49 protein-coding genes are annotated in these 50,837 nt (G+C 37.6%); 21 read left to right on the forward strand and 28 right to left on the reverse strand.

The features are described 5' to 3' along the window. Positions 1-288: 288 nt before the first annotated feature. The 3 genes from upp to FJR04_RS12560 all read left to right on the forward strand — a co-directional run bounded on the left by upp (position 289) and on the right by FJR04_RS12560 (position 1,723). Positions 289-939 carry a uracil phosphoribosyltransferase gene (upp, locus tag FJR04_RS12550; protein WP_168495208.1) on the forward strand — a complete coding sequence of 217 codons (651 nt, stop codon included), beginning with the start codon at positions 289-291 and terminating at the stop codon, positions 937-939. Positions 940-1,014: 75 nt separating this feature from the next. Then, positions 1,015-1,353 carry a hypothetical protein gene (locus FJR04_RS12555; RefSeq protein WP_168495433.1) on the forward strand — a complete coding sequence of 113 codons (339 nt, stop codon included), beginning with the start codon at positions 1,015-1,017 and terminating at the stop codon, positions 1,351-1,353. Between the two features lie 91 nt (positions 1,354-1,444). Beyond that, the gene (locus FJR04_RS12560) at positions 1,445-1,723 is read left to right on the forward strand and encodes a YggT family protein (RefSeq protein WP_168495210.1); all 279 of its coding nucleotides are present in this window, start codon (positions 1,445-1,447) and stop codon (positions 1,721-1,723) included. Positions 1,724-1,817: 94 nt separating this feature from the next. Here the strand turns inward: FJR04_RS12560 and FJR04_RS12565 are convergent, their stop codons facing one another. After that, the gene (locus FJR04_RS12565; protein ID WP_168495212.1) at positions 1,818-2,249 is read right to left on the reverse strand and encodes a hypothetical protein; all 432 of its coding nucleotides are present in this window, start codon (positions 2,247-2,249) and stop codon (positions 1,818-1,820) included. 436 nt (positions 2,250-2,685) lie between these two features. Next, positions 2,686-3,927, reverse strand: a complete 1,242-nt coding sequence (argJ, locus tag FJR04_RS12570; protein ID WP_168495214.1) for a bifunctional ornithine acetyltransferase/N-acetylglutamate synthase — start codon at positions 3,925-3,927, stop codon at positions 2,686-2,688. A gap of 349 nt (positions 3,928-4,276) precedes the next feature. On the opposite strand from argJ, the gene FJR04_RS12575 reads away from it, so the two are divergent. Then, complete coding sequence (locus FJR04_RS12575) at positions 4,277-5,272, forward strand: hypothetical protein (protein ID WP_168495216.1); 996 nt, start codon at positions 4,277-4,279, stop codon at positions 5,270-5,272. A 141-nt stretch (positions 5,273-5,413) separates the two neighbouring features. Here the strand turns inward: FJR04_RS12575 and gatB are convergent, their stop codons facing one another. Then, on the reverse strand, positions 5,414-6,895 hold the full coding sequence (gene gatB, locus FJR04_RS12580) for an Asp-tRNA(Asn)/Glu-tRNA(Gln) amidotransferase subunit GatB (protein ID WP_168495218.1): 1,482 nt from the start codon (positions 6,893-6,895) through the stop codon (positions 5,414-5,416). Between the two features lie 931 nt (positions 6,896-7,826). Here gatB and FJR04_RS12590 point away from each other — a divergent pair. Then, positions 7,827-8,015 carry a DUF29 family protein gene (locus tag FJR04_RS12590; protein WP_168495220.1) on the forward strand — a complete coding sequence of 63 codons (189 nt, stop codon included), beginning with the start codon at positions 7,827-7,829 and terminating at the stop codon, positions 8,013-8,015. A gap of 72 nt (positions 8,016-8,087) precedes the next feature. Here the strand turns inward: FJR04_RS12590 and FJR04_RS12595 are convergent, their stop codons facing one another. From FJR04_RS12595 to FJR04_RS12650, 12 genes are all read right to left on the reverse strand, one after another. Further along, a complete protein-coding gene (locus FJR04_RS12595; RefSeq protein WP_168495222.1) occupies positions 8,088-8,885 on the reverse strand; it encodes an RNA polymerase sigma factor SigF in 798 nt (265 codons plus the stop codon). A 286-nt stretch (positions 8,886-9,171) separates the two neighbouring features. Then, entirely contained in the window at positions 9,172-10,962 is a 1,791-nt protein-coding gene (locus FJR04_RS12600; RefSeq protein WP_168495224.1) for a serine/threonine-protein kinase, read from the reverse strand. Positions 10,963-11,073: 111 nt separating this feature from the next. Further along, complete coding sequence (locus FJR04_RS12605) at positions 11,074-12,615, reverse strand: YcjF family protein (RefSeq protein ID WP_168495226.1); 1,542 nt, start codon at positions 12,613-12,615, stop codon at positions 11,074-11,076. A gap of 46 nt (positions 12,616-12,661) precedes the next feature. Beyond that, positions 12,662-13,918 (reverse strand): RNA-guided endonuclease TnpB family protein, encoded by a 1,257-nt coding sequence (locus FJR04_RS12610; protein WP_168495228.1) that lies wholly within the window; start codon positions 13,916-13,918, stop codon positions 12,662-12,664. A gap of 235 nt (positions 13,919-14,153) precedes the next feature. Beyond that, positions 14,154-14,816 (reverse strand): Na(+)/H(+) antiporter subunit B, encoded by a 663-nt coding sequence (locus FJR04_RS12615; RefSeq protein ID WP_168495442.1) that lies wholly within the window; start codon positions 14,814-14,816, stop codon positions 14,154-14,156. An 11-nt stretch (positions 14,817-14,827) separates the two neighbouring features. Next, positions 14,828-15,403 (reverse strand): DUF4040 domain-containing protein, encoded by a 576-nt coding sequence (locus FJR04_RS12620; protein WP_168495230.1) that lies wholly within the window; start codon positions 15,401-15,403, stop codon positions 14,828-14,830. Next, positions 15,396-15,674, reverse strand: coding sequence for a monovalent cation/H(+) antiporter subunit G (locus FJR04_RS12625; protein ID WP_168495232.1), 279 nt, complete (start codon positions 15,672-15,674; stop codon positions 15,396-15,398). Before FJR04_RS12625 ends, FJR04_RS12620 begins: the two co-directional genes overlap by 8 nt. Beyond that, entirely contained in the window at positions 15,671-15,928 is a 258-nt protein-coding gene (locus FJR04_RS12630; protein WP_168495234.1) for a hypothetical protein, read from the reverse strand. The genes FJR04_RS12625 and FJR04_RS12630 overlap by 4 nt, the downstream gene beginning before the upstream one ends. Before the next feature lie 75 nt (positions 15,929-16,003). Beyond that, the gene (locus tag FJR04_RS12635) at positions 16,004-16,408 is read right to left on the reverse strand and encodes a Na+/H+ antiporter subunit E (protein ID WP_168495236.1); all 405 of its coding nucleotides are present in this window, start codon (positions 16,406-16,408) and stop codon (positions 16,004-16,006) included. Beyond that, positions 16,393-17,832 carry a cation:proton antiporter gene (locus FJR04_RS12640; protein WP_168495238.1) on the reverse strand — a complete coding sequence of 480 codons (1,440 nt, stop codon included), beginning with the start codon at positions 17,830-17,832 and terminating at the stop codon, positions 16,393-16,395. The genes FJR04_RS12635 and FJR04_RS12640 overlap by 16 nt, the downstream gene beginning before the upstream one ends. Continuing rightward, complete coding sequence (locus FJR04_RS12645; protein ID WP_168495240.1) at positions 17,829-18,170, reverse strand: NADH-quinone oxidoreductase subunit K; 342 nt, start codon at positions 18,168-18,170, stop codon at positions 17,829-17,831. Before FJR04_RS12645 ends, FJR04_RS12640 begins: the two co-directional genes overlap by 4 nt. Positions 18,171-18,310: 140 nt before the next feature. Continuing rightward, a complete protein-coding gene (locus tag FJR04_RS12650) occupies positions 18,311-20,011 on the reverse strand; it encodes a SulP family inorganic anion transporter (protein ID WP_168495242.1) in 1,701 nt (566 codons plus the stop codon). Between the two features lie 648 nt (positions 20,012-20,659). On the opposite strand from FJR04_RS12650, the gene FJR04_RS12655 reads away from it, so the two are divergent. Next, complete coding sequence (locus tag FJR04_RS12655; protein WP_168495244.1) at positions 20,660-21,157, forward strand: DUF937 domain-containing protein; 498 nt, start codon at positions 20,660-20,662, stop codon at positions 21,155-21,157. Positions 21,158-21,227: 70 nt separating this feature from the next. Then, positions 21,228-21,920: a magnesium protoporphyrin IX methyltransferase gene (gene bchM, locus FJR04_RS12660; protein ID WP_168495246.1), complete on the forward strand. Its 693-nt coding sequence runs from the start codon at positions 21,228-21,230 to the stop codon at positions 21,918-21,920. Between the two features lie 182 nt (positions 21,921-22,102). Here the strand turns inward: bchM and FJR04_RS12665 are convergent, their stop codons facing one another. From FJR04_RS12665 to FJR04_RS12685, 5 genes are all read right to left on the reverse strand, one after another. After that, positions 22,103-22,297 carry a heavy-metal-associated domain-containing protein gene (locus tag FJR04_RS12665; RefSeq protein WP_168495248.1) on the reverse strand — a complete coding sequence of 65 codons (195 nt, stop codon included), beginning with the start codon at positions 22,295-22,297 and terminating at the stop codon, positions 22,103-22,105. A 202-nt stretch (positions 22,298-22,499) separates the two neighbouring features. Continuing rightward, a complete protein-coding gene (locus FJR04_RS12670; protein ID WP_168495250.1) occupies positions 22,500-22,970 on the reverse strand; it encodes a BON domain-containing protein in 471 nt (156 codons plus the stop codon). 266 nt (positions 22,971-23,236) lie between these two features. Further along, a complete protein-coding gene (locus FJR04_RS12675; protein ID WP_168495252.1) occupies positions 23,237-23,878 on the reverse strand; it encodes a general stress protein in 642 nt (213 codons plus the stop codon). A 57-nt stretch (positions 23,879-23,935) separates the two neighbouring features. Beyond that, positions 23,936-24,118, reverse strand: coding sequence for a CsbD family protein (locus FJR04_RS12680; RefSeq protein ID WP_168495254.1), 183 nt, complete (start codon positions 24,116-24,118; stop codon positions 23,936-23,938). Between the two features lie 94 nt (positions 24,119-24,212). Then, a complete protein-coding gene (locus FJR04_RS12685; RefSeq protein ID WP_168495256.1) occupies positions 24,213-25,118 on the reverse strand; it encodes a DUF2382 domain-containing protein in 906 nt (301 codons plus the stop codon). A 546-nt stretch (positions 25,119-25,664) separates the two neighbouring features. Here FJR04_RS12685 and FJR04_RS12690 point away from each other — a divergent pair. From FJR04_RS12690 to FJR04_RS12705, 4 genes are all read left to right on the forward strand, one after another. Next, a complete protein-coding gene (locus tag FJR04_RS12690) occupies positions 25,665-26,351 on the forward strand; it encodes a hypothetical protein (protein ID WP_168495258.1) in 687 nt (228 codons plus the stop codon). 224 nt (positions 26,352-26,575) lie between these two features. Continuing rightward, entirely contained in the window at positions 26,576-28,327 is a 1,752-nt protein-coding gene (locus FJR04_RS12695; RefSeq protein ID WP_168495260.1) for an ABC transporter ATP-binding protein, read from the forward strand. A 76-nt stretch (positions 28,328-28,403) separates the two neighbouring features. Beyond that, positions 28,404-29,075 (forward strand): HupE/UreJ family protein, encoded by a 672-nt coding sequence (locus FJR04_RS12700; protein WP_168495262.1) that lies wholly within the window; start codon positions 28,404-28,406, stop codon positions 29,073-29,075. 689 nt (positions 29,076-29,764) lie between these two features. After that, on the forward strand, positions 29,765-30,058 hold the full coding sequence (locus tag FJR04_RS12705) for a hypothetical protein (protein ID WP_174763543.1): 294 nt from the start codon (positions 29,765-29,767) through the stop codon (positions 30,056-30,058). 10 nt (positions 30,059-30,068) lie between these two features. Here the strand turns inward: FJR04_RS12705 and surE are convergent, their stop codons facing one another. From surE to FJR04_RS12720, 3 genes are all read right to left on the reverse strand, one after another. Next, positions 30,069-30,749 (reverse strand): 5'/3'-nucleotidase SurE, encoded by a 681-nt coding sequence (surE, locus tag FJR04_RS12710; RefSeq protein WP_168495266.1) that lies wholly within the window; start codon positions 30,747-30,749, stop codon positions 30,069-30,071. Positions 30,750-30,864: 115 nt separating this feature from the next. After that, the gene (locus FJR04_RS12715) at positions 30,865-31,119 is read right to left on the reverse strand and encodes a hypothetical protein (protein WP_168495268.1); all 255 of its coding nucleotides are present in this window, start codon (positions 31,117-31,119) and stop codon (positions 30,865-30,867) included. Beyond that, positions 31,116-31,283, reverse strand: coding sequence for a hypothetical protein (locus FJR04_RS12720; protein WP_168495270.1), 168 nt, complete (start codon positions 31,281-31,283; stop codon positions 31,116-31,118). Before FJR04_RS12720 ends, FJR04_RS12715 begins: the two co-directional genes overlap by 4 nt. Before the next feature lie 360 nt (positions 31,284-31,643). Between FJR04_RS12720 and FJR04_RS12730 the strand changes: the two genes are divergently transcribed. Both FJR04_RS12730 and FJR04_RS12735 read left to right on the forward strand, forming a co-directional pair. Beyond that, positions 31,644-31,850, forward strand: a complete 207-nt coding sequence (locus FJR04_RS12730; RefSeq protein WP_371717886.1) for a DUF29 domain-containing protein — start codon at positions 31,644-31,646, stop codon at positions 31,848-31,850. Between the two features lie 265 nt (positions 31,851-32,115). Continuing rightward, positions 32,116-32,508, forward strand: a complete 393-nt coding sequence (locus FJR04_RS12735; RefSeq protein WP_168495272.1) for an addiction module protein — start codon at positions 32,116-32,118, stop codon at positions 32,506-32,508. A 129-nt stretch (positions 32,509-32,637) separates the two neighbouring features. On the opposite strand, the gene FJR04_RS12745 is transcribed toward FJR04_RS12735, so the two are convergent. After that, positions 32,638-34,230 carry a S8 family serine peptidase gene (locus tag FJR04_RS12745; protein WP_168495274.1) on the reverse strand — a complete coding sequence of 531 codons (1,593 nt, stop codon included), beginning with the start codon at positions 34,228-34,230 and terminating at the stop codon, positions 32,638-32,640. A gap of 107 nt (positions 34,231-34,337) precedes the next feature. On the opposite strand from FJR04_RS12745, the gene rpe reads away from it, so the two are divergent. The 6 genes from rpe (at position 34,338) to FJR04_RS12775 (ending at position 44,696) form a co-directional block, all read left to right on the forward strand. Then, positions 34,338-35,045 carry a ribulose-phosphate 3-epimerase gene (gene rpe, locus FJR04_RS12750; protein ID WP_096670666.1) on the forward strand — a complete coding sequence of 236 codons (708 nt, stop codon included), beginning with the start codon at positions 34,338-34,340 and terminating at the stop codon, positions 35,043-35,045. 248 nt (positions 35,046-35,293) lie between these two features. Then, a complete protein-coding gene (locus FJR04_RS12755) occupies positions 35,294-37,468 on the forward strand; it encodes an AAA family ATPase (RefSeq protein WP_168495276.1) in 2,175 nt (724 codons plus the stop codon). Next, on the forward strand, positions 37,468-39,045 hold the full coding sequence (locus FJR04_RS12760; RefSeq protein ID WP_168495279.1) for a DUF2357 domain-containing protein: 1,578 nt from the start codon (positions 37,468-37,470) through the stop codon (positions 39,043-39,045). The genes FJR04_RS12755 and FJR04_RS12760 overlap by 1 nt, the downstream gene beginning before the upstream one ends. Continuing rightward, complete coding sequence (locus FJR04_RS12765; protein ID WP_168495281.1) at positions 39,042-40,619, forward strand: AAA domain-containing protein; 1,578 nt, start codon at positions 39,042-39,044, stop codon at positions 40,617-40,619. Before FJR04_RS12760 ends, FJR04_RS12765 begins: the two co-directional genes overlap by 4 nt. Positions 40,620-40,628: 9 nt before the next feature. Beyond that, positions 40,629-42,335, forward strand: a complete 1,707-nt coding sequence (locus FJR04_RS12770; protein WP_168495283.1) for a phospholipase D-like domain-containing protein — start codon at positions 40,629-40,631, stop codon at positions 42,333-42,335. Positions 42,336-42,338: 3 nt separating this feature from the next. Then, positions 42,339-44,696 (forward strand): hypothetical protein, encoded by a 2,358-nt coding sequence (locus FJR04_RS12775; protein WP_168495285.1) that lies wholly within the window; start codon positions 42,339-42,341, stop codon positions 44,694-44,696. A gap of 287 nt (positions 44,697-44,983) precedes the next feature. Here FJR04_RS12775 and FJR04_RS12780 read toward each other — a convergent pair whose 3' ends face one another. Further along, entirely contained in the window at positions 44,984-45,259 is a 276-nt protein-coding gene (locus tag FJR04_RS12780) for a hypothetical protein (RefSeq protein ID WP_168495286.1), read from the reverse strand. 188 nt (positions 45,260-45,447) lie between these two features. Here FJR04_RS12780 and moaA point away from each other — a divergent pair, with 188 nt between their 5' ends. Further along, positions 45,448-46,434, forward strand: coding sequence for a GTP 3',8-cyclase MoaA (gene moaA / locus FJR04_RS12785; RefSeq protein ID WP_168495444.1), 987 nt, complete (start codon positions 45,448-45,450; stop codon positions 46,432-46,434). Positions 46,435-46,501: 67 nt separating this feature from the next. Here the strand turns inward: moaA and rpsD are convergent, their stop codons facing one another. Further along, entirely contained in the window at positions 46,502-47,110 is a 609-nt protein-coding gene (rpsD, locus tag FJR04_RS12790; protein ID WP_168495288.1) for a 30S ribosomal protein S4, read from the reverse strand. 263 nt (positions 47,111-47,373) lie between these two features. Here rpsD and FJR04_RS12795 point away from each other — a divergent pair, with 263 nt between their 5' ends. Further along, positions 47,374-47,961: a hypothetical protein gene (locus FJR04_RS12795; RefSeq protein WP_168495290.1), complete on the forward strand. Its 588-nt coding sequence runs from the start codon at positions 47,374-47,376 to the stop codon at positions 47,959-47,961. 90 nt (positions 47,962-48,051) lie between these two features. Here the strand turns inward: FJR04_RS12795 and hetR are convergent, their stop codons facing one another. Both hetR and FJR04_RS12805 read right to left on the reverse strand, forming a co-directional pair. Continuing rightward, positions 48,052-48,951 (reverse strand): heterocyst differentiation master regulator HetR, encoded by a 900-nt coding sequence (hetR, locus tag FJR04_RS12800; RefSeq protein WP_168495292.1) that lies wholly within the window; start codon positions 48,949-48,951, stop codon positions 48,052-48,054. A gap of 418 nt (positions 48,952-49,369) precedes the next feature. After that, the coding region (locus FJR04_RS12805; protein WP_168495294.1) for an EamA family transporter at positions 49,370-50,837 on the reverse strand (1,468 nt) is incomplete at its 5' end.

Here is a 50,837-nt window from a genome sequence, read left to right on the forward strand (position 1 = left end):
GGTATTGACTTAAGAGGATTGAAAGTATTTTGGTGTATGAATCTGATTATCGCTTATTTTCTCGCACAAAAAAAGAGGGACAAGCCTGCTGCTGCTGACTAATCCCGTCTGCCGATCCTTTAAAGAGAGGAGAACACTTGATAATAATATAACCTTGATTGAGAATAGTTGTCAACTATTATTGACAGATTTTATCAATAATTTATGATTGGCTGTCAGTCGTAGCAGGGAAGGAGTATGATGATGTTTCAGTGAAAAGACAATTAACAAAACCGCTTATTTTTGGTTATGACGCAACAACTGCGTGTTTATGTTCCACCCCATCCTCTAATTCAGCACTGGTTGGGAGTTGCCCGTGATGTAGCTACACCATCAGTATTATTTCGTTCTGCTATCACTGAGTTAGGCAGGTGGCTAACTTATGAAGCGGTGAGAGAGTGGTTGCCGACGCAAGAAACAACTGTCCAGAGTCCCTTAGCTGCCTGTCCAGCAACTTTTATTGACCCCCAAATACCCGTGGCTGTTGTGCCAATTTTGCGGGCTGGTTTAGGCTTATTAGAGGGAGCGCAAGGTTTACTGCCTTTAGCATCAATTTACCATTTTGGGTTGGTGCGAAACGAAGAAACTCTAAAACCTGATTGTTATTTGAATAAATTACCAGAAAAATTTGATCCTCAAACACGGGTGTTAATTACCGAGCCGATGTTGGCCACTGGAGGTTCTATAATGGCAGCAATGGCAGAATTGACTCAAAGAGGTGTTGATCCTGCTTTGGCGCGAATTGTTTCTGTAGTTGCTGCACCGCCGGCTTTACAAAAATTAGCTGCTGCCTATCCATCTTTGACTGTTTACACCGCTACTATTGACGAAATGGTTAATGATCAGGGATATATTGTACCGGGATTGGGAGATGCAGGCGATCGCATCTTTGGGACTTAAGCTGGTATACAGCTAAGGACAAAAAATAGCCCAAGTGTGATCAAAGTTGCTTATGTTCGAGAAGGTAGTAAAAATATGAGTCAGCAAGATGGTTTTAGTAGTGGGTTTCTACTGGGAACATTGATTGGGGGTGTAGTCGGTGGTGTTTTAGGTGCGGTAATTACTTCGCGCTTGGATGCTAGATTGATAGCCGAAGACGAGGAAGGCTTAACTGATGGTGAAAATGATAGCCAGATCAGAGCAGCTAGAAAACGGCAAATGCGAGCATCTGCTCATGAAAATGTGGAAATAGAAGCAACAAGGCGATCGCTTGAAGATAAAATTGCCCAACTCAATGCCACAATTGATGATGTGCGGAAGCAGTTGGGAAATGTCAATCCCAACTCGTCACAGGAAATAAATGAGCAATCTTAAGCGTTGTCTTGATCAAGATTCCTAAATCCGCAGTTATATTAAAATCAATCATGAATCTATGTTTGACACTTAACAGGAAAGTTACCCATCCATGAATTTACTAATTACAACCCTGGCCACTTTTGTTTCCCTTTATAGCTATTTGCTAATTATTCGGGTTCTCTTGACTTGGTTTCCCACGATTGACTGGTCTAGTCAACCATTCGCTGCTTTAAGCCAAATTAGTGATCCCTACCTAAATCTGTTTCGCTCCATCATTCCTCCTTTGGGTGGGATGGATTTCTCCCCTATTCTGGCATTTGTGGCCTTAAATATAGTTGGTACTGTTCTGGATACTTTAGCTCGCGCTACTTTGGTACAGGGATTTTAGAATTTTTGTAACAATACAATTAAGGGCGCAGACCCTGCGCCCCTACAAATTTCATAATTAAAAAACACACTTGGATGATATAAGAACCGTTATATTATCTTCTGACTTTACCGCTAAATCCAGCAGCTTTAAACTGTTTAAGTTGTAATGGTAAAGGCTGATTGCTAGGTACAGTAATTCTAAATTCAAAATCACTAACTCCTGGGGGAACTTCTGCTATTGAACCCAGACGGGTGCGATTTTGTAAGGTTGAGTCACCGTTAGCATCATATATCCGGCCAAAAATATCTGCATCATAGACGGTTTTATATGTACTATTTTCTGCTTTACCTGTGACTATAAAGCAAGCAGCAGAATTTGAACCACTGCTACCCACTGTACCGTTAACTAGTTCTGATGGACAATCGTGGTAGGAAATATCAAATAATTTAATCTGTGTTAAAGCTAAAGCAGTGGGAGTCCATACCCAGGAAAGTAAGCTCATAAAACCAGCAATAAAAATCAATTGAAGTGAACGTAACCGCATAAAATACACCTTTGATTATTTGTAATTTCGGCATTGCTGATTAAGGGTATGAATTTTAGTTTCACGCAAAGGCGCAAAGGTAAGAGTTTTAAACGTTCAATTTAGGAATTTCATACCTCATAGGACTTACGTAAGATTGAACTCAAAACCTGATTCTTGCGTAGGGGTAATTCATGAATTACCCCTACTTCCGTTCTGTTTTGCGTAAGTCCTGCCTCAATTCAGCAACGCCGTAATTTCTATAATAACTGTTGTCTTAATTCCAATATTCAAAATACGATTTTACCTATATTGAAAGATGAAATTGGGAAATTTAACCTTTGCGCCTTTGCGCCTTTGCGTGAGACATATTCATATATTTAATCAGCAACGCCCAGAATTTTAACAGCTATTTTTTGGCGTTGCGACTAAGAGTAAAGCAGCAACGCCCGTTTTCCTAAGTTGTATACTCAGCGTTAATCTTCACATAATCATAACTCAAGTCACAACCCCAAGCCTGACCTGTACCATGACCGTTACCGACACCGACGGAAATTAACACTGTGTCTGATTGCATATATTTACCATTAGCCGCTGCTTTTAAATATGCACTAGCTGCGGCTTTATCAAAAGGTAAAGGTTGACCATTTTCAAATAGTAAGAAATCCCCTAATTTAACAGAGAGGTTTTCTTGTTCAAAACGAACTCCAGCCCGTCCAGCAGCAGCCGCAATCCGTCCCCAATTAGGATCATGACCGAAAATGGCAGCTTTGACTAAAGATGAGCCAGCAATGGTTTTGGCAATTTGTCGGGCTGATAATTCATCATGAGCGCCACTGACTTGTACTTCTATTAAACAAGTTGCACCTTCACCATCACGAGCGATCGCTTTCGCTAAATGCTGACATACTTCTGTTAACATAGCTTCTAGTTTCTCGGCTTCTGCACCCATTTCTGTAATTGCGGGGGTGCGAGATTGACCGTTTGCTAAAGCGATTAAACAATCATTGGTACTTGTGTCACCATCAACTGTGATAGAATTAAAGCTTCTATCCGCTGCTCTCGTTAACATTTGTTGCCAAAGCGTAGAGGATACCACAGCATCACAGGTGACAAAGGCTAACATTGTCGCCATGTTGGGGTGAATCATCCCTGAACCTTTAGCAATACCACCAATTCGCACCGGGCGATCATGTATAGTTGTTTCTAAGGCGATGGATTTTGTGACTAAATCTGTAGTAATAATTGCTCCTGCGGCTGTGTCTGAACCAGTTTCCGAAAGGGCTGCAACCACCTTGGGGATACCACCCCGCAAAATATCCATTTTAATCCGTTGACCAATTACGCCAGTAGAGGCTAATAAAATGGATTCTGGATTAATACCTAATTCTTTTCCTAATAAGTCTGCACTTTCTTGAGCATCCTTAATCCCTTGCTCACCTGTTGCGGCGTTAGCTTGTCCCGCATTACAGAGAATGGCTCTAGCACTATGTTTTCCTTGTAACACTTGACGACAGTAATCCACACAAGCTGCTTTGACTTGGCTAGTTGTAAATACACCAGCGGCGATCGCCTCTACATCTGATACTATTAATGCTAAATCTGGTAATCCCGAAGCTTTTAGTCCGGCTGTAATTCCCGCTGCTTTATACCCCCGTGCGGCTGTGACACCACCCGTAATTATTTGCCAGTCTGCCATAATTTGCTCACAATTATATATATCGTGTCTGTTGCTCAATTACTTTCCGCTGCTAGTTTTCTATCAGCGTCCAGTATTTATCTCTATTGTGAGTTTATCTGTTGATGACAATCTTTTTTTGCTAACGAAAATTAAACCTCAAATAAATAAAAGAGAGCCACTTGGATAGCTCTCTAAAATCATCAGGGTGCATCTACTTAGCACACTATATCATTCTAGCACCGAGGGGTTACACCCCTTATTTTAATTTTGTGTAAATAAATTAAAAAGTTTTGATTTGTCAACAGCTAAAATATATAATTTTTAAAAGTTACTTAGTTGTCCTTAACCATTCTGTATAACATATAAAATGTATTGGAAAAACTGCGGATCTCCTTTTTCCGTCGTCACAGTCAGTATTTTTGCTAGTTTAGCTGGACTAATTACTCTTGAATGTCCAAGCTTTGCATATAGTCAGCAGCAACCAACTATTAATACTGTTAGTAAAGCTATTTCTGCCAATACTACTGAAGAACTGTCTCTACAAAAAAATATGCTATATGCAGAAGCACGACAACTCCTGATTGAACAAGGTTGGCAGCCGCACTTACAAGGAGAATTGCCTAATCTGAGTGCTTATAACGTTAGGGAGCTATTTCAATTGGGATATCCAGAAATTAAAGATTGTGCTGGAACGGGAGAAGGACTTTGCAGATTTGAGTTTATTAATGGTAAAGGAAAACTCTTAGTTGTAGTTACCAAAAGCCAGGGATATGGAAATAAAAATCAGTTTATTAGGAATTGGTGGATTGAGAAAAATCCGCATATTACCCAACAAAATTCAGTCAATAAAATTGTAGTCGGTTTTTATGCCTTGGGAGGCACAGATCAAGGTTTAGAAGTTAAAGGACAACAATACAGATATTATGATGAACTTGAAGAAAAACCTTGGAAATCTATTTCTGATTTGAAGTACATTACAAATGGTGTTGTATTTGATGGAAAAAATCATTGGTGTTTATCTACTCTTGCACCTCGTAATCAACCAGCAGTTTGTTCTGCTCATGGATGGATACAAGCAATATTACCATTTGTAGGAACTAGGTTTTTTAACTTTATGGGTGGAAGTGGAACTGGTCAATCAATTACTATTAAAAATGATGGAATAGCTATAGTAAAAATTCATGGAACAATGAATACATCAGTTTTATATGAAGGAAAATTTTCCAATCCACTCATATTGAAAGATGGATTTGGATTACTTTTTAAAGACAATAAAGTATACGATTTAAATCCTAGTGGACAAATATCTAAAGGCTGTAAAGGTGAAGAAAAACTCTGTGAATCGGATCTCTATCAACCTTAGAATTTTTTGCTCTTTGTGCCTCTGAGTGAGATAAAAAATGCAGTATAAAAAAGAAAGAGAGCCAATGTAAACTAGCTCTCCCGATAATCAAGTTGCGTCTTATTACCACATTATACCATTTTGGGGATGAGGGGTGTCACCCTACACTGCTGCATTGAGTTTCTCTTCTATCAATTGATTAGTGAGTTTGGGTTCTGCGCGTTTATCGGTTTTCTTCAGCACTTGTCCCACGAAAAAGCCTTTGAGGTTGGTGTTACCTTTGCGGTATTTTTCGACTTGTTGAGGATTAGCCGCCATGATCTCATCAATAATTGGTTCAAGAATGGTACGATCTGAAATGAGTTCTTGACCAGCAAAAGCTTCTTCAGGAGAAACTCCATTTAATAAATCTGTGAGTTTTTCCTTAGCTTGGGCGTTACTGATTTTCCCATTTTCAATGCGGGTAATCACCTCTGCTAAGTTAGTAGCAGTCAGCTTAATTTCAGAAATGGTGAGTTTTTGTTTATTTAAGTAACCAGCGATGTCTTGAGTAATCCAGTTAGCCGCAGATTTAGGATTTGCACCTTTAGCTATGGCACTTTCAAAATAGTCCGCAACTGGTTTATCCTCAGTTAGGACCCGCGCATCATAAGCTGAAAGTCCCAACTCATTTTCATAATGATGACGTTTACGGGCTGGTAATTCGGGTAACTCACTCAACCATGAATCTAATTCTAGTTGTGTGACTTCAATCGGTGCTAAATCGGGTTCAGGGAAATAACGATAATCACTAGAACCTTCTTTCACTCGCATACTACTGGTACGTTGTGAACCTTCTTCCCAAAGCCGGGTTTCTTGAATAATCTTTTCTCCTGATTCAATCGCAGCAATTTGGCGCTCAATTTCATAATCAATCGCTTTTTGAATCGCACTGAAGGAGTTCATATTCTTAATTTCTACCTTAGTGCCAAATTGCTCACGTCCCACCGGACGCACAGAAATATTCACATCACAACGCAGAGAACCTTCTTGCATATTGCCATCACTGACACCAAGATAGCGGACAATCCGCCGCAGTTCTTGAGCATATTCAGCAGCTTCTTGTCCTGTTCGTAAATCAGGCTCAGAAACAATTTCTACCAAGGGGATACCCGCGCGGTTATAATCTACGAGGGAATAGGTAGAACCAGAAAGTCTTTCACTACCTGCATGGACGAGTTTTCCTGCGTCCTCTTCCATGTGTAAACGAGTAATCCCAATGCGTTTACGGCTGGGGTTTCCCGCATCATCTACCAGTTCAATTTCTATCCAACCATGTTCGGCTATGGGTAAATCATATTGAGAAATTTGGTAATTTTTGGGTAAATCAGGATAAAAATATTGTTTGCGGTCAAATTTACTATACCGAGCGATTTGACAATTTAGCGCCAAACCAGTTTTAACAGCGTATTCGAGAACTTTGGCGTTAAGTACAGGTAAAACTCCTGGTAAACCCATACACACTGGGTCAATGTTAGTATTGGGGTCAGCACCAAAGGCTGTGGAACTGTTAGAGAAAATTTTGGTGTTGGTACTGAGTTGACAATGGGTTTCTAAGCCAATAATCGCTTCGTATTCAGTTTTTACGGGTGTAGCTGTGGTCATATCCAGATTTTGCCATTTTTCTGATTTGGTACTATTTTAGCTGTTTTGTTCTGATATTAAGGGTAGGGCGATCGCGCTATTCTGTGAAATTATCAAGTTTATCTAGTATTCTTAACCCTGCTTCTGGGTTTCCTGTTACAGTCATTGCTTTAAATCGGATATAGGTATCAAATTCTGCTAAAGCTATATTAAAAATATTTCATAACTAAAAATTATCAAAATATAATAATACTTTTAATATTTATAACGCATCAAAATTTAAGTTTAGATTTTCTTAATAATTAATTGAAAATTATTTTTATTTAGTAACGAGCTTGCAATACTTTCGGCGATTTGCTATAATTTTGGAGATTTTCATAATTGGGTTTATATTGTCAATTTTAAATCTGTCTGACAAGATGATCTTCAAAACCCTTTATCTATAGTCGTTTCAGAAATCAATCCCTAAAAATAATACAAAACTTCATAAATTAGCAGCAATTTCCGAGAGAAATTTTAGATAGAAATTAGCCAAGAAATTATGGAAGTTGACCGGAATAAAAATGTACTATTGACAAATAAGTTAATTTATGGTAATAAAGTGCAGATCACAAACAATTCTTCCACTAAACCACGTTCAAAATGAAACCTGTAGTTGATTGAATTACCCCTCCCCTTAGTAACGAGAGGGGTTTTAAGGCTGTGGGAGAACAGTTAGAGCTTACAAAAACTTCAGGTTTCAAGATGGATGAGGTTGATTATAACGGTATGCACTCTTTGTGAGATACAGTCAGCCAAACGCAAATTCTGTAGGGGCGCAGGGTCTGCGCCCTAAATTGTATTGCAACAAGGGCGATAACCGCTATAGACGATCGCTCACCATGATTAAATAATCTTCTGGTAGTTAAGTTACATTAGAAGTAGGGCTGATTAATAAGAGTACACCAAAAATATGTCTAATAGACTATATGATAGCGATTTACAATTATGGATTGAACAAACAATTAAACAATTACAAAATCGTGAATTTGCATCCTTGGATATTGAGCATTTAATTGAGGAGTTAGTTGATTTGGGTAAGTCTATAATTTGTCCTTTTAGGATAGAGGAAATTCTGAATGAGGATTTTTATGGGTTATGATAAAATTATATAATGTTTGGGAATAAAAATATGCAAATATAGGAATCCCGACAATTTTTAACGCCCACCTACTTAGAGGATATTTAAGATTCCAGTTGCAACAGTAGTTGGTTGCAAGTAAGTAATTAACTGTTGCAGACCTTGTTGCAGATATCGTGTAACCGTCATTGGTGTAGCCCCAATTTTTTTGGCAGCATCTTTGCGAGTTAGTTGTTCAACAAAAACTAATTCCACTGCAATTCGGGGTTTATCATCAAGCATACTCATAGCCCCTTCTAGTTGTTGCTGTTCTTCCTGTTGCTGCTGAAGTGCGGTGGTATGGGGACAGGGAAGTAAATCAGCCCACGTGACTGAACAATCGGTATAATTAGATGTTGTGTTATCTAAACTCAAAGGCATTCGATTTTGGGCTGCTAACTTAATTTCTTGCCATTCTTCTATAGATATATGCAGCTTGTTAGCAATTTCAATTTCTTGAGGAGGACGATTTAAAGAGATAGTTAATTCTTTACGGATTTTCTGTCCTTGGTTGTAAAGTTCTTGACAACGGCGGGGAATTTTTAATAAAGTAGAGCGATCGCGCAAAAAATGCAGGATTTCACCGCGAATATAGGGTACAGCAAAGGAACTAAGGGCATATCCCTGATGAGGATCAAAACGCTCAATTGCTCTAATTAAGCCCAAGTAACCAATTTGTTCTAAATCTTCATAAGGCTCATAGCATCTATGACTAAATTTATAGGCTATTTTTCGTACTAATCCTTTATGCAATTCTACGAGTTTATTCCGCAGTCGAATAGAGGGGTTTTGGTGGTATAGGTATAATAGATCAATACTATCAGAACGGGCAGAGGACTCATTAACTGTCATATTAATTCCTTTGTATTAATCTCTGTGTACAAATAATGAAGTTGAAAATATTATTTTTATATCTGTAATGATTTTCCTGAGTTCAGGCAAAATAAGCCATAGTTATTTTACTGAAGTTTCATCAGAGCTAAAACAATGATTGCGTAATAATACTGAAAACACATCATGAATTATGATTCTGTAACTTCTAGTACACAACGGCGTAAATCAACTAACCATTAAAAATTTGAAAACAGCTTGTGTAATCTGCTTTTCTAATTTTTAATTCCGCACTGCGGTACTAGCCCTAATTACGAATATTTACTTCTTGTAAATAATCTTCTGATTGAAGAGATAATTGAGGTTGAATAGTATTTTTATGATGAGGTGTGTTGTTTCTTTTAGAAATAGTCACTATTTTGAGAATAGCTGCTTCTTGTTGTTGATGACGTAAACGTAACTTTTGAGAATATTCTTGTAATTTCATTTGTGCTTGTTCATATACAGCCGTATCTTCAGGAACTTTTTTCAGGAGTTTAATTGCACCAAAAAAGTCACCAATAGATGCTTTGTTATAGGCTAAATATAAATAGTAACCTGATCTAACTTGGCGCTTTTGATTATATTCAGATAATTTCTGTTTAACTATAGCACCAGCAGAACTTTCTTCAGGAATTTGCCGGAGGTAATATAAAGCTGTTGAAAAATCTCTTTCTTCGGCTTTTTCATAAGCTTTAGCTAATAAAGCTTGTGTTTGTGATTCAATATTGGCTTGAGCTTGTTGAACCAATGGCTGAATTTTTGATTGCCAATATGAATTAAGAGGAACTTTCGGAGCATGATATAATACATCAGTCCACCGCCTTTCCTTCAAAGCTTTTTCAGCTAAAATAAAATGCTCTGCATCTTTTTGCCATTGCTTTTGCCATTCTTCAATTGAGGCTTGAGCTTCTGGATAAATATTACTATGAATGGGGATAGACTGAGCTAAATCAATCGCTGTTTGTAAATCACCCGATTGATATTCTTCTATAGCTTTATATAAGGTTTCTGTAGCTGAATAAGCTTGAGAATTATTAAATAAAGAATATACACCTAATCCAATGAGAACAGAATTAATTAATAAACCTAATTTTAGTCCTGCTAGTAAAGGTTGGGATTGTTTAGTTGTGGTTTTAGAAATTAAATTATCATCTATATTTCTATAAAATAATTGAGAATCAGCAAGGGGTGTTTCACTGGGCTGATTTTCCCATTCTATATGCTTGAGTATCCATAATGCTTCATTGGCAGATTGAAAACGTTCTTGGTATTGATAACGGATCATCTGACTGAGAAAAGCGACTAAATAATCATTGACTGGCGTATCATCATCACACCAGATAATTTCATTAGTTTCGGCATCAATTTCTAATTGCAGAGGTGATAATCCTGTAATAGCTTGAATAGCAATTATGCCCAAAGAATACAAATCACTATTAGGCTGAGTTTGCCCAATAAATTGTTCTGGGGGAATATAACCCAATGATGTCACCGGAATTTGATCTATGGATAATTCTGTTTCAATACTAAAATCTATAGGTTGAATTGAGCCAAAATCAATTAAAACTAATTTGGCATCAATAGCCCTTCTAATTAAGTTTTCTGGTTTAATATCGCAATGAATAAAGCCTTGAGAATGAACAAATTCCAGAATATATAAAGCATCTTCTAGAAATTTGATTACATCAGCCTGACTCCATTTACCTGGACTTTGGGGATTGTTAGGTAATTCTGCTGCTAAAGATTCACCTGGAATAAACTGTTGGACTAAATAAAACCGTTCATTTTCTTCAAAACAGGTAATTAATTCAGGAATTTGCGGGTGACGACCTAAATGTTTGAGAGTTTCAGTTTCCGTCAAAAACCGTAGTCTGAGGTAGTCAAAATAGGAAGTGGATTGATAATTATTCACCTTCAATTGTTTGACAACATATCTCGGTTTTTCTGGGTGGTGTATATCTACAGCTATATAGGTTTGTCCAAATACCCCGGCACTGAGGGGTTGAACAATTTGGTAACGCTCTTGTAATACTGTGCCGATTATCTGGTTGTTCATGATCTAGTTACTCAGAAATCCTTATATATCTTTTCTGACATCGGCTGCAAGTTTCCGGAATTATAGAAAATAATTCAGTATGTTAATTATTCAATAATTACCCAAGTATTATTACTGAGAGTCTTCCTTTTCTGCAAAGCTATCAGTTAGTGGTTTGACGACTTTAGCGATCGCTTCCTGGACAAAAACTTTGATAAACTCATCTCGGCGATTAATCTGAAACTGTTGCTGAACAACTTCTGTCATTCCCCCGTCACCCCAATCTTGATCATGACGAAAATACTCGATAAAGCTTTTCCCAGCAATGCGGGTTAAATATGCGGCTGTCACCCCTTGAATTGCTCTCCCGACAATAAAGGTAGCAACATTGAGTTGTAAAGCCGTTGATAATAATTGAATTGCACCTTTGACGATACCTAAACCGGCAATTGTTTTTCCTAAAGATAGGGCTAATTCCTTGCCCCGTTCCATGTTTAAATCACAACCGTAGACTCTACCAATTTCTACGACCATTTGGGCATTAACTGCGGCGGTTGCGAGTAAATCTACCATCGGTAATGGTGTCACAGAAACTACACCAGCCCCAATCCATTGATAACGCTCGACGATTTTATCTGCTTGACGACGACGCTGAGAATCTATCAGTTTCCGGGCTTCTTCTCCTAACCGCAGAGATTGTAAGAGAATATTATCAGCAACGAGATCCTCACCTTCGGCGCGTAAGATAGCCGCCATACGCCGCAGTAAGGGGATAATATCTGATTCTGGCTGGAAAGGTTCACCAGTTTCTAATTGTGCAGTTTGGGGATTAGCAGCGATCGCTACGACATCATTTGTAGCAATAAAAGACCGGACTCGTTCCCGCAATCTGGCTAAAATTACGTCTATATCAGTTTCAGTATATAAATCTGTTTTATTGAGAACCAAGAGCGATCGCTTGCCAATTTCTGCTAAACTCCGCAGTGGTTCATATTCTGAACGGCGTAAATCATTATCTACCACAAATAACAGTAAATCAGCTTCTGTTGCCAAAGCCCTGGCCAGTTGTTCCCGTTCCGTTCCCGCTACCCCTGGTTCTAAAATTCCTGGAGTATCAGTAATTAATATCTTCCGTTCCAAACCCTTCAACCGTAAACAATAGGTTTCTCCTACCTGAGTCGTCCCCATTGGTGCATTGACTTCACCCACTATCCGCCCCATAATCGCATTGACGAGAGAAGTTTTGCCGGCGCTACCTGTACCAAAGACAACAACTTGAATTTCCCCTCTCGCTAAATTTGCCTCAATTTCCCTAGTCCGACTCAGTAAAGCTTGGCGTGTGACTTCATCTTGAATTTGGGCTACTTGTTGACGAACTGCTTGCAGAGTAGAAGAAGCCGCATCAGATTTAGCCGCGGGGATTTGGGCGGAAGTAACTCTATGACGTTGACGACGGGATTTTTCCTCTCCCTTCCGCAGCACCAATATATAGTAAATAAAAGCAGCAATTAAACCGCCAATCAATAAAATTAGCAGTAATAATAGTAAATTACCTAACAAAGGCGAATAGGACAACTGATAATACAGTCGGGTGAGAGAATCAATTAGCCATAGAGTTAACGCCAAAATGACGATCAGGCCAACAATTAGTGTAACTACGCGAGATAAGGGCATGAAAGATAAAAGTCAATGATATACTTTTGATCTTAATCAATGTGAACTACCCACACTGACTTGGAGTACCAAGTACAGTGTCGGCTTCTGTACTTACAGGGGAGTGCCGCAACTTAGACTTTCGCCCAAGTTTTGGTCTTATCTCCCCTCCTACAGCAGAGACGGCTGAACCTTCCGCCTTTAGCATTCTGATCCCCTCTGCTCTAATATTTATTGCTGCATTCCCATCACGATTATGATGAGTGCCACAATGAGGACAAGTCCATTCCCGGACATCCAATGGCATATCACCAATCTGATAGAAACAATTAGAACAGAGTTTGGAACTGGGAAACCATCTATCAATCTCAATCAATTTTCCACCTTTGCGTTCTAGTTTATAGGCTAGAAAATTAGTGAATGTTCCCCATCCTGCATCAGATATTGATTTTGCCAAATTGTGATTACGAACCATGCCTTTGACATGAAGATTCTCTACTATGACAGCTTGGCTATCGCTGACCAACTTATAACTAAGTTTATGTAGAAAATCTTGCCGCGAATTGCTAACTCGCTCGTACACCTTGGCAACAACTTTTCTATATCTATTTCTTGATTTACTCCCTTTTTGTTTACGTGCTAATTTTTTCTGTTTGCGTTTAAGGTTTTTCTCATGCTTGGCAAGGTGTTTAGGATGATCGTAAAAAGATACTTTCTCGCCATCTGTGACAACAGAAAAATGTTTTAGTCCTAAATCAATTCCGTAGATTTTCCCCTCGGAAATATTGGGATTTTCGCTTGTGTTGAGCGGAGTCGAAACACCATCTACTTCAGTAAGGATGGATGCAAGATATTTACCTGATGGGGTTTTACTAATAGTAACAGTCTTGATTTTCCCCTCAACCGGTCTATGTATCTTGGCTTTGACTATCCCAATATTGCCGGGAAGTTTAATATTACCATCTACAACCTTGACGTTTTGAGGATATTGGATAGACTGTTTACCATGCTTAGATTTGAATTTAGGAAAACCGGCACGTTTATCAAAAAAGTTCTTGTACGCTGTGGTTAGATTTAGTGTTGTAGCTTGTAAAATTTGGCTATAACAATCAGCCAACCAAATAGTATCCTCAGATTTTTTAAGCGTGGGGAGAAATGCGTTGAGTGCAGCACGGCTAAGTCCTTTGCCCGTCTCTTTGTAAGTCTCAATTGACTTATTTAGAGCATAATTCCACCACCATCTAGCACATCCAAAAGTTTGCGCTAGTTGTGTTTCCTGTTCTTTTGATGGATATATACGAACTTGAATAGCCTTGTATATCACTCAAATCACCTCCTTGATACAGCTATTTTAGCATGATATATTATTTCTGATAACGATACAATACATAACATAATTTGGAAAAACCTCAATGGTTACTGAGCATAGTCGAAGTAATGTTCTTTGCCCTTACTCGGCTATGCCTCTTATTGATTGAGAACGATTTCGGCTTTTCCCGCCTTATATCCCGCCACTGATTTGGAGTACCAAATTCATTGGGGGACTTACGGCGTAATAGTTAAAATAGTCCCCGATAGCGAGTAAAAACTAAAATCACCGCCCATGATCCTAATGCGACTTTGACAGCCACCAAAATATTGAGTACCGGAATAATTCCCCCGCTCAAAAGTGCGCCTAATTCTCCATGAGGTAACTCTATACCCACCAGAGTTATAGCTGCCAAGACAATGAAAACAAGCACCGAAATTTTCTCCCATGTAGCAGCATACCAGCGTTTGTAGATGCCTTGTATCCACTCCGGTGATGAAGTAATCGCCACCAGACCGATCGCTGTGCCACCAGCCACCCCGGCAGCAAAACCACCACCGGGACTCAAATGCCCCCGAATAGCTAGTTCTATACTCACCAGGGCGGAAATAGTCGCTCCCAAACGAGCTAGAACAATAGATGGTTGATCGGTAAAACTATGTATTTTGTGGGATGGAGTTTCATTGGCCAGGAGAAAATTAGCGCCCATAATGGCGATCGTAAAAACCACAACCTCGAAGATAGTGTCATATAACCGATTTCTGAAAATAATTCCAGAAACTGCATTTGGAATGCCAGTTTCTCGGACAACGGTTTCGACGATAGACATCTCTAGTGATTCTGGCGCTGAATTGGGCAAAATCAGAAATTGGATAAACAGCACTATGCCCGCAACAATGTAAACCCATTTCATATCTATTTTTTTCATGATTTTGGTGTACTGACATAGGAAAGGATGGTTGCTGATGATGATGAAAGTTCAGCTTGCATAATTTCATAGAGGCGTTGAATTCTGGTTTGGGTATGATAGGTGGGGTTTTCGTTCTCACTCCCGACTAAATCTTGATTAGTGGCTTCTGGCCGCAAACAGATGGTATGAACTTCTTTTTCCATCAGCGCCCGCTGCAATTCTTCCGTATTTGTGTAGGGTACTAAATCCAGACGCATATAATGTTTGCCTAAAATTTGCCGGAAGTTATCTATTAATTTCCCAGACAGAGGATCATTATTTGCTTCAGTCAACTCATTTTCGAGCAAGCCCAGCCGCATAACCATGGATGAACGCACGGCCACCGCATAAAGTGTAATTGCCAGCATAGTACCTACCAATGCCTCAGTTAAAGCCACATCTGCTGCTCCTAAAATGGCATATACCATGGCAGCGATCGCTCCCAAGATGCCACGGATCACGAGGGCATTGTATGGATTAACCTGAAATAACAGCTTACAGGCTGATAAAGGCAGTAAGGCCATGATCACATAGATATAGGTATCATTCATAGCCACCCTCGCTGGTGGAACAATAAGCCAGCACATACCCTAGCACTGTATTCCAGATGGCTAAGGAGATTATAGCCAGAATCAGTAACGGCCATTTGCTGGGTATTTGTAAAAGTAGCCCGAAGACGATACTCATTGAGCCGAGTGTATCCGCCACCGAAAGACTATGGAGTTTGAACAATATAGATCGCTTACCCAGCAGGTGAGAAGTTCCCCAAAACCAGAAAAATATGCCGATGCCAATGCAGGCATAACTCAGAAAATTAATCATATTTCATTCAGTCTTTTGAGTAAATGAGCTAACAACATTAATCCAGCATTTCCCACACTCAGGATAATTACCCCGACAATGCCGATCATCCAATCATCGCGGCCAATAGATACAACTAAAATCATGATTGATGTTTTTGTGGCAATACTGCCAAAAGCCAGCATTTTTTTCCAAATATCATCATTTCTCCAACCCTCATAAATAGGTATGAGCAATGCTAAAATCATGATCATCATTAATACATTCAGATCCATATTTCTGCCTCTAAAGATTGCTCAGGTAATGTTCGCTTTGACTTTGTTATCTAGGCTTGTATTTGGCTTGTAACATTAGTCCTGAGTTACTGACCTCCTTTTCCTCCTTCTCACCAGGTGTACTTCATACCAGCCATGTTCGTGATATTTCAAAACGATGGTTTTTGGTGTAAAGGTAATTAGGAATATATCTAGGAATATTAGCCCCGGAGTCCGTTGAGATTTGACTCGTTCCATCGTCACATCCTCATGTTTATGGGGGCGGATGATGATTTCAAATGCCTCAACATAGGCCTGTGGAATCGCTACCATAATCTCACCCAGTACCCGCAGCCAATCTTTTAAGGCTTCGGGAGTTTTCTGACGACCTGGTAATAAAAGGGCGATACTGACACCAATGATAATATTGGCTAGGCTGAAATCTGCGGTCAACAGAAACCAGATCACCAATCGCAATATGAGATTTAAATGCCCAACCATACAAATCCCTTCCAGAACAGTAAAATTAAGATCAGACTCATCACACCGATCAAATGGTCAAATTCTTCTAGAACCCGCGGGAGTCTCATGACAAATTGTTTAAAAATCAGCCAATAAGCCGCCCAGCCAACACCGATGATAGCGATCGCTTTGGTAATATTCGCAGGGGTGTAAACTTCGTAATACAGACTACTGGCGACAATTAGTCCACTGAGGAGGAGGATAATCGGTAGCCAAACACCAATCCGTACCGCCTCTTTTCCCCGATGGGGCAGAAATATAAATTTGGCATAGACAATTGCTGTTCCCACCGCCGCAACATTCATGGCGATCGCTTGCCAGGATACCAGATTTTTCAAAGCCAATATTTTTGCCCCAAATCCCACTAGTAAGGGAAAGCCGGAAATCGAAAGGCTGGCTATCACCATGGCTATCCAAATTGGTGTATTCATCGGCTTCTGTTGCAGTTCTTGAATATTTCGGCTTGGTAAAGCACCTGCTATCAAGAAAAGTGCCGATTTGGCTAATCCGTGGGCTAGTGCATAAAAGCCTCCCATTTCCGGTGTGATGAGAATCCAGCCCAACTGCGAAACCGTGCTTAAAGCCAGTATCCGCTTAGTATCTTTTTCAAAGACTGCATAGAATACTCCCAAAAATGCTGTTCCTATGCCGAAGATTCTCACTATGGGGTCAAGTTCTTCCATCAGGAGCGCACACCGCACTAATGGATAAACACCAGCTTTGACTACAACTCCTGACATCATAGCAGAAACTGGCGTTTCTGATTCGGAGTGAGTCAACGGCAGCCATAATCCCGATACAAAAATTCCCCCTTTGCTTAAAAGTCCGACAAAGATCAGGGCGAGTGCCTCTGGTGGTGCGTTGCGTAAACCAACAAAAGCAAATGAATGATTTACTTGATAGACTAGCGCCGCACCAACTAGATAAAAAAGCATGGCCACGTTGCTAACAAAGAGATAGCGCAAACCCACCCAAATTGAGCGGTCTGTTCGGGGATAGGCAACCAAGAGGAAGGCGGCAATACCAATTACTTCTAATGCTACATATAAACTGATGAAATCTGTGGTGATGAATGCAGCATTGACACTGCCATGCAAAATGATGGTCTGGGCGTAAAAAAAAGCTGTCTTATCGGTTTGCCAACAATACAGGATCACCGCCATTGTCACCAGTGCATTGGTCAATATAAAGTAGCCGCTCAATTGATCAATGAATAATGTGACACCAAAACTATCTATTAACTGTAGTGATATTGGCGATTGAGCAAAAAATAGCTGCAACCCATACCCGGCTGAGGCAACAGCCACAAATAATGAGAGATAGCGGTCAACTTTGGGGAGTAGATAGATCACAAACCCCAGAAAAAACGGCAGGGCAACCCAGGCGATTGTAATAGTAGTCATGGGGTATTGTTTTTTTCAATCTCGCTAGTTTCTAAGGTCGGATTATCTCGTGCTAGTTTCATAACACTGACTAGCATTAAGGCCTGAATCGAAAATCCAATCACAATTGCCGTCAAGATCACCGCTTGGGGAACGGGATCGGCATAAGCGCCATTGTTGTTATTATTATTGGAAAAAATTGGTGTAAACAAGCCATTTCTTGACGCAATCAGGACGTAATAGGCAATTACCCCTGTACTCATGACATCCATAGAAATGATCTTCATCATCAGGTTTTTTTTGAGGATGATGCCAAAAAATCCACAGAATATTGTGGCAAATACAAATGCTTCTAACACGGGAATTTTATGTTGGGTAAGATAATAAAGCACTACACAGGCAAAACCCGCCAATGCGGGATTAATACCTTTGTGTCTCTGTGAGTCTACGTTTGTGTGGTCGCAGTTTATAATGCCATAGCTAGTGATGCACTGACTAATTACTCATAGGACTCAGTGTAGGCACTAACGCCAGAAACATTAGCAGAAGTGGCTTTAAAGTCAACTAAAGAGACACCTTGTCTCAATGCTTCCACACGAGTTAAAAACATATAATGCTCTGGTACAAATCTAGAAATTTCAAACTTATCTAAGCGTCGTTTGACTTTGGCAGAAGCACCCACAATTAGCACATCACGACCTTGTTCACTGGCATCCTTGATGGCATTTTCAATTGCTAAAGAAGCAGTTATACCCAACATGGGTACATCGCTCAAATCTACGATTAAGACATCAGAATCTGCCATTGCTAAATGTTCACGAGCGATCGCTTTGGAAACTCCAAAAATCATTGGTCCGCTCAGGTAAAATAGCACTATACGTCCATTAGCTTGATCTAATAATTGTTTCTCTTCATCATTCAAAACGATGGCATCATCATTATCACTAATTGTCTTAACTTCCTGAGATTGTAATTCCGACAGGCGATCTATAGTTAAGATATTAGCAATGAAGACTCCCACACCAACAGCAACAATCAAATCCACAAATACGGTTAAGAACAATACACCGTACATGATCAGTGTGCCTTTCAGTGACACCTTATGAGCGCGTTTCAAAAAGCTCCAATCCAGAATATCAATCCCCACCTTGAGCGCAATACCAGCCAACACCGCCATAGGAATAGGTTGAGTTAAACCAGCAGCCCACAAAACTACAATTAATAAAATTAACGCCCGAGTTAAACCAGATAAAGCTGTTTTAGCTCCAGTCTGGATATTAACTACAGTTCCCATTGTCGCACCAGCACCGGGTAGTCCACCACACAAACCAGATATTAAGTTACCAATACCTTGACCAATCAATTCTTTATTTGATTTGTGTTCAGTCCGAGTCAAACTATCGGCAATTACTGCTGTTAATAGAGTATCAATACAACCCAATATCCCCAACATTGCCCCATCAATAATCATCGTTGTGATTTCGGATGGAGTAAAAGTCGGTATTTGCAATGTGGGTAGTCCTACAGGAATTTCCCCAATTCGTCTGATCTCCACATCACTGAAAATGGTTAGAGAAACTATAGTTCCGACAATCAAGGCTACCAGTTGCGGGGGAACAATCCGCTTGAATTTAGCTGGCATCAAGAAAATAATTGCCAGTGTCAGTACACCTAATATTGTTTCGGCAGGATTAACCTTAGTTAATAAATCCGGCAGATTTTGCACCATCCCCAGTACGCCACCTTTAGGATTTGCCTGTCCTACAAAAGGAGCAATCTGCAAAATAATCAAAATCACCCCAATCCCCGACATAAAGCCAGAAATCACGCTGTAAGGCATCAGGGTGATATATTTACCCAACTTAAATATTCCAAAAAATATTTGAAATATTCCCGCTAACATCACGACAGTAAATGCCATTGCTAATCCATTTTCAGGATTAGCTGCGGTCATCGAAGCGACAATTGTCGTCATAACTACGGTCATTGGACCGGTTGGCTCAGAAATTAAAGTTGCTGTCCCACCAAATAAGGCGGCAAAAAAGCCAACACAAACTGCACCATAAAGACCGGCGACAGGACCCATACCAGAAGCAACACCAAATGCCAGTGCTAGAGGTAAGGAAACGATCGCCGCAGTGACACCACCAAATAAATCGCCTCGTAAGTTTCTAAAATGGATATTATTAGTCAATGACATAGTAGGGTTGTGGTAAAAAACAGCAAAGTAAATTTTAATCCGTGAAAATTGCCAGCGACTTTGTGTAAGTTTCAGGCTTTATAGACAGAAAAAACTCAGCAAAGAAAAATTTAGCTCTTTGCAAAGCAGCAGGATATATTGCCTTTCTACATGGCGAGTCGTATTTAACGAATCTCCAATAGAGAAGCCTTATGTAAAAGACATTTCAAAAATTTAACTGGTGAAACTTACATCAATTCAAGTTTCATTTATTGCCAAATTTCATGAGCTTAACAATAGCTTACAGCCATATCGTCAATATTATTCATTTACAAGCCTCAATATTAAATAAATATTAAATTACTTTCATAGATAATAAGCTATACCTGTGGACTAACTTTGATAACAATAATTAATAATATAGGTAAAAGTTATTACAAAAATTAGATGTTAATTTTTATACCAGAAATTGATTTGTGGGCAGGAAAAGACGATCTTCCTGAAAAGCACATTTTTTAAAATTGCGAACTCCTTTAATTATGAGACTTTGGAAAAGTATCAAATTAACAGAGAATAGGGAACACAAAACAGGGAATAACAGCTTACTCCCCTCTCAATTCTGCTGTAATATTGATCATTGAAGACATAAAAACAATAGAGAACAAATTAATGGGACTATTTGATCAAATTCTTGGCGCTGTTAATAATTCCAATCAACCAGGTGGTTTGGATAAATTGGTAAATATTGCCATGACAGTTAAACAATTAGGTAATGGTGTTGGTGCAGACTCTTCCACCATGCAATCAATTTTATCCGTAGTTGGTAAACAAGTACAATCATCTTTGCAAACAAAACAAGCCACCGACGGAAGTGAAGCCGTCGAAAATTTAGTCAATCAATTTGCAGGCACTTCCGCCGATTCCCAAGCCGTAGATAGCCTATTTTCTCCAGATATCCAAGCAAAAGTAGCCGAAAATGCCGCTCAGGGTACTAGCTTAGATGTGAATACAATTCAACAATTATTACCAACTTTAGTCCCTTTACTCTTGAGTTTCTTACAATCTGGTGGTAATCCATTACTAAATAAATTTCTAGATGCTGACGGTGATGGTGATGTGGATATTGCTGACGCGATTAAATTAGCTAGTCGGTTTTTAAGAATTTAAAAAAATTTCAGGAAAGAATCTACTCACCAATGATAATTTTAAGAATTGTGAACCGTTAACAATTGAGTTTATGAACGTAGCCGACGATAAAACAATAGTCCGTGAATACTTCAATTCCACAGGTTTTGATCGGTGGCAACGCATCTATGGTGATGGTGAAGTTAACAAAGTCCAGTTAGACATTCGCACGGGACATCAGCAAACTGTAGATAATGTCCTGGGCTGGTTGAAAGCTGACAACAATTTATCAGAATTATCAATTTGTGATGCTGGCTGTGGTGTGGGTAGTCTGAGTATTCCTCTGGCTGTGGACGGTGCTAAAGTCTATGCTAGTGATATTTCTGCCAAAATGGTATCAGAAGCCCAAGATAGGGCTGTAAAGGCTTTTTCAAATACCATAAATCCGACCTTTGCAGTACAGGATTTAGAATCTTTGACTGGTAATTATCACACTGTTATCTGTTTAGATGTTCTGATTCACTACCCCCAAGACAAAGCTGATGAGATGATTTCTCACCTATGTTCTTTATCACAATCACGGATTATTCTCAGCTTTGCACCTAAAACCTGCTTCCTGACAATCCTCAAAAAAATCGGTACTTTCTTTCCTGGTCCAAGTAAAACAACTCGCGCTTATCTACATCGTGAGGCGGATGTGATCAAAATTCTCCAAAAAAATGGCTTTTCGATCCAACGACAAGCTATGACTCGGACGCGCTTTTACTTTTCTAGTTTATTGGAAGCAACTCGTACATCTGCTTAGTAATAACAGGAAAGAATCCTCTGTAGGGTTTAGGAGTCGTAGGGGCGAAGCATTCGGACGATAAATTATCGGTTTTTTCCCAAATTTGTTTTCCGAATGCTGATGCTTCCAGTCCCGTCAGGGATACGCCCTTACACCGAATGCTTTGCCCCTATTTCTTTTGTTCAAGATTATCTTGTATCTTAAGAAGGAGGATAACCAGCAGCAATTAAAGCTTCTTTAATAGTAGTTTCTGAAACTTGAGAATCTACATTGACAAATTTGGTTTGGGGATCAGCGTCTACAATGGCATTAGCATCAACAGCTTTCACGGCATTGGTGATATTGTTAGCACAAGCAGAACAAGCCATTCCTGGAACAATAAGTTTGATTGTCATAGGTAAAAAAAATTAGTGGAAAATTAGCTCAAAGTAACAAAGATATCCACCTGAGCTAACTGCATTATGCCTAAAAAATAGTATATACCAAATTCTCTATATTAATTAGTTAAGGTAGAACATTTGTTGATTTTTATGGTAATAATGCTATCAACAATTGACAATTGTCAATTGTCAATTGTCAATTGTTGAACGTAATCTTTTATTGTGGTTGTTCTGGGACAGGTTGAGCAGTTTGAGCTAAAACTTGAACACTCTTAACTCCCCTAATTTCTTTAGCAAGGGAATCAATTTTGTTTAGTTCTTCTTGAGTTGGTACAGTTCCCGAAACGACTATTGCCCCATCTTGAGCCGTAACCGTTAATTGACCTCTGGGAATATTGGCTTCTAGTTTAGAGCGAACTTCACTGGCTAGATCACTATCAGCGCGATTGACAGTTCCCCCAGTGAGGCGATCGCGTTCTTCACGGGCGCGAATATCTGCATCGAGTTGATCACGACGAACTTGGCTAGTCGCATCTTCTTTATTTTCTTCGATTGTTCTATCCGTGACAACTTTACCAGTTTCCTCAGTAGAAGCGGGTGCATTGCGGCTAGTTCTTGCGGCATCTTCACAGGCGACTGTTCCCAGAAGTAGAAAGCTGCTGAGGACTAAAGGCGTGATTTTATTCATGGTTCAAATCCTTAAAAATAGACCTCTTATGTAATTAGGCGTTGCTGAATTAATGTTTGATTTTGGGGGTTTAATTTTTCCCTAAAATCCACAACGCCCATAATCGGTTTTTCCCCAATGGACAATTGACAATTTTGAAGTGCGAGGATTGAGAAAGAGGAATTTTGTTTCTCCTGGAAAGCAGAGGTTTTAAATGTTGAATGAAACAATTGTCAATTGTCATCAATTGATCAGTAGGTTGTTATTGAGAGACAAAAGAATATTTTTTACAAATGAGAAACAGCGGGATCTGCATAACTTTTAATTGCTGGGGGATTGTAAACGTCCCACTCACGTACTCCTTTACTCCTAAAAATTCTTTCAGCTCTGAGGATTTCGGCCTCTGTCCCATCTACAATCACCAGATAATCACCGCTAACTACCTGATCTTGATATACTTTAGCCCGCTCTTCCGGAATGCCTAGACCTACTAAACCGCCGATTAAACCGCCAACTGCTGCCCCAATAGCTCCACCTGCTAGGGTTGTAGCGATCGCTGTAGCCGTAGCTCCTGCCAACATAATTGGACCGACTCCAGGGATAGCTAGAGTTCCTAACCCCACTAGCAATCCTGTTATTCCCCCTACTGCTCCTCCTGCCCCTAAACCAGTTTTTGCTCCTTCATCAACATGGGTTGTGTCGGTAACTGATTGATCTCGTCTTTCACTAGTCCTATGTTGAGTATCTGATTTAACTCGTGTCTCACTAATCCGATCCTGGGGATTCAAGTCTTGAGTATCTGCATCTTTGGCAATCACAGATACATGATTCATGGCAAATCCGTGATCTCGCAGTTCATTCAGAGCGTTCTCTACTTCTCGGCGACTAGAAAACACTCCTACGGCTCTTTTATTGGGAATTAAAGTCATTTTATTCTCCTTTTAAAAAGCAAGTTATTCACCGACATTTTAGATTTGAAGTTGGGACTATTTAGTATCTTCTTTAACTTCATCTTTGACATTTTCAACTGTGTGGCGAACTTTAGCTTCTGCTTGTTTTCCTTTGCCTTCTGCTTGAGTTTGAGGATCTCCAGTTACATCACCTACGGATTCTTGAACTTTACCTTCAATATTTTTAGCAGTTGCCTTAGCTTTATTTTCTAAACTCATAATCTCCTCCTAGTTGAACATGGAAACAAATTTTGCTGGAAATTTTCTGTAGGGACAATTTATGAATTATCCCTAAACCTTTTTTTAGAAAGTGTCACTTTCTGACGGGACCTTCCACATTTGGATGTTCTTCGGTATTAACATCCAATTCTTCTCGACGCAGAACTTCTTCCCCTTCTACCGTTTCGTGATCTACAACTTTATTAACTTTGACTTCTTCCCGTAGGAAAACTTCTTTGTGAATGTCAGCATTTTCTTCATAAACTTCTAGATGAGCAACTTCACCTGAATTAAAGGTTTCACTACCCAGTGGGACTGCTTCTCCAGCGTCTGAAGGAGTTACTCGTTCAATGACAACTCGTTCTTTCTCTATGGGGACTGAAACTCGCGCTGTTTCTGTTTCTGTATGTTTACCAACAATAACTTCTCCTGTTTTTTCACGGACTTTGTTAGCAATCAGTCGTTCTTGATAGAGTTTGAATGTTTGATGATTCTCATCATTTAGCTCATATAGAGCAGGTTCTTGTTGATAGTCATAACCATTTTTATGCTTTTGGTGATCAGGTATTGGTGGTGGTGGTGCAATAGCAGTTCCCATACCTCTAGATGTGGCTGTATCCACAGAACCAGAATCTTCTAAGAATCCTTCCGAACGATATACTCCCCTGACTTGCTCTTCATAGTTGTAATCAATTTCTTTGTGTTCGTGAAATTCAGGTAAATTCTCCGCTTGTTGTTTGGTCATTCCTACTGTATAAATCCGATCAGCGGTATGATCTACCCGCGAACGACCAACAGGTAATAATACTTTTTTACCGAAAATCCATAAGCCTAAGTCAACAACAAAGTAGCGGAAATGTCCTTGTTCATCTACTAAAATATCACTGACTGTACCAATTTTTTCATTTGCATTTGCATAGACATCCATGCCTTTGATGTCTTTACCTTCAAAACTTTCACGATAATTCGGATCAAATTCTTTAATTTTTAAAAGAGACATACTCTTTTTTCCTCCACTTTATACGGCACGTGAGAGCTATAACAGGTGATAGGTGACAGTATGCCTTTTTTCATCAGTTGATGTCCTAACTACCTTGGCGGTTGCTATAACTGATGTAGTATCAACTGCCAACATACAGCACTGATTAAGCCCAATGAATTATTCTCAAAATTAGAACCTGGTAAAGTTGAATTTTTAGTTTTTATTTGTTCGTTCTAATATGTATACATTAGATATTTTTATGGTTGAAACCTTCCATCAAAGGGCTGATTATGCTTATATGCCACTAGACAGAGTTTCTAGACAAATCTGTTTTTGTGGTTTTATTTGAAACCGTATAAATTTATTTATGCGTAAAGAAGCAAAAATTACTATTTTGGAAAATTGCAAATAATACACTCAGTGTCAAAAAATTGCACTAAAATCACTACGACGGTAATCTTTGGGTGTGAGATTTGAGGTATTTTTAAGTCAGCTTGACAATAAAATTAATCTATTTCCCGCTGTCTCTAGGCTTACCGCCTTAAAAAATTAGAGAGTGAATCTATGTTTCAGTTGTTAAGCCGGGTTTTGCTATGGCTGCTCATCGGTGTTGTGGCCTATTCTTTGTTTCAAAGATTCTATCCATCAGGAACTTTTGTAGGTAGATTCCTGTTAGGGCTGGTCATAGTTATTTTAGCTTTGGCATTTCTCAATCCTAGTGAACCAGCAGTATCTTCTTTGTGGCGGTTTATATCCTTTCCACTGAAGCCGTTAGGGGCTGCGGTTTTAATGTTGTTTGTGGCTGCTCAAAAAATTAAAGGAGGTGGGATAGATAAGCCAGGGGGCTATTTATTGGGATGGGCGCTGACAATTTTACTTTTGTCGAGTACGCCGGCGATCGCTTACTTTTTAGTTAGATCACCAATCGCTACGGTTAGCGGTATTAATCTCGATCAAAATACTTCCCCTTCTACTTTAGTAGCTCTAGGAGCAACCAATACTGATTTTACAATCTCAGATATCAAGGAAGATTTCATCCTACCTATGGGAGAGATAAATTCTCCCACCATAGCTTTCAATAGTCTGAATGTGAATATCCCCTCCTATCTACTACAAAATCCTCAAGCAATCAGTACACGCGGATTACGGGTAGAAGACTTTGTTCCTAATGCAGAAACACTGCAACTTACTACCCAAGTATGGGAAAGTTATCTCAACCAGATTTATGTTTTCTTGCGTGGTCGCACGTAATCATCGTGAAATGGGGATTGGGGACTAGTACCGCAGGGCGGAATTAAAAATTAACAATTAAAAATTTAAAAAGCAAATTCCACAAGCTTTTGAGTTGAATCTCACTTGTTAGTTATTTTTGCCGCACTGCTTTGGGGACTGGGGAATAAAGGCTGTAAGGTAGATAATGGAGAATTAAGACAAATATTAATTATCCATTACTAAAAAGTTAGACAATTGCTGGCATGGCCAAATCTCACAGACTTGCTAAAATCGCTGATTATTTACGTCCCTATTGGCGGGAAACTATCTTAGGTATAGTTGCCTTATTAGTTGTCAATGGTCTAGGTGTATATATTCCTTTGTTGATTCGTTCTGGAGTAGATACTCTTTCAACAAGTTTTAGTTTTAATCAGGTAATACATTATGTAGTGATAATTGTTCTACTCAGTTCCGCGATGTGGATGATGCGGATGGCTTCCCGCATTTGGATCTTTGGTGTGGGACGACAGGTAGAATTTGACCTGAAACAGCGGATTTTTGAACATCTATTGAAATTAGAACCATCTTATTTTGCGGTTAATACTCCAGGGGATTTAATTAGTCGCGCTACTAGTGATGTTGATAATATTCGGCGGTTGTTAGGTTTTGCTGTTTTGAGTTTGGCAAATACTTTGTTTGCTTATACCCTCACATTACCAGTTATGTTATCGCTCAGTGTGGATCTGACATTAGCATCACTCGCAGTTTATCCGTTGATGTTTCTGTTGGTGCATTTATTTAGCGATCGCTTGCGGAATGAACAAACGGTTGTCCAAGAGCAACTTTCCGAGATCAGTGAACTGGTGCGAGAAGATATCAGCGGGATGGCTCTGATTAAAATTTATGCCCAAGAAGAAAATGAGCGTCAAGCTTTTAATCGGAAAAATGAACAACTATTAGCTGCTAACCTGCAACTAGCTAAAAGCCGCAATACCCTCTTTCCGATGATTGGTGGGTTAGCAAATCTCAGTTCTTTGATCATTATTTGGATGGGTACGGCACAGATAGCTGCTGGTTCTCTAGCAATTGGCGATTTTCTGGCGCTGCTCATTTATGTAGAGCGTTTGGTTTTCCCTACCGCTTTGTTAGGATTTACCATTACTGCTTATCAACGTGGTGAAGTCAGCATTGACCGCTTAGAAACTATTCTCAGTGTGACTCCCAAAATTCAAGATCCACCAAATGCTCTGCATATTGAGGTAAGTAAGCTGAAAGGGGAACTGAAAGCAGTGAACTTTAATTACACTTACCCTGGCGCAAATATACCAGCTTTAGAAGATATTAATTTTACTATTGCTCCTGGGGAAGTGGTGGCCATTGTTGGTCCAATTGGTTCAGGAAAATCAACCCTAGCAAATGCTTTACCCAGGTTATTGGATATTCAGCCCGGACAGTTATTTTTAGATGGCTTGGATATTACTAAACTAGCTGTGAGTGATTTACGGGGAGCGATCGCTTACGTCCCTCAAGATAGCTTTTTATTCAGTACCACAGTCAAAAATAATATCCGTTATGGCGATCCGATTACTTCAGAAGAAGATGTAGTTTACGCCGGGAAAATGGCGCAAATTGACGCGGAAATTCGCAACTTCCCCCAAAAATATGAAACTCTCGTTGGTGAGCGCGGTATTACTCTGTCTGGTGGACAGCGACAACGGACAGCCTTAGCTAGAGCAATGCTCATTGATGCTCCGATCTTGCTTTTAGATGATGCCCTTTCTAGTGTAGATAATCAAACCGCTACCCAAATCCTCACTAATCTTGCGACTGGTACAAAAAGGAAAACTGTAATTTTCATTACTCACCAACTTTCCGCTGCGGCCACATCTGACCGAATTTTAGTGATAGATCAGGGGAAAATCGTCCAAACCGGTCATCATTCAGAACTGGTACAACAGCCTGGACTTTACAAAACTTTGTGGAATCAGCATCAAGTAGAAGAACTGTTACGTTGAACTAAAATGGATTAATTTTTGTAATAATTAGCAGTAATATTAATTACCAACCAGCCTAATTTGACATAATCTAAAGATGTTTAAAAGCTCACGTTCAGTATCTTCTGAGTCCGGTAATTTGCCCACATCTAAACAGCAGCGTCTTTTAGGGGCGATAGCTGTTTTAGTGGTCATTAGTTTACTAACTTCAGCCGGTGGATCACCCATTGAACACACTGTTTCCACTGCCTGGGAAGGGCTTATTTGGGGCATAGCAGATCCAGTCATTAGTTTAGACCGATTTGCAGGTATTTTGGCTCTGGGCTTATTCTCCGCCAAATTTGTCCGTGGTTATTGGTTCAATGCAACTTTTATCATTGCGGCTATCTGTGGACAATTAATTAATTTGTCTCCAGTTATGTTACCAGGACCTACCATAGCCATTGCTACTTGTACTATCGCTTTGGGTGTGATGTTAGTTACACCAATTCCTATTAATTGGTTAGCTATCGCCATATTAAGTGCTACTGCTGGCATATTTCAAGGTTACGCTGATGCTACATCCATCATTGGTGCAGGAATATTCACTGCAATGACTTATGTGATTGGTGTTACCCTCACCCAAACAGCAATTATTATGAGCGCCAGAGAAATAGGTATAAATTTTGGTATCAATGAGGCTAACCAAATCTTACCTAAAATCATCCGGTTTACTGGTTTAGTATTCTGTGCCATTGGTATCGTATTTTTGGGCTACTCAGTAATTTAGTCTAGGGATTGGGGAATAGGTATTGGGATTGGTTAATTATGAATTAGAAATTACATTCGCACAGCTTAACAGATAAATTATTACGAATTGTATTGGTATAACCTGTTAGAGGCATGATTCCGAATTACTTTATTAATAAATAATGCTGATTAGGAAACTATTGAATGAATATTTAGGAATATTACTGTGGTCAGTAACCCAGCCCTAAAGGGACTGGGCTTGCAAGAGTAATCAAGCAAGCCGTACTGACCAGACCACCCTGAGCGTAAGTCTTATGGTAGCCGTTATTTGAGTCACGACACCTTGGAATGCGTAGCTAGTTCCCTGCTCTGTCATTTGCAATTAAACAGTTTTAAGGTCACTGAAACAGTGTTGCAAGTCTAACAAGCTCTTATAACTGGTCGAAAGCTAACATTACCCCAGAAATGGGAGGCTCTTCGGAGCAACACATTATGCGTACAGAGTTGGGAAATTTGAATCGGTAATTGTCCCGTTGAAAGTACATCACAAAAGTACCCCGAATTTCCTAACTCCAAGGCGGTAATAAAGAAATATTTAAGGCGGTTAAAACCGTGGTCAGTGAGCTTGTCGAACTGCTCGTGTCGTTTTCCTCTCAGCACTAAAGTGACTGAGTTTCCCACTTACCGCAAGGTCTTATGATTTTTTCTCAAGATTGGAGCAGGCCAGAAATGATTGCAACTGGAGTAGAAGCGAAAATCAGTCGGTTAGAATCTATTGTTGAACAAATTGGAGACGCTGTACTTTCTACCACTGAGACAATTGAACGCCTCGCTCAAAGAGTAGATTCCCTGAGTTTGCAAATAGAAGCCCAAGGAAAACAAGTACAGCAGCAAGGGTATCAAATTTTTGCTTTGTGTGATGCTGTCCAAAGTTTGGCTGACTCTCAGCAGGATTCTATGCAACAAATTACTCAATTGTCACAAACTTTAGATGGACTTGTATCTTTATTGCAAGATGAATAATTGCCAAAATTTATACTCTTAACTTTGTCACCGCAATTTTGCCAGAAAAACATATATCAACATCACTATCAGGAGTCCGTTCTCGTTTACCATATTCTCCTGTGTAGTAAAAATCATCACCTTCTATTCGATAATTAACAGGTAAAGGTTTAGTACAAGGTTGACAAAATACCACTTCTGGATCTGCTGCTTGCGGTAAAAGATGTGGTAAGTTGACATTCCAAAAACATCCAGGTTCTAGGGGAAGGTGAATTAAATTTGGGAGCAATGCAGATGTCCATCTCACAGCCGCATCCCAATCATAATCACGTTGACCTTGACGATATTGAGAAACAGCAATTCCAGGAATTCCGTGCATTGCAGCCTCTCTAACAGCAGCTACAGTCCCAGAAATATACGCATCAACGCCCAAGTTTCCACCAGCATTAATTCCTGAAATCACATATTTGATATCTTGAGCAATATGTGCTATGGCAACTCTGATACAATCAGCAGGAGTGCCAGCGATCGCATATTCAAAATCAGAACGCCGTTGCAGATTAATCGGTTGATGGGTAGTAACTTGATGTCCACAGCCAGATTGATGCGATTGAGGTGCAGCAATTATTACCGATTTACCATTTACTGCTTTAAACAAAGCTGCAATACCCGGAGCATCAATACCGTCGTCATTGGTGATAATTATAGTCATATATATAACTCATATTTGATTTTAAATCTACGTAATGGAAAGTCTTTTTGACTTGAAGGTTAAAAAGGTGCATTTTCTGATGAGGCTTTTGAAAAATGCGATCGATCACCTTTAACTAATTCTGACTACGCAAAAGCCGCAAAATTTCAGTGATCCCAGCTTCCAGATTTCTAATATCTGATTTTATTTGGCGAATATCGCTTTTAACTTCTCCCATGTCAGAAGCTAACCCAGTTGTGAGAGTCAAATTTGTGGCTATGGCAACCTGAGATGTGCCTATAGTCCCGGCTTGGATCTTGAGATTGGTGACATCGTGGGTAAGGTCATTAAGCCGTGTGTATATGTCATCAAATCTTGTGTCGTTTGTCATTGTGATTTTTGTTGGTTGGCTTGTTTGTGTTCGGCGATCGCTCTTTTGACGATAACTTTGGTTAATTGAGGCACTGAAAGAAATTCTTTAGATGCCCAATCTTGCAAGTATTTATACTCGTCTTCTTCAATGCGGATCGTCATTTGAGGTTTTTTAGAAGGCATATATAGCAATGAATCACTCTATCTAGATTATCGTTATTATCAGCCCTATTGACTAATTTGAATCAAAGTAATGACAGGTGATTCACCTTTGATTAATATAACAACATCTAAGTAAATCGGTCAAGTATCACTCACTTCTATCCGATTCACACTTTGGAGCAATATGTGCTATGGCAACTCTGATACAATCAGCCGGAGTTCGAGCGATCGCATATTCAAAATCAGAACAGCGTTTTAGATTACCGAATCAAGCAATCAGGTGTCAGAGTGAAGTTTAGGCAGTGGCGATCGCCAATTACACAACCAAAATGATCAACACAAGATCCCGTAGTGCTTTTTTGACCTTGTCAATAAATTATCATTTATTACAGAAGTCGAAGACGACAAATAGCCTATACTCTAGCAGATAGTCCTAGTTTAAAAGCTATTTTAAATGATGTATTTTTACCCTGTTATCAAGACGCTAAAAAAGATACAATTAACAAATACCAACTGCCATCAAACTTATTTCCAGAAGAACCACCTTTTTCTTTAGCTCAAGTTCTCAATGCAGATTTTATACCCTAAATTTGAACAGATGATCAAGTAGGTTTTACGTTTAACTCGTTCAAAGGCAAGAAAGGAAATAAGTACCTGAGCAAAATTAATTAAACATTTTGAAAATACCTCAACCAATGAATTACGTAGGGGCAAACCCCCTGTGGTTGCCCTAAACTTATGGGTAGGCACGGGGGCGCTACCCCTACATCAAATCCTTAAACCATCTTTATAAGGTAGGTTAAGCGCATTTATGCTAAAATGCCATTACCAGACGCTGTAAGGAGTTTTCTGTATGGCTAACGTTACTTACGATGAAATTTTTGGAGCAGTATTAACCTTACCTCCTCTATACAGAGCGATGCTTGCTGAACATCTTCTCAAAAGTCTTGATGAAATTAATCCTCAAGTTGAGGCTGCTTGGGAAACAGAAATTGCAAATCGCATACAGGCAATAGATGAAGATCAAGTCGCGTCAATTCCAGCCGATGAAGTATTGCAAAGACTAAAGAATCGCTTGGCTACACAGTTATTGCAATGGCTAGAAGTAAAGATTAATAAAGAACCTCAGTCTATACCAAATAAAAGATTACGACAGCCAGGACTCGGTTTAGATTCTTGTATATTCGATGATAACTTTGATGATCCACTACCTGATGAGTTTTGGCTTAGAAGCTCAAGCAATTGAAGTATGGTTATGTAATGAACAAGGTGAAATAAAATTCTATAATCATCAAGGTGAATTAGCTAACTCTTTGTTAGTTCCTGACTTTCTTAAACAAATTAAACGATAATTTGCTGAACTTGGCTGTATGTATCACTTTTCAGCTACAGTCCACCAAGCCAAAGCATAAGCTTGAGTAGCTTCATTCACCTGCTTCTTAAATTCCACCCGAATTTTATAATTACCATTAGTGGGAACTGGACAAAAAATATGTTCAACACTATCAACCTCACTCACAGAATCACAAACAACAACTTCATTATTTTTCCCATTTTCCTTAATTAAATAGACATCAAGATTATTTAATCCTTTATTTATAAAAGTTTCATCCATATCATATTCCTGATTATTATTTTGATCATCCAACTCCACCAAACGATCCCAATTTAAAGTAATAGCTACAAAACTATTTTCCTTCAAAGTTTTTTGTAAACCATATTCCCTAGAAGAATTAGCATTAATAGTACCATAATCCCAACCAATAGGCGGAACTGGTGCATTAGGTTTCCATTGACCAGCATTCAATTGTTGATAAGCTCGAAAAGCATTTAAATGACCTGTTCCCATTTGAGCATCTAAGGGAATTGTTGTATTTTTATAAGCATCAGAAACTAACCAATCTTGATTTTGTTTATCAACTAATGTCCTCGTCATTCCTAACCGTAAACCATCACCACCATCTTGAATTTTGTCCCCTGAATTGAGTAAAACTGCTTTCATTACTTGATGACGACGAGCATCAATAGTCCAATTTGGTTGTTTAGTTCGTAACTGTCTATCTGCAAATTCCTGTAATAATGCTATAGTTCCTGTAACTTGTGGTGCAGCAAAACTTGTACCTGTAGATTTATTTAACTTACCATCAGGATTAAGTAAAGGAATATTAGTACCAGGAGCAACTAAACTAATCGCTCTTCTCCCACCAATATTAAATTCTTTCCCATCTAAACGATTTTCTATACCTTGATTAATACTAGCCAGATTAGAAACATGAACTTTATTAAAAATTCCCTCTCTTTCCGAGGAAAAAGCCACATTAATTGCGTTAAAATTGTCTGTAGGAATGGGAATCCCGCCTTTGCCTTGATTGCCGGCGATCGCATACACAACATCATGAACACGGCTAGACCAGTCAATACATAATGTTAGTAAAGCATTACCATCTAAAATAGCTTCTGGTCGGGGATCACGATCTAGAGGTTCACCAAAACTAAAATTAATAGCCCGAACATCACCACCATTTTGTAACGCAATGTGTTGGGCTGACAAACATTCCTCTGGTTGACCCATTCTTTTTGTAGATAAAACAGCAGAAGAATATAGTCGTGCATTCGGCGCTACACCTGGAAAAGCCTTATCTTGACTCACCATCACACCAGCAACATTATACGCATGGGGATCAATGCCAATATTAGCCTTAGCGGGAAGATTGCGTAAAAACACTGCCGCTGGAGAAATAGCCCGATTTTTAGACACAGCTTTATCCCAGCCAAACATCCCCGGACGACCAATTTCTACTTGACCAATCGCAATTTTCCGCCCAGTTAAATTATAAGGAGATTGATGTAGTTTCAGCGCATCAATACCGTTACTCCCTAAAGAATTGGCAAACTTCACACCAGCCAAGACTGGTAAAGTTAAACAAGAAAAACCTAAACTCCAAAAAATCATCCAATTTTTGTTCATAGTTAGTTGTTAAGGAAGAAGAACAAGTTTTCTTTTCGATTTTGAATTGATTTCTCCATATTTTGTTACAATACTTACAGACGAAGACGCTTAAAAACCCACTAGCCATGACCCAAAATTCATCTCAAAAGCCTATAGTTATCGCTCCATCTATCCTATCAGCAGATTTTAGTCGTCTGGGTGACGATATTCGCGCCGTAGACAAAGCCGGAGCAGACTGGATTCACGTTGATGTAATGGATGGACGTTTTGTCCCTAATATTACAATAGGTCCCCTGATTGTGGAGGCGATTCGTCCAGTTACAACCAAACCACTGGATGTCCACTTGATGATTGTGGAACCAGAAAAGTATGTAGAAGGTTTTGCTAAGGCTGGTGCTGATATTATTTCCGTCCATGCAGAACACAACGCATCTCCTCACCTGCACCGCACCCTCGGACAAATCAGAGAACTCGGTAAAAAAGCTGGAGTTGTACTCAATCCTGGTACACCTTTAGAACTAATTGAATATGTTCTAGAATTGTGCGATTTAGTGCTAATTATGAGCGTTAACCCCGGTTTTGGTGGTCAAAGCTTCATTCCTAGTGTAGTTCCTAAAATCCGTAAGTTGCGTCAAATGTGCGATGAACGCGGTTTAGATCCTTGGATTGAAGTTGACGGGGGACTAAAAGCTAATAATACTTGGCAAGTTTTGGAAGCTGGTGCTAATGCGATCGTAGCGGGTTCGGCTGTGTTTAATGCTCCTGATTATGCTGAGGCGATTACCAATATCCGTAATAGTAAGCGTCCGACTCCAGAATTAGCTGCTGTTTAATTTAATACTTGTGATTAATTGAAAGCTAGATCCTCGATTTCTTTAAGAAGTCGGGGATTTATTTTATATTTTTATAAAATTTGATGCCATCTGGAATTTGGTTTCAGGGTGATATTTGCGTGATTTTTCTTGGTTTATTGTATATGAATGTAAGAGAATTTCAGTGATTTTGACGTATTAGTTATTTCTAATTGTGATTTAATGAGATTAGTTGAGTAGCTTAGTATAAAAATCGTTAAGGTGTCGAGATGGGGCAATTCTCAGACTGGATGATAGTTGGTGCTTTTACTTTTGGTGTTGGTATAACTGGTTCTTTGACTGGACAAGTCAGCGTGGGTTTGTTAGGAAGCACCACAGGAGCAATTATAGGGGCTTCTGTTGCCAGTAAATTACAAGATGATAAACAGCGTAATACATTAATTGAATTGGATAAGCTAAGGGAACTGGTAGCTACACAAGAGGAATTAACAAAGTTAAAGCAACAAGAGGTAATTCTAAAAACAAGGGTAGAAGCGTTACGAAAAGAGGAAGCAGCACTAGCAGCAGTTAGAGGACAATATCAGGAAAAACGAGCAGAATTACAACAGGTTGATCAAAAATTAACTCCCCTCAAGCAGCAACAACAAGAACTAGAAAATCGCATTCTGGTAATTAATCAGAAAAGTCCTAATTTATCCCATCTGGAACAACTTATAGGACAAATTGAACAATTTAAAATTGAGAAAAGTGGATTAGAAGGTCAAATTTATGCGCTAAGTTCTCAAGTTGAATCCTTAGAATCACAGAAAATAAATCTCCAGAAAGTAGAATTAGAATTACCTATTAAAAAATCAGATTTAGATAGTCTAACGGCACAAGTTCAAGAACTACAAAATCAATCTCAACAACTAGAACAACGTGCGGTTGAATTAGAATTATTGCGGATTACTTATGATGGAATTTTTAACCAAAAAGAAAGTTTTGAAGAAAGAGTTAATCAGTTAAGACCAGAAATAGACAGGTTAGAAGCTGAAAAACAACGCATTTTACAAGCAATTCAAGAAAACCAGAATGAGTATCACAAAATTGAAGAATGGCGGCAAAAATTACACGAATTAAAAATTGCTATTAGAGATAAAAAGTCGGAATTACGAGAACTGGAAAGAGAAATCGAGCATTTGCAGGGTATTAAAGCTGCCCTAGCAGAAAATAATGCTAAGTTGCAACAAGAAAAAGAAGAACTTCAAGAAGAAATTAGAAGATTAAAAGGAGAAATCACCGAATTAGAAAATAGTGCTAAATTAGCATTACAATCTCTGAGAGAAAAACTTTGGACTGAACTACCTAACAATAAATTACAACTAGAAGAAAAAGAATTTATTACGGGTTTTATTAATAGTATTAAATCTCAAGGATTAACTTTTTCTGAACGGGTAATTAACGCATTTCATACATCATTGAAAGTCCAAGATATTTCTGCTTTGGTGATTTTAGCGGGAATTAGTGGTACTGGTAAAAGTGAACTTCCACAACGATATAGTCATTATATTGGAGCGCAATTATTAACATTAGCTGTACAACCGCGCTGGGATTCTCCACAAGATTTACAAGGCTTTTATAACTATGTTGAAAAGAAGTTTAAACCCACTGATTTGATGCGGGGACTGTATCAATATAATAAAGATTCAGCAATGGAAGATAGAATTGTCATTGTATTACTAGATGAAATGAATTTAGCTAGAGTTGAATATTATTTTAGTGAGTTTTTATCTAAGTTAGAAAGTCGTCGTAATCATGCAACTTATTTAGAGATTGATGTTGGTAGTTTACGTATAAATGAAAATGAACGTCGGTTACAAATTCCTAATGCTTTTCTGTTTGTGGGAACAATGAATGAAGATGAGACTACACAAACTCTATCAGATAAGGTATTAGATAGAGCAAATGTTTTGACTTTTGGTAAACCGCAAAATTTAAAATTACGTCAAGAAAATCAAATCACAAGTAGCAATAATCAACCTTCAGAATATTTACCATATACTCATTTTCAAAGATGGATTACAGTACCAGATCCTAATTCTGAGGTTGTCAAGAAAGTTAAATATTTCTTGAATGAAGCTAATGAAGTTATGGAAAAAATTGGTCATCCTTTTGCCCATCGTGTTTATCAAGCTATTACTCAATATGTGGTTAATTATCCCGGAGTAGATAATATTGATGCACCAGCTTTTAAGTTCGCACTTGCTGATCAATTTGGACAAAAACTATTACCAAAACTGCGAGGTGTGATGGTTGATGAATCACAGCAAGAATTAGATGAACTTGAGAAAATTATTTCAGATATTGATGATAAACCATTAATTACAGCTTTTCAGAAGGCACGAAAAGGACGTTATGGACAATTTAGTTGGCAAGGTTTAGTTTATGAGGATAAACAAGCATAATGAAAATTTATTCTAGCCTATTTGCTTATCTAAATCAGTCTCCTTTAATATCAAATATTCCTCAATTACAAGCTAGTCAACGTCCGATTATTGTTCTAGAATCAGAGGAAATTTTATCAGAAACATCTTGCTTAATTCCTATTACTGATGGAGTTTATGAAATTGGATTTCCTTATTTGCAAACTACTGATTTACAACATCATAATTTTGAATTACAGTCTGGATTAACTTTAGATATTTCTGGAAAGTCTTATATTTTGCAGGTTAGTGATGAAATATTAGATTTAGAGACTATTAAGGAAGAAGCAGAAATACAGGAATTAGAAAATAGATTGGGTGAACGTTTAGATAAAACAACGGCTAACTTAATTCGGTTATTTATTGGAATGTTTACAGATATATTTAGTCATCAAAAAACAGTAAATACTAATATTGTATTAATTGAATTACCAGAAAAATTAGAATTAGTAAATATTGAAGATGCAAATTTACCGATTATAATTAGTTTAGACAGAAAATACCAATTACGGCGGAAACTAGAAGCAATTAGTGATAAATTACGTCATCAACTGAGAAGACAAGCAGAATCAATGTTTGTGGGTAAAATTCAAGAAATGGATAGTTATTGTTTGCGCGATTATGTCCGCAGACCAGGTTTAACTGCTGTGGAAAAAGCAGGTTCAAAGCAGCAGTTAATGGGTATCCAACGCTATCAAGATTTTAACACACCTGAGAATAAATTTCTAGTTTATTTTAGTCAAATTTTACATTTAAATTGTTTTCAATATGAAAGAAGTGGAGCAAGTCAATTTAGAGAGACAATTGGAAAAATCAGATTAGTAATTGATTTATTTAAACAACAACGGATAGTAAAAACTATTCAAGATAGAAGCTATAAATTTACTCAGCCAAATTATGTTTTACAACAAAATCCTATATATAGAAGTTTTTATGAAGCTTATTTAGAATATTTGCGAAAGAAAAATGAAAAGGAGAAGTTATGGACTTTCAGAAATGCGCTATTAGCTGATAGTGTTTATATTTATTTAACAGCATCATTGCTGAAGTTTCAGGGAATAGATGTAGATGCTAATTTAGCTATTAATGGTAGTTTAACTCCCGATAAAGGATGTTATATCAATAGGGAGCAAGATATTACAGTTAAGGTATTTTTGCAAAATCAAGTTTATGTATTTAGTTTGAAAAAACAAGTTAATGATATAAAAAGCGATTGGGTATTAATTTTAGAAATTCATCAGTTAGATTCTCTAGAATTAGAAACTAAAAAATTAGTGTTTCCTATTTGGATATTTTGGTATCGTCCCAAGGATGATATAATTATGCAAATGCAGCAATATTTACAAGAATTAATAGATACCAAAAATGTCAAACTAGGATTATTATTTTATTTACAATTTTCTCCGAATCAACAGTCAAATGAAGTTCACATAAAGCCTTTTTTTAGCAAAAAGTTATGGTTAGTTCCATTACATGATCGAATCACATCACAAGGATTTACTAAAGTCATTAGTTTTATGACACTTTTAATTAAAAAAGCGGTGGAGTTTTCAGTATGAATGAACAAGAGTTTTGGCAGAAATTACAACAATTAATATATCAATCTGGTGAAATTTCTGAAACTACCCAAGCGCAATGGGAGAAATTAGTAGAAATTCATGATTCCCCATCATTACCTACACAATTAATTATGGAAACTGTGTGTAATAGTGCAGTGTATTTAAACGAGCGATCGCATTTAAACTTTCCTGCAATTACTCCTCATATTTCTCTTAGTGGAAATCAACAAATAGCATTAGAAATGGCACTTTCAAATAGTCCTATTTCTTTAATTTCGGGAACAGCAGCGACAGGAAAAACTCGCATTGTAAATAATCTTGCTCATGCAGCTATCAACCATTCTCATAGAGTGCTAATTTTAACTCATCACACTTCATCCTTAGCAGCTTATCGCAACTTAACAACTTATCCATTTTTGCTATCTCAAGAACAAGATTATTATCAATGGATAATTAATCAATTGCGTTCTCAACATTTAGCACAACCGCAGATGGATTATTTACCATTACATCTGCTACCAGATGCAGAATTAGCAAAACTGCGAACTCCAGCAAAACTAGAAAAATGGTTGCCAATTATTGAAAATAATTCATATCAACAATTAACAGAACTATTAAAACCTGAATATCCTCACTTACCACAACCACGCATTCAACTATTAGCTTATCGTCTCAAACAGTTAGCACCATTATTACAACAACAATTAAAATTGAGTCAAATTTATAATAATCTTTCAGAACAGGGAATTAAAGAAATTGCTGATCAACTCATGGAGAATCCGCAAATCCCCATTGTGGGAACTGTTGAGGAATTTATGCACCCCAAAAATCAACTCTTATGGCAAACAAACTTTGATTTAATTCTTATAGAAGAAGCACAATATCTTACCTGGATAGAATTGATACTATTATCGGGATTATGTCAAAAGCTGGTTTTATTTGGTGAAGAAATATCAAAATATTATCCTAACTCTAACAAAACAAATTTGTTTTTTGCTAACTTCTTTGACTGCTTTAAATGGTTAAAACAGCATTTATTTCCAACTTATGTTTATCAATTAAAAGAACAGTTTCGACTACATCAAGAAATAGCTAAACTTGTTTATCCTGGCATTTCTAATGATTCAATTCAAACTCAATCCTCAAATATTAATTCCTATCTTCCTGAAACTCCAAAAAGATTAGTTTGGCAAGATGTACCTCACGAAAATGCTAGAGAGCAAATTATTAAATTTATTCAAAGTTTGAATACAGAAATAAGTTCTCAAATCGGAATTATTGCATTTTCGATGGAAGAGCGAGATTACCTTAAAGATAATCTATCCAAAGACTATGATAGAATATTTATTGATATAGCAACAGAATGGACTGGAAGTGAACGAGAAATAATTATTGTTAATTGTTCAGATCATCCTGAAAATATTCCAGTAGAATATATTAACATAGCACTAACAAGAGCAAAAGATTATTTGTTCTTATTTGGTGATTATGACTTATGGAAAAAACATAATTCCCCAATTCAATCATTATTATATCAACGAGAATTATACAAAGAACGTTTAGTTATTATATAAATACAAATCATGAAATTACAAATTCAACTATCAGGAAATTTTCACCGTTTACTATTAACAGGTACAGAATCAATATCAATATCAATATCTTTAGGTGATTTAATGCGAGAAGTGCAAGCAGTAGCTACTCAGAACCGCAGACGAACACCCCAATTATTACGTCAATCTTTTGGGTTAGATTTTATCCCTGAATTAGTATTAATTAACTTGTGTAAACAAGCAAATGGTATTATTGAAGATCATGAACTTTATCAAGTACCATCCCTGAAATTATTGCAGCCTATTAACTCTCAATTAAATAACCAAGCTATTAACACATATTCTTATCAATTTATATCTAAAGAAGCTAATTTGCAACTAACAGCAGATGATCCACAAATTCCCATTTTTACTGGTACTATTTCCGAACAACCAGGAATTTATAACCTGACTATAGAAAAACCTAATTATCCTGGTTTAGATCATGATTATGTTCAAACAATATGGAATGATAGTAGAGACTATTGGCAGAATTTACCCAACATTGAAAAAATCAAATATGCTTTACAATCTCGTGATTTTAATTATTTTTATATTAATTATCAACAAATTAAAGTTTGGATTTCAATCCAAGAATTATCTTTAGATTTGAGAGCAGCAATCACATTTTTACATTTAAATGAAAATGATACATCAAATTTGTTAACATCAGTGAGATTATTAGTTGAGGAATATCAGTCAAAATATAGATATCAACCAACAAATTTACCTAATGAACTACAACTAAACTCTACTTTACCTCCCCAAAGTGGGTTATTAATTCGTAGTGGTAAAAATCGCAGTATTTTCCAAAAAATTATTAATAATGCTCGTCAATTTTTGCTGATTTCTAGTTATATTATTGAAGATGAAGAACTAACAGAATTAATTTGTCAAAAATCATTACAACTACCCCAAAGAGTTTGGATATTAACAGATTTGAGAAATGAAGTTTTAGATCGCATTGATGAGCAAATATCAGATAATGTATCTAGATCAGAACAATACCAAATCACAGATGAGCGCAAAAAAACTTGTTTAAAAATGCTCCTAAATGCAAATATTCCTATTCGTAGCGGTGGTTTTCATTTGAAAACTTATATTTCTGAACAGTACGCTTATTTAGGTTCTTGTAATCTTACTCGCGGAAGTTTAGATTTTAATAAAGAAGCTGGAATAGTTTTTATTAACAATTCACAACATCAATCATTAATTAATTTATTTCAGCAATTTTGGCAAAAATGTAGCCAAGATGAAGTTATACCTGATAGCAATAATGATGGGTTTCGTTTACGTTCTCTTGTTCATAAGAGTCAAGATAAATATACCAACTATCCTAATTTTTTAACATCATCACAATATCAAAGAGATTTAATAGAACAACTGAGAAATTTTAAAGGAGAGGTAAAAATTTACAGTCGCAGTTTCCAACCATCAGCAGAGATAGCAAATTATTTGCGTTTGTTAGATACAAACATTTTTATTGATTCGAGTATGTCAGTTATAAATCAAAACTTTAATATTCAGAAAATTAGGTATCTTCATGCTAAAATCACTATTTTAGGCAATCAAATAGCGTATATCGGGGGAATTAATTTTAATTTTGGTGATTCATATTCCCATGATTTAATGTATAAAACCACCGATACAAGGGAAATTAAGCAAATAATTAGTCAACTACCATCATTACATTCATAACCTATGACTAGATTATTCAATTTGGAATCTTATATTGATGCTTGTCAATATGCTCGCGTATTTCAAGATTCATCTGATCAGTTAGTTCCTCAAACTAGAGAAACATACAAATTTTTATTAGATAAATATGCTGAACATCGTTATTTAGTACCACCAATTATTAATAATCATCGTTCATCACAGTTAACTATTAATCTCAGTAAATTAGATTATCTATCAATGGGAACTGAACTAACTCAAGGAGAAAAACCGCGTTTATTTATTATCAGTGATACATTAGATTTAATGACGCTGAGTACAAGTAATATTTTAGGACGTAGAGACGGTTATCTGTACAGCAGTGCTTATTATTATTGGAATTATTACACAGAAATTAATCAACATCAAATCACCAAACCATTAGTAGTATTTGTTGATTTAGATAATTTTGGTACTTCGACTTTAATTCCTATCAGTTTTTCTCAACACGAAAATAGTCATTATAAAATTCCCATTCTCGATACTAGAAATAAGATACCTCTCGATCATAGTTATAATTGTATAGAAACATATACAAAGATTTGTAATAGTGTAGCTGGCATTTTATTAAATCAATTTCCATCATTGTCTACAAATAATGAAACTGTCAAACATTTATCTGGTTATTTACAGAAGATTAACTTTTTTCAGCTTATTCAAGCTTACGTAAATCAAGAATCTATAAATTTGATAGTTGAAATATACAACAATAATCAGATTTTTTATAAGCAAGTTACTATATCAATATCAGAAATTGCTAATATTGTATGTCAGCACATTAACTTTTACGATATCAATCAACTAGAAAATCAATATCCTCAATATCAGTTTGTATTAGTTAGTCAATATAATATTTTTGAGAAAATTAAAACATATTTACCAAATTTCATTTGTCTTAATCCTAATTATCAACAGTTTACCGAAATATGGACTGAAAAAAATCATCTAAACTTTCCTTTATTTGCAATTTATTTAGATGAGATTGAATTTCAAGTTGCTATTTCTGGTAAAGAAGAATGGATTAAATTATCTGATGAAAAAGATGCTATTTCTTACGAAGGTAAACCTACAGTTTTAATCGGAAAGATTCGCAGTTTAAAACAAGATTTTTTCCGTATTACAAGCAGTAATGCTAATTTACCTATTAAAGTTAATGGTAATGATTACTGTATAAATAAGATTCCGCAAGATTACAAAATTGAAATTGAGAGCTATCAAGGAACAGAGGAAATTCGTGTTCAGATTCAGTTTAATTTACAACCTGGTTCTTTTCCAGAACTCAAGGTTAGAGATTTAGAAAATAAGTATAAAATCAATACTAGCTTAATAGATAGGAAACAAAAATATTATAGTTACATTCTACCTCAAAAAATAACCGCACATCGTCAGCTAAAATCATTATCTCAAATTGAACGGTTACAAAGACGCAGTGATTTTCAAAGTTTTATAATTGATTTACATCAAATTTCTAGTAAATTAGATAAAATTAATAGTCAAATTTCTAAAAAAAATGACTATGATGTGCTAATTGCAAGTATTAAAAATGCTTATGAAAAAATAAAAAAAATAAAGCAATATCCTGATTCACTACAGTTTATAGATATTTTATCAAATGAGCTAGTTGTTACTGAACTAATAACAGAATTTAAAAAAGCTAATCTTTCAAAAATGGTTGATCTTATATATAATACTTTAACTTCTAATCAGCTTTTAAATAAAGACAAAAAAGATTTATTAGTAGATGCAATTATTTTAATTGGTAAATTATATCAGTTTTCTGAATATCTATTATCAGATAGATTATTCTTTCAATTACAATTACAATTCAATACTGCTAGTAAAATTAGATATCGCAATCTATCAAATGAATATCTACAATGTCTAGCTAGAATAGCAGTAAATCAAGATTTGCAAGGAAAATACTTTAGTTTATTCAACTCTCAGTATAATATAGAAAACAGTCAATATCTATGGGGATATGGAAATATTTTACTTTGGTATTATGATTTTAATTCATCAGCATCATTTCTAAATTATCAAGAACATTTTACAAAAATAATGAATTATTTGCTGACTAAGTATTATACGAAGTTCTCTGGTATTTATAAAAAATTTGCGTTCTTATCTCTAATTTATATCCTGACTTTTCGCGCACATGATTCACAATTTTGTCAACCTAATTCAAAAGAATTTTTATTAGCAAAACAAGTTATTGAACACTTCAAACATGATAGAATTATCTTAAACACAGTCAGCAGAGAAAAACCACTAAATCAATATTTTCAAGAACTAATTGAAGGATGTTCAACAGCAGATGAAATAGAAAATCTTCTTCAAGGTTGAATTGAAATTAATCTATAATTTTAAGCCCGCTATAAAACCAAAATATCACTTTTCCTTGACAGTCCACAAAGCCAAAGCTGGAGCAGATTGGATTCACGTTGATGTATACTAAACACGTTTGGGACGTGAACTTTTGCAAGATTACGAAAAACCTGGATGTGTAGGGGTTTAGCAGTGCTAAACCCTTACCAATAGAATCAAATGATTAAGCCATTTTGAGTATACCATTGGAACTGGACAAAAAATATGTTCCACACTATCAACTTCCACAAAGATAGCCGAGCATCTTAATCAAAGCACTGGAGATAAATGGACTCTTCTCCTCGTCTTTCTGCTATTTCTTGTTCTAATTCTTCCCAAGATTCTAGCGGAGGTTGTTCTTGCATAATTTCTTTACGAATAGCCAACAACTTTGCCCCTAAAGGTGTTTTAGGTTGATAGGAAGATAGAGTTAGCTGATCTTGATTTTCTTCAATAAGAGTATTAACCAAATTCAATACCTGAAGTTGTTTTTCAGAAGGTAAAATGCGCCATTTTTCTAATAAAATTTGTTCGGTATTCATAACTTCAAATCCAGTAAAATAAAGTTTACAATTCTCGGATTTCTCAAGATATTCTCACAAATTTCTAAAATGCTTGTGGAATTTGCCTTTTAAATTTTGAATTTTGTCTCCCTTACGGCAATCATAGATTCTATAATAGAATTGTTTGATCTGTCACCCCTTCTTTGAATATGACAACTAGCGCAACTATAAACAAGGTGGACTACCTCCGCATCAGTTTAATTGATCGCTGCAATTTTCGTTGTCAATACTGTATGCCCGAAGGTGCAGAACTTGATTATATCGTCAAGCAGCAATTATTAACGGATGAGGAACTGCTTACCCTTATTCAAGAAGTATTTATCCCCGTCGGTTTTACCCGCTTTCGCTTAACTGGTGGTGAACCTTTACTCCGTCCCCATGTAGTAGATTTAGTTGAAAAAATTGCTCATCTTCCCCAAACTGAAGATTTAGCAATGACTACAAATGGGTTTTTACTCGCTCCCATTGCCCAAAATCTCTATGATGCAGGTTTACGAAGAATTAATATTAGTTTAGATTCTTTAGATCCACATATATTTGAAGAAATTATTGGTAATCATGGACGGGGACGATGGCAGCACGTATGGCAAGGTATCCAGACTGCATATAATGTGGGATTTGACCCATTAAAATTAAATGTAGTCGTAATTCCCGGCGTTAATGACCATGAAATTTTAGATTTAGCTGCTTTGACGATTGATAAACAATGGCACGTCCGATTTATTGAATTTATGCCCATTGGTAATAGAGACTTATTTGGCGATCGCGGTTGGATATCTTCAGCCGATTTGCGTCAATCTATTCGTGAACGTTGGTGCTTGACAGAATCCCAAATTCGTGGTAATGGACCGGCTGATGTATTTAAAATTCCTGGAGCGAAGGGAACACTAGGATTTATTAGTCAGATGTCAGAATGTTTTTGCGATCGCTGTAATCGAATGCGTCTGAGCGCCGATGGTTGGCTACGTCCCTGTTTATTAAACGAAACAGGTCAAATTGACTTAAAAACAGCTTTACGAGCAGGTATTAGCACCAGCGAACTCCAAGAAAAAGTTAGACAAATTTTAAATATTAAATCAGAAATAAACTTTAAACAACGCGACTCTGGTACTGTCGGCACATATACCCGTACCATGTCGCAGATTGGTGGTTAGTCATTAGTCAGTTGTTGGTTGTTTAATAACCACTGACTACTGACCACTGACCACTGACCACTGACTACTACGCTTGACGTGAGTAGTATTCCACCACGAGTAGTTCATTAACTTGTAGTGCTACCCATTCCCGTTCAATTACACTATTGACTTTACCAGCCAATTTGTTTTTATCAAACTCTAAATGACTGGGAAGGTTAGCTAAACCAGGATATTGCAAGTTAGCTTCCACCAACTTCTTAGAAGCTTCCTTATTTCTCACAGCAACTTCTTCACCAGGACGGCATTGATAGCTGGCAATATTTACTACTCGGCCATTAACAGTTACGTGACCGTGATTCACCAATTGACGGGCGGCTGGGATTGTGGGAGCCATACCCATCCGAAAAACGGTATTATCCAGGCGCATTTCTAACAATTGCAGCAACACCTGTCCAGTAGAACCAGATACTCGTCTAGCTTTACGAACATAGCGGAGCATTTGTTTTTCGGTTAAACCATAGTTCATGCGGAGCTTTTGCTTTTCCTCTAAACGGATAGCATACTCAGATCGCTTTTTACGGTTTTGGCCATGCTGTCCTGGGGGATAAGCACGTCTAGCACTCTTTCGAGTTAAGCCTGGTAATTCGCCTAAACGACGGACAATTCTGAGGCGGGGTCCTCTATATCGGGACATGAGTTTCCTTAATTAATCCTTCTTAAATTTTATTCAGACCTACCATTATGGCATAGTTCCCAAAAGGATAGACATTTACGGCTAAATTGTCTTTTATTTACCGTTAATATTCACCAGAAATCAATCAGTTAAATTCACCAATTTTCGGTAGATTTCTGGTGATTGCACCGACATTCCTTCATGGTAGAAGATTGGGAATCAAATTCTAGGGTAGCATAACCTTGGTTGAATCGAAAACGGTTATGTTAAAAAGCGAAAAAAAAATGAGTAACTTTGGGAACAAAAAAACCAATTATTCCTTCAGGACATTTACAGCATCATTTATAACTATAGGTGGATTACTAACCAGTATTTTACCTACCCTGGGTGTTACCGATTCCTATAGGAACGACTATCGTGTTTGTGCTGCTCAACTATTGAGTTTGGGTGTTACAGCAAACCAAGCGGCTCAAAGTTGTGCCGTTGCACTCCGACCACGAGAGTTATCCTCATGTGTAGCAAAAATTCATAAGCTTACACAAATCACCCCTGTGGATGCCCTTTATTCTTGTCAGCAGGCTCGCCGTCCACAGGATCTAGCAACCTGTGTAGTTAGCATTAGTAAAAGTTATCAAGGGTCAGCAAACCCAGCTACTTTAACATCCTGTGGTCGCAGTTTGTTACCAGTAACTTTTGCAGAATGTGTGGTTGGCTTGCGTCGGGAAATTGATTTGAGTCCTACTCAGGCATTAGATACTTGTATTGATGCCAGCGAAGGATCTAGCGGTTTTGGAGGAGTGTCTACAAAGCCTTTGGAATTTAGTCCCAACTCAGAGACGACACCAAAGCCATCAACTCCCATGAGTAAATAGATTAATAACTGCTCCTTATCTTTGATTCTCTTTTACGTAACTGTAGGGCTGGTAAGTACGCCACCCTACACAATGTAAAAATTGTGTTTCCTATTCATCTTTATTGCCAACGACCATTTGTAAGATAATTGGCACTCCTCCCTCTTGGTGATATTTATCCCCCCAAGCCCGAATGATTTCGTCTAAGTCTTCCATTGCTTGCTCGATCTGCTCGTTGGGAATATCTAGTTCTTCCACCGCACGCATAGTGTTTGGTTTCCGATCTGCCCAATATTTCATCATGCGGAAATACCGAGCCGTATCTTCTACCATTGTGTATGTGCGCTCTTGATCATCGGCTGGAGCATAAAATGGACGAGTTAGAGCATAAAAGGGCATTCCCCAAGGACAATCAATGCGTGTTACCGTTCCTGAATAAAGTAGACGGCGCTTGATATGTTCTGCTAATGCTTCACTCAAGGGCATTTGGTGGTTAGGGGGTAAGTCTTCCTGCGATCGCTTATGGAGAAAATCAATTAACTCCATAAATTCAAATGAGGTGACTAACTTGGCATCAGGAAGATTATTAGGTAGCTTTTGCTCAATTTGCTTTTTCTCTTCACTGGTCAGACTCGTACCGGGAACACGGGATCTTCCTGGTTGCCAAGGATATTTTTCCATCCAGACATAGGGTAGTTGGATCAGATAGCGAGGTTCTTGAGAACCCAGCATTTTTAGAAGTTTGCCTTCAGTTAAAGCTAGTCTTACTTCTTCGACAATAATTTTAACTCGTTTCGGCTCAAGGTGATGCAAATGTCCAGTCATTCGCAGGTTTTGCCCCTGCTCTAGATAGGTCATGTAAATTGCACACTTGGCTGCTGTTGCGGCTGCATCTAAAAACGCCCCATGCCTGTGGCCACTTGTACGCATGGCACTAAAAGCTAAATAAAGCATGATCTGATCCATCGCACTAGGGCCAAGACGCTTGATCAGATCTATGTCGTTGGTCATATTCTACAGACAGATGAATGGCTCGTTTACAAGTGTGATATTTAAATCAAACTACTAATTATACACCCATTTGGAGATAAATTTTTTAATTCTTAACCTAAAATTACTGGTTGACTCGGAAGTTTTTAGGTGGTAAATGTTTAGGGTGTAAATTGGTAATTTCTCGTGTCAGACTAACTAACCCCTCCCCCTGGTGTGACTAGAAAACTTTAGATGTCCAGGGTGTTGTGATGCAGGGGTATAGGGGATGACAGAGGAATGTAGAGTGATTCGTATTTTGTATCTAAGAAACTAGTATAACTTTCTATTGCTGAAATATCTATATATTTTACAAAAATTTTTTCTACAGATTTATTTCAGATCACTTTTAATACCAGGAGAGAATAGGGAATAGGTAAGAGGTTGATTTGTCTTGTCTCTATTTAGAAGGCTGGGATGGCTGGGGCGTTTTTTTCCAGCTAATACTGGCTGCGCCAACAGTCACAAATAGAACTCCTATGATTTGGATCATATTCAGGGATTCTTGCAGCATTAAGCCAGCGAAAATTACCGTCAAAATTGGTACTGTAGCCCCAATTATGGATGATAGAGGAGCGCCTAGTTTACGAATACCAAAATTATTGAATAAATATCCGCATAGAGTTAAAACACCTAAGATAAAAGCACTGAGAACCAGTTCTAGGGCATTGGAGGCGTTAATGACTAAACCTGAATTACCGGGTAAAGGGATGATTAAGCAGAGAAAACTTAATAACAACATGGTAGTGAAGTTAATTAAAGTCAAAGAGACGGGATGTAATTTCAGCTTAGTGGCGCATACTCTCGTCAGAATGACATAAATTGCAAATGCCAGCCCCGACATAAGTGCTGTGGTACTTCCTAATGAGGTATTCTTCACCCCTACAGACTCACTACCTAAAATCAACAATTCACCACAAAAGATAGCCGCGATCGCACCAGTAGCTAAGAAGTTAGGACGTTCTCGAAATAGAAACCAAGACAGGAACACACTCAAAACTGGATAGATAAAGAAAAGAGCGATCGCCATTCCCGTTGTGACTTCACCAATAGCCACATAAATAAGTACCTGTGATAAAAACAAGAAACAACCGCTGATTACCGATAAAAATAACACCTGTTTAGTTTTTTTCTGGCTAGGAGTTGCATTTGCCCGTAATGAAGCAAATAAATTTTCTAAATCTTCCCAAATAGGCGGATGTAATATTGGTGACAAAAGTAACATTAATGGCACAACGACTAATAAACGGAGCATTAAAATCAAGAAAATATTACCCAATGTCGGCAAAATTAATTGCTGTGTTGACAATCCTCCCAAGGAATTAGAAGCTGTGTAAAATATCGCTTTAATGGCCACGTTGTAAAGGGAAGAAACCACTGTAGATAAAGCAATCAAAAAGAAACCTATTTGCAACTCTGACCAATTTGCAGAGGTTCGGGATCTCTGTTGTCTAGGCGTTGTTTGTTGTTTAGGCGTTGTTTGGGTGTTATTTGTTGTTTTTTGCTTGGATGTCGTTTCTCGTCTTAATTTTGGTGAAGGAGGTCGTCCTGTTGATAAATTAGGAGTTAAAACAGAACGTGGTTCTGGTGTTGTTTCTCCTAGAGATGGTGCTGTTAATACGTTAGAAGTCAAGACCGAACTAGGTTCTGGTGTTTTATTTTCTGGTGGAGTATCAGGATTAATAACAGAACTGGGTTCTGGTGTTTTATTTTCCGGTGAAGTATCAGGATTAATAACAGAACTGGGTTCTGGTGCTTTATTTTCCGGTGAAGGATCAGGATTAATAAACGAACTGGGTTCTGGTGCTTTATTTTCCGGTGAAGGATCAGGATTAATAACAGAAATAGGTTCTAGTGCTTTATTTTCC

This window comes from Anabaena sp. UHCC 0204, from assembly GCF_009711975.1.
Taxonomy (GTDB): Bacteria; Cyanobacteriota; Cyanobacteriia; order Cyanobacteriales; family Nostocaceae; genus Dolichospermum.

What these genes read in the sequence shown, in the direction of transcription:
- FJR04_RS12685 (WP_168495256.1), bottom strand. Translation starts at nt 25,118, where the DNA reads ATGTCTCTTTTAAAAATTAAAGAATTTGATCCGAATTATCGTGAAAGT.
- FJR04_RS12615 (WP_168495442.1), bottom strand. Translation starts at nt 14,816, where the DNA reads ATGAAATGGGTTTACATTGTTGCGGGCATAGTGCTGTTTATCCAATTT.
- FJR04_RS12575 (WP_168495216.1), top strand. Translation starts at nt 4,277, where the DNA reads ATGTATTGGAAAAACTGCGGATCTCCTTTTTCCGTCGTCACAGTCAGT.
- FJR04_RS12635 (WP_168495236.1), bottom strand. Translation starts at nt 16,408, where the DNA reads ATGGTTGGGCATTTAAATCTCATATTGCGATTGGTGATCTGGTTTCTG.
- FJR04_RS12600 (WP_168495224.1), bottom strand. Translation starts at nt 10,962, where the DNA reads ATGAACAACCAGATAATCGGCACAGTATTACAAGAGCGTTACCAAATT.
- FJR04_RS12590 (WP_168495220.1), top strand. Translation starts at nt 7,827, where the DNA reads ATGTCTAATAGACTATATGATAGCGATTTACAATTATGGATTGAACAA.
- argJ (WP_168495214.1), bottom strand. Translation starts at nt 3,927, where the DNA reads ATGGCAGACTGGCAAATAATTACGGGTGGTGTCACAGCCGCACGGGGG.
- FJR04_RS12630 (WP_168495234.1), bottom strand. Translation starts at nt 15,928, where the DNA reads ATGGATCTGAATGTATTAATGATGATCATGATTTTAGCATTGCTCATA.
- FJR04_RS12700 (WP_168495262.1), top strand. Translation starts at nt 28,404, where the DNA reads ATGTTTAAAAGCTCACGTTCAGTATCTTCTGAGTCCGGTAATTTGCCC.
- rpe (WP_096670666.1), top strand. Translation starts at nt 34,338, where the DNA reads ATGACCCAAAATTCATCTCAAAAGCCTATAGTTATCGCTCCATCTATC.
- bchM (WP_168495246.1), top strand. Translation starts at nt 21,228, where the DNA reads ATGAACGTAGCCGACGATAAAACAATAGTCCGTGAATACTTCAATTCC.
- FJR04_RS12770 (WP_168495283.1), top strand. Translation starts at nt 40,629, where the DNA reads ATGAAATTACAAATTCAACTATCAGGAAATTTTCACCGTTTACTATTA.
- FJR04_RS12780 (WP_168495286.1), bottom strand. Translation starts at nt 45,259, where the DNA reads ATGAATACCGAACAAATTTTATTAGAAAAATGGCGCATTTTACCTTCT.
- FJR04_RS12605 (WP_168495226.1), bottom strand. Translation starts at nt 12,615, where the DNA reads ATGCCCTTATCTCGCGTAGTTACACTAATTGTTGGCCTGATCGTCATT.
- FJR04_RS12595 (WP_168495222.1), bottom strand. Translation starts at nt 8,885, where the DNA reads ATGACAGTTAATGAGTCCTCTGCCCGTTCTGATAGTATTGATCTATTA.
- FJR04_RS12620 (WP_168495230.1), bottom strand. Translation starts at nt 15,403, where the DNA reads ATGAATGATACCTATATCTATGTGATCATGGCCTTACTGCCTTTATCA.
- FJR04_RS12665 (WP_168495248.1), bottom strand. Translation starts at nt 22,297, where the DNA reads ATGACAATCAAACTTATTGTTCCAGGAATGGCTTGTTCTGCTTGTGCT.
- FJR04_RS12760 (WP_168495279.1), top strand. Translation starts at nt 37,468, where the DNA reads ATGAAAATTTATTCTAGCCTATTTGCTTATCTAAATCAGTCTCCTTTA.
- gatB (WP_168495218.1), bottom strand. Translation starts at nt 6,895, where the DNA reads ATGACCACAGCTACACCCGTAAAAACTGAATACGAAGCGATTATTGGC.
- FJR04_RS12755 (WP_168495276.1), top strand. Translation starts at nt 35,294, where the DNA reads ATGGGGCAATTCTCAGACTGGATGATAGTTGGTGCTTTTACTTTTGGT.
- hetR (WP_168495292.1), bottom strand. Translation starts at nt 48,951, where the DNA reads ATGACCAACGACATAGATCTGATCAAGCGTCTTGGCCCTAGTGCGATG.
- FJR04_RS12680 (WP_168495254.1), bottom strand. Translation starts at nt 24,118, where the DNA reads ATGAGTTTAGAAAATAAAGCTAAGGCAACTGCTAAAAATATTGAAGGT.
- FJR04_RS12695 (WP_168495260.1), top strand. Translation starts at nt 26,576, where the DNA reads ATGGCCAAATCTCACAGACTTGCTAAAATCGCTGATTATTTACGTCCC.
- FJR04_RS12655 (WP_168495244.1), top strand. Translation starts at nt 20,660, where the DNA reads ATGGGACTATTTGATCAAATTCTTGGCGCTGTTAATAATTCCAATCAA.
- FJR04_RS12715 (WP_168495268.1), bottom strand. Translation starts at nt 31,119, where the DNA reads ATGACAAACGACACAAGATTTGATGACATATACACACGGCTTAATGAC.
- FJR04_RS12720 (WP_168495270.1), bottom strand. Translation starts at nt 31,283, where the DNA reads ATGCCTTCTAAAAAACCTCAAATGACGATCCGCATTGAAGAAGACGAG.
- surE (WP_168495266.1), bottom strand. Translation starts at nt 30,749, where the DNA reads ATGACTATAATTATCACCAATGACGACGGTATTGATGCTCCGGGTATT.
- rpsD (WP_168495288.1), bottom strand. Translation starts at nt 47,110, where the DNA reads ATGTCCCGATATAGAGGACCCCGCCTCAGAATTGTCCGTCGTTTAGGC.
- FJR04_RS12735 (WP_168495272.1), top strand. Translation starts at nt 32,116, where the DNA reads ATGGCTAACGTTACTTACGATGAAATTTTTGGAGCAGTATTAACCTTA.
- FJR04_RS12765 (WP_168495281.1), top strand. Translation starts at nt 39,042, where the DNA reads ATGAATGAACAAGAGTTTTGGCAGAAATTACAACAATTAATATATCAA.
- FJR04_RS12775 (WP_168495285.1), top strand. Translation starts at nt 42,339, where the DNA reads ATGACTAGATTATTCAATTTGGAATCTTATATTGATGCTTGTCAATAT.
- FJR04_RS12795 (WP_168495290.1), top strand. Translation starts at nt 47,374, where the DNA reads ATGAGTAACTTTGGGAACAAAAAAACCAATTATTCCTTCAGGACATTT.
- upp (WP_168495208.1), top strand. Translation starts at nt 289, where the DNA reads ATGACGCAACAACTGCGTGTTTATGTTCCACCCCATCCTCTAATTCAG.
- FJR04_RS12640 (WP_168495238.1), bottom strand. Translation starts at nt 17,832, where the DNA reads ATGACTACTATTACAATCGCCTGGGTTGCCCTGCCGTTTTTTCTGGGG.
- FJR04_RS12560 (WP_168495210.1), top strand. Translation starts at nt 1,445, where the DNA reads ATGAATTTACTAATTACAACCCTGGCCACTTTTGTTTCCCTTTATAGC.
- FJR04_RS12675 (WP_168495252.1), bottom strand. Translation starts at nt 23,878, where the DNA reads ATGACTTTAATTCCCAATAAAAGAGCCGTAGGAGTGTTTTCTAGTCGC.
- FJR04_RS12555 (WP_168495433.1), top strand. Translation starts at nt 1,015, where the DNA reads ATGAGTCAGCAAGATGGTTTTAGTAGTGGGTTTCTACTGGGAACATTG.
- FJR04_RS12705 (WP_174763543.1), top strand. Translation starts at nt 29,765, where the DNA reads ATGATTGCAACTGGAGTAGAAGCGAAAATCAGTCGGTTAGAATCTATT.
- FJR04_RS12650 (WP_168495242.1), bottom strand. Translation starts at nt 20,011, where the DNA reads ATGTCATTGACTAATAATATCCATTTTAGAAACTTACGAGGCGATTTA.
- FJR04_RS12670 (WP_168495250.1), bottom strand. Translation starts at nt 22,970, where the DNA reads ATGAATAAAATCACGCCTTTAGTCCTCAGCAGCTTTCTACTTCTGGGA.
- FJR04_RS12625 (WP_168495232.1), bottom strand. Translation starts at nt 15,674, where the DNA reads ATGATTAATTTTCTGAGTTATGCCTGCATTGGCATCGGCATATTTTTC.
- FJR04_RS12745 (WP_168495274.1), bottom strand. Translation starts at nt 34,230, where the DNA reads ATGAACAAAAATTGGATGATTTTTTGGAGTTTAGGTTTTTCTTGTTTA.
- FJR04_RS12690 (WP_168495258.1), top strand. Translation starts at nt 25,665, where the DNA reads ATGTTTCAGTTGTTAAGCCGGGTTTTGCTATGGCTGCTCATCGGTGTT.
- FJR04_RS12565 (WP_168495212.1), bottom strand. Translation starts at nt 2,249, where the DNA reads ATGCGGTTACGTTCACTTCAATTGATTTTTATTGCTGGTTTTATGAGC.